Source organism: Oceanicella sp. SM1341 (genome assembly GCF_003448965.1).
Lineage (GTDB): Bacteria > Pseudomonadota > Alphaproteobacteria > Rhodobacterales > Rhodobacteraceae > Paroceanicella.
Genome location: NZ_QRGC01000012.1, coordinates 1 through 55,858 on the forward strand (window position 1 = coordinate 1; position 55,858 = coordinate 55,858).

A 55,858-nucleotide genomic window follows, 5' to 3' on the forward strand; every position below is an offset into this window, starting at 1 on the left:
GGCGCGGCGCGGCCCATGCGGGCGATGGCCGCGCGGATCTCGCCGCGCTCGGCGGCGGTGGCGCGGGCCTCGGCGAGGATGGCGGCGCGCTGCTCCATCTCGGCCTGGCCCTGGGCCTCGAGCCGGGCGATGGCGTCGCGCAACTCCTCGCGCTCCTCGGCATTGGCGAGGCGCGCGGCCTGCACGAGGGCGGCGGCCATCTCGTCGGCCACGGGCAGCGCGCCGCGGCCGGCACCGCCTTCATGCACGGCCCGGGCGAGCGAGCGCGCCTCGGCCAGCAGGGCCTCGGCGCGCAGCGAGAGCAGGGTCGCGTACCACACCAGCAGCGGCGGCAGCACCGCGGCGAGCAGGAACAGGGCCACGTCGAGGAACAGCACCGGGCGGCCCTCGCCGCCGAAGGCGCCGAAGAAGCCGAGGGCATAGGCCAGCATCGCCACCAGCCAGATGGCGGTGAATGCCGCGGCGATGCGCGGGGCCCACGGGGCGCCCCCGCCGCCGAGGGCCGGGAGGCCGGGGCTCGAGGGACGATCGCTGCGGGCCATCAGGCTCTCCGTTCAGACAAACTTGACCGCGACGATCTCGTAGCTGCGCGTGCCCCCGGGGGTGCGCACCTCCACGGAATCGCCTTCTTCCTTGCCGATCAGCGCGCGGGCGATGGGCGATTTCATGTTGAGCAGGCCCGCGTCCACGTTGGCCTCGTACTCGCCGACGATCTGGAAGGTCTTGGACTCCTCGGTGTCCTCGTCGACGATCTCCACCGTGGCGCCGAACTTCACCGGGCCGGAGAGGCGCGCGGGGTCGATCACGTCGGCGAGGCTGATCACCGCCTCGAGCTCCTTGATGCGCCCCTCGATGAAGCTCTGCTTCTCGCGGGCGGCATGGTACTCGGCGTTCTCGCTCAGGTCGCCGTGCTCGCGCGCCTCCGCGATGGCCCGGATCACCGCCGGGCGTTCCACCGACTTGAGCTTCTTCAGCTCGGCGTCCAGGGCCGCGAAGCCCTTTGCAGTAAGAGGTATCTTTTCCATTGACCACTCCGGTCCGGTCGTCCGGGCCCCCCTGGCGGGCGGACCACAGGCGTTAAAATCATATGGCCACGCCCATGTCCCGGGCGCGGCCACACCGGCGAACCTAGGGCCGCCCCCCGGGATCTGCAAGCCTCCGCTTGGTCCTCTCTCCAGCTATCCGCATAAGCGTCCGTTTAGCAAGTCTCGGGGCTGCAACCGTGGCGCGAGGCGGGCCGGTGCGCGCCTTGCCGGGCGCCGGGCCGGCGGTGCGGGGCCTGTCGGAAACGTTATCCCGGCCGCGGCACCGCAAGCCCACAATTCGCCTTGAATGCGGCAGGGTGCTGCGCCAAGTTGCACGGCAACATTCTTGCGCGCAAGGACTTCGAAGGAGCCAGCAGATGACCGAAGCAACCCGCGAATCCATGGAGTATGACGTTGTCATCGTCGGGGCGGGGCCTGCAGGTCTCTCCGCGGCGATCCGCCTGAAACAGCTGGATCCGGAGCTTTCGGTGGTGCTGCTGGAGAAGGGCTCCGAGGTGGGGGCGCATATCCTCTCCGGCGCGGTGCTCGACCCCTGCGGCCTCGACGCGCTGATCCCCGACTGGAAGGAGAAGGGCGCGCCGCTCGCAACCCAGGTCTCCGAGGACCGTTTCCTGCTGCTCGGCCCCGCCGGGCACATCCGGGTGCCGAACTGGCCGATGCCGCGGCTGATGAACAACCACGGCAACTACATCGTCTCCATGGCCAATGTCTGCCGCTGGATGGCCGAGCAGGCCGAGGCGCTGGGGGTGGAGATCTTCCCCGGCATGTCCTGCTCCGAGCTGGTCTGGGGTGAGGACGGCACGGTGAAGGGCGTGGTGGCCGGCGAGTTCGGCATCACCGCCGAGGGCGAGAAGGGCCCGAACTACGAGCCGGGCATGGAGCTGCTGGGCAAGTACGTGATGCTGGCCGAGGGCGCGCGCGGCTCGCTCTCAAAGCAGGTGATCGCGCGGCACGGGCTCGACAAGGACGCCGAGCCGCAGAAATACGGGCTGGGCATGAAGGAGATCTGGGAGATCCGGCCCGAGAACCACAAGCTCGGCCAGGTGACCCACACCATGGGCTGGCCGCTGGGCAAGAACGCCGGTGGCGGCTCGTTCATGTATCATCTCGAGGGCAACCAGGTGTTCATCGGCTTCGTGGTGCACCTGAACTACGAGAACCCGCATCTCTTCCCCTACATGGAGTTCCAGCGCTTCAAGCATCACCCGGAGATCGCGAAGGTGCTGGAGGGCGGCAAGCGCGTGGCCTACGGCGCGCGGGCGATCACCGAGGGCGGCTGGCAGTCGCTCCCCAAGCTCACCTTCCCCGGCGGCGCGCTGCTGGGCTGCTCGGCGGGCATGGTGAACGTGCCGCGCATCAAGGGCAACCACAACGCCATGCTCTCGGGCAAGGCGGCGGCCGAGGCCGCGGTGGAGGCGCTGAAGGCGGGCCGCGAGGGCGACGAGCTCACCGCCTACGAGACGGCGGTGCGCTCCGGCCCGATCGCGGCCGACCTGAAGAAGGTGCGCAACGTGAAGCCGCTGTGGTCGGGCTTCGGGCTGACGGCGAGCCTCGCCTTCGGCGGGCTCGACATGTGGGTCTCCGAGCTCACCGGCTGGAACCCGCTGGGCACGCTGAAGCACGGCAAGACCGATGCCGAGGCCACCGGCCGCGCGCACCGCTACGAACCGATCGAGTATCCGAAGCCCGACGGGGTGCTGAGCTTCGACCGGCTCACCAACGTGAGCTTCTCCTTCACCAACCACGACGAGGACCAGCCGAGCCACCTGAAGCTCAAGGATCCCACGATCCCGGTGCGCTGGACCCTGCCGAAATATGCCGAGCCCGCGCAGCGCTACTGCCCGGCCGGCGTCTACGAGATCATCGAGGGTGACGACGGGCCGCGCTTCCAGATCAACGCGCAGAACTGCGTGCACTGCAAGACCTGCGATATCAAGGACCCGGCGCAGAACATCGTCTGGTGCACGCCCCAGGGCGGCGGCGGGCCGAACTACCCCAACATGTGAGCGCGCCGCCGGCCGGTGCGCGGGGAGGGGAGCCCTCCCGCCCGCTCCGGTCGGGTGCAGCCGCACCCTTCCTCGCCGTTGGGCCGGGCCGCGGGCTGCGCCCGCGGCGGCTCGGCAGGGGTTCCACCGCAGCGACGGGGCGGCGCCGCGAGGCGACGCGACGCGACGGGCGAGCCCAGGCTGCCCATGCCCGCGCACGGCGCTATCGGAAGGCGCGGATGATCGGGGGGCAGGGGCCGTGGCGGGGGGCGAGAGGCTACGCCGCTGGCCCGCCTGGTGCCGAGAGGCCGGCCCGCCCGTGCCCCGGAGAGATCTGGTTCCCGCAGCGTGAGCCGGTTCCGCACGCCCGGCCGGATCATGGTCTCCGGGAGGGCAGCGCACCCTGCCGGCCGGGAGCCACGCGCGCCAGGGGCGCACCGCCGCGCCGAGGCCGCCAGCCCCGCCCGTTGTCTTTCTGGCCGGCGCGGAGAGCTCGCAGGGACACGCCCGCCGGCACCCCCGCCGGCCCGGCGCAGGCCAGCGCTGCGCGTTGCATTCCCGCGGTGCCGCCGCGTGCCGCAGGCGCGCGGCCCGGCCCAACGCGGAGCGGCCCTGCGCCGCAGGCGCGGGGCCGGCGGAGGGGCGGGAGGGCCCCGTCCCGTGGCCGGGGGCTGCGGACGGCCGCTGCGCGTCCGGTTCCTTCCGTGCTCCGGCTTGCGCCTGCGCGGCCGGCGTCGGGTGTCGGCCCCGGTGCAGGCCGCCGCGGCCCGGCTGTTGCAGCGGGGTGACAGGCGCGCCGCGAAGGCGCCCGATGGCGTGGATGTGACCGCCGCGCCGTCGGTTGCGGTTGCACCCGGCAGGCGCGCGTGCCTAGCATGGCCCGATCGGGTGCGGCCGGCGGCCGGGCCCCAGTGCTCATGCGTCCGAATCGGCGGAAGGCCGGCCCGCGGGGCCGCGGCCCGCGCCGCACGGACGGTTGTTAGGAGACCGATGCCGTGATGCCCTTCGCACCGATGACCCGTATGGCCATGCCCTTCCTCCTCCTCGCCGGGATCGCCGTCCCGGGCGTGGCTGGGGCACAGGGGCTGGCGGGGGAGTATCTCGGTGCCCGCTACGCGGAACTCACCGGGGACATCTCCATGGCCGCGCGGCTCTACCCCCGCGCCGCCGCGCGCGACCCGCAGAACGCCGAGCTGATCGAGCGTGCGATGCTCTACCGCATCTCCGCGGGTGACGTGCCCGGCGCCATCGAGATGTCGGACCGGCTCGCGGCCCTCGCGCCGGACAACAACTACGTCTCCCTCGTCGCCGCCATCCGCGAGCTGCGCGCCGGTGCCTTCCCCAACGCGCTCGACCGGCTGGACGGGCAGGAGGACCTGTTCGGCCCCCTCCTGCAGGCGCTGATGAAGGGCTGGGCCCAGTCGGTGGACGACATGACCGCCGCCGACCTCACCTTCGACGGGCTCAACGGCAACGACACGCTGGAGGCCTATGGCTCCTACCACAAGGCGCTCGCCCATGCCGTGGCCGGCGACCTGGAGGGCGCGGCCGAGATCTTCTCCGCGCGCCGCCAGGACTTCCTCGGCCTCGACCGGCGCTCGCTGGTGGCGGAGGCGGAGGTCTATGCCGCCACCGGCCGCCAGACCCAGGCGCTGGAGCTGATCGACAACGCCTTCGCCCGCGGCCTGCGCGACCCGATGCTCAGCCGGCTGCGCGAGCGCATCTCCACCGGCGAGCCGGTGGAGTTCAACACGGTCGGCAACGCCACCGAAGGCGTGGCCGAGGCGCTCTACACCTTCGCCCTCGTGCTCGGCACCGGCGAGCAGAACCGCGGCTTCGCGGTGCTGCTGTCGCGCTTCGCGCTCTACCTGCGCCCGGAGCTGATCGACGCCCGCCTGCTCACCGCCGAGCTGCTGGAGAACGACGACCAGTTCGACCTCGCCATCGCCGCCTACGGCACCGTGCCGGCGGACGCGCCGCAGTTCCTGCGCGCCGAGGTGGGCCGCGCCTCCGCCCTCGACGCCGCGGACCGCACGGACGAGGCGATCGGCGTGCTCACCGGCCTCAAGCGCACCCACCCGGAGGAGCTCGCCCCGGTCACCGCCCTCGCCGACGCGCTGCGCAAGCAGGAGCGTTTCGCCGAGGCGGCGGAGGCCTATTCCGACGCCATCGCCCTCCTGCCCGAGGAGCAGCCCCGGCACTGGGTGTTCTACTACCAGCGCGGCATCTGCTTCGAGCAGTCCGACCAGTGGGACAAGGCCGAGGAGGACTTCCGCCACGCCCTCGCCCTGCAGCCCGACCAGCCGCTGGTGCTCAACTACCTCGGCTACTCGCTGGTGGAGAAGGGCGAGAAGATGGAGGAGGCGGAGCAGATGATCCGTTCCGCCGTCGACCAGCGCCCGGACGACGGCTACATCACCGACAGCCTCGCCTGGGTGCTCTACAAGCTCGGCCGCTACGAGGAAGCGATCGTGCCCATGGAGCGCGCGGTCGAGCTCGTGCCCTCCGACCCGATCCTGAACGACCACCTCGGCGACGTGCTCTGGAAGGTCGGCCGCAAGATGGAGGCCCGCTTCCAGTGGAAGCGCGCGCTGTCCTTCGACCCGGAGCAGGAGGACATTGCCCGCATCCGCCGCAAGCTGGAATTCGGCCTCGACTCCGTGCTCAAGGAGGAGATGGCCCGCTCCCCGGCAAAACCCGACGGCAAGGACGGCTGATCCGACCGGCGTGATCTCCCGCCCCGCCGGACAGCCCCGGCGGGGCATTCCGCGCCACCGCCCATGAGGCAACGGCTACAGGCGCTCTCCCGGGCAGGAATGTCGCGGGGCCGGAGGCCGGCGCTTCCCCGGCAGGGAAGCGGGTGCTTCCCGGAGGGGGGCCGGAATTTGCCCCCCCTACGCACCGATGAGCAGATGACCGACCACAGCACTCCCGCCGACCCCGCCCTCGCCCCCGGCGCCATCACCGTGGCGGCGCCGGCGAAGCTGAACCTCGCGCTGCATGTCACCGGCCGGCGCGGGGACGGCTATCATCTGCTCGACTCGCTGGTGGTCTTTCCCGGTCTCGGCGACCGGGTGACCGTGGCACCGGCCGAGGCGCTTTCGCTCGACATCACCGGCCCCTTCGCGCCCGGCCTCGCGGCGGAGGCGGACAACCTGGTGCTGCGCGCCGCACGGCTGCTCGGGCCCGGACGCGGCGCGCGCATCACGCTGGACAAGGCACTGCCGGTGGCCTCGGGCATCGGCGGAGGCTCCTCCGACGCCGCGGCCACGCTGCGCGCGCTCTGCCGGCTCTGGGACATCGCCATCGCCGAGGACGAGCTCGCCGCCCGCGCCCTCATACTCGGCGCCGACCTGCCGGTCTGCCTGCTCGGCCGCAGTGCCCGGATGTCGGGCATCGGCGAAGCCCTCGCCCCGGTGCCGGGCCTGCCGCCCTTCCACCTGGTGCTGGCCAACCCGGGCACGGGCGTGGCAACCGGCGCCGTCTTCCGTGGCCTCGCGGGCTTCGGCAGCCCGCTCGAGCCGTTGCCTCCGCTGCCCGACGCCGCGGCGCTGGCCGACTGGCTCTCGCGCCAGCGCAACGACCTCGAGGCGCCGGCGCGCGCGCTTTGCCCGCAGATCGACGAGACGCTGGCGCTGCTCGCCGCCGCCCCGGGCGCGCTGCTCGCCCGCATGTCCGGCTCGGGCGCCACCTGCTTCGCGCTCTTCGCCTCGGCGGGGGAGGCCGGCCGCGCCGCGCAGGCGCTGGCCGCCGCACGGCCCGGCTGGTGGGTGCGGCCCGCCCCGGTCACGTCTCTCTGATGCCTCGCATTCGGAGATTGCGCGCCTGGTCGCTCTCGGGCAATGATTGCACCCCCGTAAACCCGCCCGCGGAGAGCGTCGATGAAAGCCTCGAGATCGTCTGACCCCAAGCTCAGCACCATCGACCCGCTCTGGGCCCGCATCCGCCGCGAGGCCGACGAGATCGTCCGCCACGAGCCGCTGATGGCCTCGATGGTGCACGCGGTCATCCTGCATCACACCACCTTCGAGGACGCGCTGAGCTACCGGCTCACCCAGAAACTCGCCTCGCCGGACCTGCGCGAGCTTGTCCTGCGCGACATCATGGACGAGGCGCACGGCGCCGACCCCTCGCTCGGCGAGGCCGCCCGCGCCGACCTGATGGCGCATTTCGAGCGCGACCCGGCCTGCCACACCACCATCCAGCCGCTGCTCTACCTCAAGGGCTTCCAGGCGGTGCAATGCTACCGCATCGCCCACTGGATGTGGGAGCAGGGCCGCAAGGACATGGCCTATTTCATCCAGATGCGCACCTCGGAGATGTTCGGCGTCGACATCCACCCCGCCGCCCGCATCGGCCGCGGCCTGATGATCGACCACGCGCATTCCATCGTGATCGGTGAGACCGCCGTCGTGGGCGATGATGTCTCGATGCTCCATTCCGTCACCCTCGGCGGCACCGGCAAGGAAGACGGCGACCGACACCCGAAGGTGGGCAACGGCGTGCTGATCGGCGCCGGCGCCGAGGTGCTGGGCAACATCTCCATCGGCAACTGCAGCCGCATCGCCGCCGGCTCCGTGGTGCTGCGCGACGTGCCGGCCTGCAAGACCGTGGCCGGCGTGCCGGCCCGCATCGTCGGCGAAGCCGGCTGCTCGCAGCCCGCCCTCACCATGAACCAGATCCTCGGCGAGGCCTTCGGTCTCGACTGAGTGCCTGCGGCACGGCCGGGCCCGAGTGGTGCGCCCCGCGTGATCGGTGGCCGCTGACCCCGGGGGTTCGTACCGTCCCCGACGGCTCCGCTGGGCGGGAAGCCGGGAGGCCCCGGGTCAAGGCCCGGGGCGCCGGGGCGTGGGATGGGCAGCCATCCCCCCCCTGCGAGCGAGGCGATGGCTTCGGCGCCCGTGCCAGCGCCTGTCCGCGAGCCGGACCGGAAGGCGGAACCCGCAACCGCCCATGGCGACCTGCCGCACCGCCCGGGCCAGGCGCCGGGCCGGGTGCTCACTTCGCGGTGACCATCCAGCGGCCTGACACGCGTCCGGCCGGGCCGCTCCCGGCTCCCTGTCCGCCCACTGCCCGGCGGCTCGGGAAACGGAGCGCTCCGGTCACCAGCCCGTACCCCGCTGTCCCGGGCCCCGACCCGGGACCTCGCGCCACCAGCCGAACCGGCCGGCCCATGCGATGCCAGCGCAACCGGCACTCCACCACGCCACGGCCTCCGGAAACGCGAAGAGCCCGGACCTTCCGGCCCGGGCTCCCGCATCTCGTCGCTGTCGCCGGTTCAGGCGAGCATCGCCATCGGGTCTTCCAGCAGCGGCACGAAGGCCTGCAGGAACTCGGCCCCGAGCGCGCCGTCGATCACCCGGTGATCGACCGAGAGCGTCACCGACATCACCGTCGCCGGCACGATCTGGTCGCCCTCGACCACCGGCTTGCGCAGGCCGGCGCCGACCGCGAGGATCGAGCCATGCGGCGGGTTGATCACCGCGTCGAAGTTCTCGATGCCCATCATCCCGAGGTTGGACACCGCGAAGGAACCGCCCTGGTATTCATGCGGCGCGAGCTTCTTCTCACGCGCCCGGGTGGCGAGGTCCTTCATCTCGGCGGAGATCGCCGAGAGGGTCTTCTGGTCGGCGTCCTTGATCACCGGCGTGAACAGCCCGCCGGGGATGGCCACGGCCACCGCCACGTCGGAGCGCTGGAACTTCAGCACCCGGTCACCGGCCCAGACCGCATTGCAATCCGGCACCTGCTGCAGGGCGATGGCGGAGGCCTTGATGATGAAGTCGTTCACCGAGAGCTTCACGCCCCGGCCCTCGAGGCTCTTGTTGAGCTGGGCGCGGAAGGCGAGCAGGGCATCGAGCTTCACCTCGCGGCGGAGGTAGAAATGCGGGATGGTCTGCTTGGCCTCGGTGAGACGCGCGGCGATGGTGCGCCGCATGCCGTCGAGCTTCACTTCCTCGAAAGCGCGACCCTCGTACATCTTCGCGACCGCGCTCGCGTCCGCGGGTTCGGCCTTCGCCGGGCTCGGGGCCGGAGCGGCCACGGGAGCAGCCGCAGCGGCCTCGGGCTTCGCACCGGGCTTCGCGTTCTCCACATCGGCCCTCACGATGCGGCCGCGCGGGCCGGAGCCCTTGATGGCCGCGAGGTCGAGCCCCTTCTCCGCGGCGATGCGCCGGGCGAGGGGGGAGGCGAACACCCGGTCGCCGTCCTTCTCCGGCGCCGGCGGGGCGGAGCCCGCGGCGGCCGGCACGGCGGCGGCGTCCGAGGAGGCCGGGGCAGGGGCCTCCTGCTTCGGAGCCTCTTCCTTCGCCTTCGGGGCGGAGCCGGAGCCCGCACCTTCCAGCGCCGAGGCGTCCTCGCCCTCCTCCAGCATCAGTGCGATCAGGCTGTTCACCTTCACGCCCTCGGTGCCTTCGGGAACCACGATCTTGCCGACAACACCCTCGTCGATGGCTTCGAACTCCATCGTGGCCTTGTCGGTCTCGATCTCGGCGATCACGTCACCGGAGGAGACGGTGTCGCCCTCCTTCACGTTCCATTTCGCCAGCGTGCCCTCTTCCATGGTCGGCGAGAGCGCGGGCATCAGGATTTCGATGGGCATCTTGTCCCTCCCCTCAGCGGTAGCAGACCGACTTGGCCGCCTCGACGACCTCGTCCGTGGTCACCAGCGCGAGCTTCTCGAGATTGGCGGCATAGGGCATCGGCACGTCCTTGCCGGTGCAGTTGATCACCGGGGCGTCGAGATAGTCGAACGCCTGCTGCATCAGCACCGCCGAGAGGTGGTTGCCGATGGAGCACACCGGGAAGCCCTCCTCGATGGTCACGCAGCGGTTGGTCTTCTTCACCGACTCGACCACCGCGCCGGTGTCCATGGGGCGCAGGCAGCGCAGGTCGATCACCTCGGCGGAGATGCCCTCCTCGGCGAGCCTGTCGGCGGCCTCGAGCGCGTACTGCATGCCGATGCCGAAGCTCACCAGCGTCACGTCATCGCCGGTGCGCCAGGTGCGCGCCTTGCCCAGCGGCACGGTGTAATCCTCGATCTCCGGCACGTCGAAGGACCGCCCGTAGAGGATCTCGTTCTCGAGGAAGATCACCGGGTTGGGGTCGCGGATGGCGGATTTCAGCAGGCCCTTCGCATCGGCGGCGGAGTAGGGCATGCACACCTTCAGGCCCGGGATCTGGGCATACCAGGCGGCATAGTCCTGGCTGTGCTGGGCGGCCACGCGGGCGGCGGCGCCGTTCGGGCCGCGGAACACGATCGGGCAGCCCATCTGGCCGCCGGACATGTAGAGCGTCTTGGCGGCGGAGTTGATGATCTGGTCCATCGCCTGCATGGCGAAGTTGAAGGTCATGAACTCCACGATCGGCCGCAGCCCGGCGAAGGCCGCACCGGTGGCGACACCGGCAAAGCCGTGCTCGGTGATCGGCGTGTCGATCACGCGCTTGGGGCCGAACTCGTCGAGCAGGCCCTGGGACACCTTGTAGGCGCCCTGGTACTCGGCCACTTCCTCGCCCATCAGCAGCACGTCGCCGCTGGCGCGCATCTCCTCGGCCATGGCGTCGCGCAGGGCCTCGCGCACGGTCTGCTTCTTGAAGGTGGTGCCTTCGGGCAGCTCGGATTCGACCGGCGCCTGCTTCGCCGCGGCCGGCACGGTCTGCGGCGCGGCGGCGGCGGGCTTGTCCTCCTCCTTCGCGGCGGGGGCAGGGGCCGCGGCGGGGGCGGCCTCGCCCTCCTCCTCGTCCTCGCCCTGCAGGGTGGCGATGGGCGTGTTGACCTTCACGCCCTCGGTGCCCTCGGCCACCAGGATCTCGGCGATGACGCCTTCGTCCACCGCCTCGAACTCCATCGTGGCCTTGTCGGTCTCGATTTCGGCGATCACGTCGCCCGAGGAGACGGTGTCACCCGCCTTCACGTTCCACTTGGCCAGCGTGCCCTCTTCCATGGTGGGCGAGAGCGCCGGCATCAGGATCTGGATCGGCATGTCTGTGTTTCCCCCTCAGGCGTAGATGTCGGTCCAGAGCTCGGACACGTCCGGCTCCGGGCTTTCCTGGGCGAATTTCGCCGCGTCGTTGACGACGGACTTGATGTCCTTGTCGACCGCCTTGAGTTCGTCCTCGGTGGCATGGTTGCCCAGCGTCAGCAGCTGGCGCACGTGCTCGATCGGGTCACGCTCCTCGCGCATCTTCTGCACCTCGTCGCGGGTGCGGTACTTGGCGGGGTCGGACATCGAGTGGCCGCGGTAGCGGTAGGTGTTCATCTCGAGGATGTAGGGGCCCTTGCCGGAGCGGCAGTGCTCCACCGCCTTCAGGCCGGCCTCGCGCACCGCGACCACGTCCATCCCGTCTACCGCCTCGCCGGGGATGCCGAAGGCCTCGCCGCGGGTGTAGTAGGCGGGCGAGGAGGAGGAACGCTTCGTCGACGTGCCCATCGCGTACTGGTTGTTCTCGATCACGAAGATGCAGGGCAGCTTCCACAGCGTGGCCATGTTGAAGGTCTCGTAGACCTGGCCCTGGTTCGCCGCGCCGTCGCCGAAATAGGTGAAGCTCACCTTTCCGTCCTCGCGGTACATGTTGGCGAAGGCGAGGCCGGCGCCGATCGGCACCTGCGCGCCCACGATGCCATGGCCGCCGTAGAAGGCCTTCTCGCGGCTGAACATGTGCATCGAGCCGCCCTTGCCCTTGGAGTAGCCGTCCTCGCGGCCGGTGAGCTCGGCCATCACGCCCTTGGGGTCCATGCCGGTGGCGAGCATGTGGCCGTGGTCGCGGTAGGAGGTGACGACCTGGTCGCCGTCCTTCGCCGCGGCCTGCAGGCCGACGACGACCGCCTCCTGTCCGATGTAGAGGTGACAGAACCCGCCGATGAGGCCCATCCCGTAGAGCTGGCCGGCCTTTTCCTCGAACCGGCGGATGAGAAGCATGTCGCGGTAGTAGGCGAGCAGCTCCTCCTTCGACGCATTGGGCTTCTTCTGCCCTTTGGCTGGCGGCATGTCGTCCTCCTTCGGTATCGCGTTTCCCGGGTGGTTTAACGTTGAACTATCTCAACCTTACCTGCATTTGCAAGCCGGCTCTCGCGCCTTGGGCGGGGAGCATTGCGCTTTCCGCCCCGGGGCGCAAGGTGGGAAACGGGTCAGCATTCCTGCCCCGCAGCGCGCGGAGCAGGTCCGTGACCCTTCAACATAGGGCGGGATCAGCGGATGACGATCTCGTCGGAGCGGGCGAAGCCGAGCACCTTGCGGGCCTGCTCGTCGAGCAGGTCGAGGTCGAGGAAATCGTCGGAGAGGCGGCGGACCTTGTTTTCCAGCGCGGCGCGCTCGGCGCGCATGTCGGCGAGGTCGGAGGTGAGCTCCTCCTCGTTGGCATGCAGCTCGATCTGGCGCGACAGGCCGTATTCGCCCTGCAGGGCGGCGAAGCTGAAATAGGCGATGGCCGCGAGAATCGCGAAGGAGTAGATCGCGCTGCCGATCGCTTTCGGGCCTGGGGTGATGCCTGCCATGCTTCTGCCTGTGGGCCGCCCGGGGGCGGCTGCTGCCGGGCCCGGGGTGCGGATGGTCCGCTAGCCGGGAATGTCTTCGCCTCTGGTCCGCCGCTTTTCGCGACGGTTGAGCGAATCATGCCAGATCATTGGGCGAAAGGGAATATTCCAGATGGTGGAAAGCCGCCCCGGGCGATCACGATTTCGCCGCCGGGCCGCGCGCGGCCGCGCCCCGGAACGAAAAGGACCTGCCGCGGGGGCGGCAGGTCCGGGAAGCGGGGCCGGGGCGCGGGCGCCCGGCGGAGCGAGGCTCAGGCCTTGCCCTTGTAGATGTCGACCAGCTTCGCGAGCAGGTCGAGCGCGTCCTCGCGCGAGCGCTGGAAGGAGTTGCGGCCGATGATCGAGCCGTTGCCGCCGCCGTCGCGGATGGCGCGGGCGTCGTCGTAGACCGAGTCGGCACCCTTCGAGGCACCGCCGGAGAACACCACGATGCGCCGGCCGGCGAAGGAGGCGTCCATGCAGTGCTTCACGCGCGCGGCCTGGGTGGCGATGTCGATGCCCTTGGCCTCGTAGACCTTCTTGGCCTCGCCCAGCTCCAGGTGGTCGGTGGAGAGCTTGATCTTGATGATATGCGCACCGAGCAGGGCGGCGATCTGCGCCGCGTAGGCACCGATGTCGATGGCGGTCTCGCCGTCCTTGGTGAGCGCCTCGCCGCGCGGGTAGGACCAGATCACGGTCGCCACACCCTTGGCGGCCGCTTCCTTGCGCATCTCGGCGATCTCCTCGAACATGCCGAGGCCCGCGGCGGAGCCGGGGTAGATGGTGAAGCCGATGGCCGCACAGCCCAGGCGCAGCGCGTCGTCGACTGAGGCGGTGATCGCCTGGTCCTTCGGCGCGGCGTCGGGGATGAGCGAGTTGGCCGAGTTTGCCTTCAGGATGGTCGGGATCTGGCCGGCATAGGTGTCGGCGCCCGCCTCGAGCATGCCCAGGGGGGCGGCGTAGGCGTTGAGCCCGGCGTCGATGGCGAGCTGGTAGTGGTAGAGCGGGTCATAGGCCGCGGGGTTCGGGGCGAAGGAGCGGGCCGGGCCGTGCTCGAAGCCCTGGTCGACCGGCAGAATGATCATCTTGCCGGTGCCGCCCAGCTTGCCGTTCATCAGCATCTGGCAGAGCTTGGCTTTGACGCCGGGCGTTTCACCTTCGTAGTTAGCAAGGATCTTCTGTACGATTCTGGTCGCGCGCATGGGCTGTCCTCGGGTCGTGGAAAGATTGTTGATTGGGTAACGTGGGTGTGAGCACCGGTCAAGCGGGCCGGGAGGGCCCGTTGACGCAGGTGCGGGCGGGATTCAGCGGCTTTTCTCGTGCAGGGCGGCGGCGATGCCGCCCTCGGTCCAGAGGTTGAGCGCCTGGGAGGCGGCGGCCTCGAAGGCGGCCGACCAGGCGCCCTCGCCGTCATTCGCCGCGCGGGCATCGAGACTGGTACGCAGGTTGGCGGCCGAGCGGTCACCCGCCGCGGCGGCGAGGGTGGTCCAGAGATAGGCGGTCTCGTAGCTGCGCGGGATGCCCCGGCCCAGCTTCGCGTCGATGGCGAGGCGGCGCATCATCGTGGGGTCGGCGGCCTCGAGCACCGTGGCGCGGCGCTTCTCCAGCCCGGGGTCGGGCGCCCAGCCGGCGAGCACGGAGGCCTGCGCGCCGCGGATCTGCGGGGCGGAGAGCCGGGCCTCGATGCGGTCGGCGAGGCCCATGGCGCCGGGGGCGCCGGCGGCGAGGGCGCGCAGGGCGTAGGAATAGGCAGATTCCGTCTCGCCGGTCTCCGACAGGCCGCGGGCGAGGGCGAGCGCTGCCTGCCGCTCGCCGGCATCGGCCATCGGCTTCAGGATCGCCACGGCGGCCGAGCGGTCCCGCGGGGCGCCGATGCCGCTCATCAGCGCGCGGCCGGCGGCGAGCCGGTCCTCGTCCGAGAGCTCCGGGTCGCCGGTGAGGGCGGCGGAGAGCAGCTCGGGGGCCAGCACCTCGTGCACCTCGGCCGGGCGGTTGCTCACCTTCGGCTGCAGCGCGTCGATCAGCGCCTCGGGCGTGGCGAACTGGGCGGCGCCGAGCCAGACCCCGCCCTCGGGCGCCGCCCGCACGGTGAGCTGGCTCTCCTCGGCGAGGAAGGTCTCCAGCCCCGCGACCAGCGAGGAGGTGAACTCCTGCGCCGCCGGACCGGGCGTGCCGGAGGGGCCGGCAAGCTGGTCGGTGAGGGCACTCTCGACGATCCTCGGCAGGGCGGCGGCATTGCCCACCGCGCTCTCGACCATCGGCTTCACCCGGCCCCAGGCGCCGCGGTTCTCCACCGAGGCCTCGAAGCTGCGCAGCAGGATGGAGGGGCGGGGCGCGGGCATCTCGTCGCCCGAGACGGCGTCGAACAGGCCGGTGAACCAGAAATAGTCGAAATCCGCCTCCAGGTTGAGGCTCAGCGCGTCGGTTAGCCCGGCCTGCACCGAGAGCTCGAGCCCGCCGCCCGGCAGGTCGTAGCGCGCGGTGATCACGGCCGCGTCGGAGCGGATGCCGTCATAGCCGAGGTCCTGCAGCGCGGCGCGCGGCGCGGGCATCAGGCAGAGCGGCGAGATGGAGAGGTCGGTGGTCTCGATCAGGCTGGCGATCCGGTCGCCCTCCACCGCGTCGCTGATCACCGCGCGGCCGAGCGAGATGGTGCAGCCCTCCTGCGCGGGGTCGGGCATGCGGGGGTAGAGCCGCAGGCCGGTGACGGTGAAATCGCCGCTCGCGGCATCACGCGCGATGCTCTCGTAGGTGAAATCGACGAAGGAGCGCGCGAAGAGCACCGCGTAGGTGCGCGTCATCCCGCCCAGCAGGTCGAGCACGCTGTCGGAGCTGCTCTGCGCAGTCGCGCCGAGGGGGGCGGCGGCCAGCCCGGCGGCGAGGCCGGCGGCGGTGATCAGTCGGGGCATTCTGTGTCTCGTTTCGGTCTGGCTGCGTGTGGGCGGGCATCTGCCGGCCGCTGCGCGGAGGGGGCGCGCGCGGCGGGCCGGGCGCCATGCTGCCGCGGGGATATAGCCCGGGGGGCGGCGCTGACCAGCGCGGGGCGGCGAAATCTCACTCGTCCCGCGGGCCCGGCTCGCGGCGGTGGGCCTCGAGCAGGCGGGCGGCCTTTTCGGCCCGGGCCTTCTCGATGTCCTTCCGGGCGCGGGTGCGGCCGAAGGCGACGGCGTTCTCGTCGGCCTTCGCCTTCTTCTCCGCCCGCGCCTTCTGCTTGCGGAAACGGTTGAGATTGATCGGTGTGGTCATCGTGCGCGTCTCCCGCTCCGGCCGGGGCAGTCTACACCCAAGCGCCGGGAGATGCCACGGCGCGCGGGGCCCGGAGGGGGGACGCCTGCCGGGGGCATCGAGCCCCCGGCAGGCGTGTCGCCGCGTGCCGCGTCTCCGGCGCGCGGCGGGGAGGCGGGTGCGTCCGCGGGCCCGGGCCGAATCTGTTTACCGGCGCGCCAAACGCGGCAAGTATGACCACCGGGTGAACAGTTTACACGGAGACTTGCATGTCCAGGACGTCTCTTGCCGTCTCGCGCCGCCATCTGCTCGCGTCTGTGGCGGGGCTGGCCGCGCTCTCGCTCGCGCCGCGGGCCCTGCGCGCCGCGACCCCGGTGAAGGTGGCCGCCATCTACACCGTGCCGGTGGAGCAGCAATGGGTGGGGCGCATCCACGAGGCCGCCGTGGCCGCCGCCGAGCGGGGCGAGATCGAGTACGTGTATTCCGAGTCGGTTTCGAACTCGGACTACGAGCGCGTGATGCGCGAATACTGCGAGGCGGGGCACGACCTGCTGGTGGGCGAGGTCTTCGCGGTGGAGGACGCGGCGCGCTCGGTGGCGATGGACTACCCGGACACCGCCTTCCTCATGGGCTCCTCCTTCAAGCCGGACCCGGCCTACCCGAACTTCGCCGTGTTCGACAATTACATCCAGGATGCCTCCTACCTCTCGGGCATCATCGCGGGGGCGATGAGCACCTCGGGCAACATCGGCATGGTGGGCGGCTACCCGATCCCGGAGGTGAACCGGCTGATGAACGCCTTCATGGCCGGCGCGCGGGAGATGAACCCCGACATCGCCTTCCAGGTGGCCTTCATCGGCTCCTGGTTCGACCCGCCCAAGGCCAAGGAGACCGCCTTCGCCCAGATCGAGGCCGGCGCCGACCTGCTCTACGCCGAGCGCTTCGGCGTGTCGGACGCGGCACAGGAGAAGGGCATCCTGGCCATCGGCAACGTGATCGACACGCAGGCCGACTACCCGGAGACGGTGGTGGCCTCCGCGCTGTGGCACTTCGAGCCCACGCTGGCGGCGGCGCTGGCCAGGGTGGCGGACGGCAGCTTCGGCGCCGATGACTACGGGGTCTATTCCTTCATGAAGGAGGGCGGCTGCTCGCTCGCGCCGCTGGGCAGTTTCGAGGGCAAGGTGCCGGGCGAGGCGATGGACCTCGTCGCCCAGCGCGAGGCGGAGATCCGCTCCGGGGCCTACACGGTCGAGATCGACGACAGCGAACCGAAGTCGAGCTGAATGCCCGGCCATGCCCCCCGGGAGGCGCTGCGCCTCTCGGGGATCACCCGCAGTTTCGGCGCGCTGAAGGCCAATGACGACATCTCCTTCGCCCTCGCGGAGGGGGAGGTGGTCGCACTTCTGGGCGAGAACGGCGCGGGCAAGACCACGCTGATGAACATCCTCTTCGGCCATTACGTGGCCGATGCGGGGCGGGTGGAGGTGTTTGGCCAGGCCCTGGCCCCGGGAGACCCGCGCGCCGCCATCGCCGCGGGCGTGGGCATGGTGCACCAGCATTTCACCCTGGCCGAGAACCTCACCGTGCTGGAGAACATCACGCTCGGCACCGGGCCCCTGCTGCGCCCGGCGCGCAAGGGCCGCGCGCGGGCGCGGATCCGCGCCCTGGGCGAGGAATTCGGCCTTGCCGTGGCGCCGGATGCGCCGGTGTCCTCGCTCTCGGTGGGCGAGCGGCAGCGCGTCGAGATCCTCAAGGCGCTCTACCGCGAGGCGCGGGTGCTGATCCTCGACGAGCCGACGGCCGTGCTCACCCCGATGGAGGCGGAGGCGCTCTTCGCCACGCTGCGCCGGCTGGTGGCGCGCGGGCTTTCGGTGATCTTCATCTCCCACAAGCTGCACGAGGTGCTGGCGATATCCGACCGCGTGGTGGTGCTGCGCCACGGCCGGGTGGCGGGCACGCGCGCGGTGGCCCGGACCAGCCGCGAGGACCTCACGGCGCTGATGGTGGGCGCCGAGGTGCCGCCGCCGGCGATCGCCCCCGCCCGGCCAGGGCCGGTGCGCCTCGCACTGCGCGGGGTCTCCACCCGTGGCGGCGTCGGCGGCCCGGGGCTGCGCGGGGTCAGTCTGGAGCTGCGCGGCGGCGAGATCACCGGGCTCGCCGGCGTATCGGGCAACGGACAGGCGGCGCTGGCCGGGCTCATCGCCGGGGCGCTGCGGCCCGTCTCCGGAGATTTCGAGATCGAGGGCGCGGCACCCGCGCGCTGGAGCGCCGCGGAGGCCGTGGCGCGCGGCATCGCCCGCATCCCGGAGGACCGCCACGCCGAGGGCGCCATCGACGCGATGAGCATCGCCGAGAACGTGATTTCCGAGCGGGTGCGCAGCCGTTTCTCGCGCCGCGGGCTGCTCGACCGGCGCGGGGCGCGGGCCTTCGCCGAGGCGCTGATCGCCGGCTACGACGTGCGCTGCCCGGGGCCCGATGCGCGCATCGGCCTGCTCTCGGGCGGCAACATGCAGAAACTCATCCTCGGCCGGGCGCTGGAGGGCGGGGGCGAAGGGGCGGAGCCCGCGGTCATCCTCGCCAACCAGCCGGTGCGCGGGCTCGACATCGGCGCGGTGGCGGCGGTGCATGCCCGGCTGCTCGACGCCCGGGCCCGCGGCGCCGCCATCCTGCTGATATCGGAAGACCTCGACGAGGTGCGCGCCCTCTCCGACCGCATCCACGTGATCTCGGAAGGCCGACTCTCGCCCGCCAGCCCACGCGGCGCGCTCTCGGTGCAGGAGCTCGGCGCGCTGATGGCCGGGCACGGCTTCGCGGAGGCAGCGCATGCGGGCTGAGGCCGTGACGACCATGTGCGCACCGGAAGGGACAGACCGGGGCGCCTCTGGCGGAGCGGAGCGCACGCCTTTGCCGGAGGTGGCGGGCCGGGGCGCTCCGCGACGCGGGGAGCGCGCATCCGGGCCGGTGCCCCGGGCGGCGGCACTGCCGGATCGGGATCGCCCTCCCGGTGCGGCTGCGCGCCCGTGTGCAGTGCGGGGCCGGGGGATGCCGGAGCGGCTGGCATCGGCGCAGGCCTCGGGACGGTTGTGCCCCCGGCGGGCAGCGCGCCAGCCGTCCGCTGGTGAGGCCGCGAGGCGGCGCGGACCGGTGCAGGCGGCGGGCGGGGCAGCCCGACAGGCCGCAGCGCCCGGGGGCGTTCGCGCGGCAATCTCAGGGCGTGGGGCAGGACAGGAAGCGGAGGCGGCCCATGCGGCTTGAACCGATCGCCACGCCGGGGCCGCTGCGCCTCGTCGCCCTGCCGCTCGCGGCGCTGGCGCTCACGCTCGTGGTGGCGGCGGGGCTGGTGCTGGCGGCGGGGGCGGCCCCCCTGCCGGTGTTCGGGCTGATCGTGACGGGGGCCGCGGGCTCCGAGTTCGCCATCGTCGAGACGCTCACGCGCGCCACGCCGCTGATCTTCACCGGGCTCGCGGTGGCCGTGGCCTTCCGCGCCCGGCTGTGGAACATCGGGGCGGAGGCGCAGCTCTACATCGGCGCGGTGACCGCGGTGGTGCTGGGCACCGGGGCCACCGGCCTGCCGGCGCCGCTGCTGGTGCCGCTGGTGATGCTGGCCGCGATGCTCGCCGGCGGGCTCACGCTGCTCGGGCCCGCCTCGCTCAAGACCCGCTTCGGGGTCGACGAGGTGGTGACCACGCTGCTGCTGAACTTCATCGTGCTGCTCTTCGTCTCCCTGCTGCTCGAGGGCCCGCTGAAGGACCCGATGGCGCTGGGCTGGCCGCGCTCGGAGAAGATCGAGGCCGCCGCCGCCCTGCCGCGGCTCATCACCGGCAAGCGGCTGCACTGGGGCTTCGTGATCGCGCTGGTCTCGGCCGGTCTGGTGTGGTTCGTGCTGGCGCGCACGGTCTTCGGCTACGAGATGCGCGCCGTGGGGCACAACGCGCAGGCGGCGCGCTTCGCCGGCATCCGGGTGGAGCGGGTGCTGCTGAAGACCGCGCTGCTCTCCGGCGGGCTCGCCGGGCTCGCGGGCTACTCGGAGGTGGCGGGGCTGAAGGGCAACCTCACGCTCGACCTCTCGCCGGGCTATGGCTACACCGGCATCGTGGTGGCGATGCTGGCACTGCTCAACCCTCTGGGCGTGGTGGTATCGGCCGTCTTCGTGGCCGGCATCTTCGTCGGCGCGGACGCGATGAGCCGCTCGGCGGGCGTGCCGAGCTACATCGCGCAGGTGATCGTGGCCACGGCGCTGCTCTCGATGGTGGCGGCGCTGCTCTTCACCCGCTATCGCATCAGGTGGAGGTAGGGCCCTGGACATCCTCGACATTTTCCTCACGGCGAGCTTCTGGGTGGCGGCGGTGCGCATCGCCTCGCCACTGATCTTTGCCACCATGGGCGAGCTGATCTGCGAGCGCGCCGGCGTGCTCAACCTCGGCATCGAGGGCATCATGACCGTGGGCGCCTTCGCCGGCTGGGTCACGGTCTGGCTCGGCGGCGGGCTGTGGCTGGGGGTGGGTGTGGCGCTGCTCGCGGGCATGGCGATGGGCCTGCTGCACGGGCTGCTCACCGTGCCGCTGGGCCTGTCGCAGCACGTGACCGGCATCGGCATCACGCTGCTCGCCACCAGCCTCACCTACTACACCTACCGCCTCGCCCTGCCGCAGGTGACCAGCCCGCCGAAGATCGAGGCGTTCCGGCCGCTGGAGATCCCCGTTCTCTCCGACATCCCGCTCCTCGGCCCGGCGCTCTTCGCCCAGACACCGCTCACCTACCTCGCCTTCGCCTGTGCCGGCCTCACCGCCTTCGTGCTGTGGCGCACGAACCTCGGCGTGGCGCTGCGCGCGGCGGGGGAGAACCCGGCGGCGGTGGAGGCGCAGGGGCTCTCGGTCACCGGGCTGCGCCTCGGCGCGGTGGTGGTGGGCTCGGGGCTGATGGCGGTGGGGGGCGCCTTCCTCACCATGTCGGCCTTCAACTCCTTCTTCTTCGAGATGATCAACGGCCGCGGCTGGGTGTGCATCGCCCTCGTGGTGTTCGGCGGCTGGAAGCCGGGCAAGGCGCTCATCGGCGCGCTGCTCTTCGCCGCCTTCGACGCCTTCCAGGTGCGGCTGCAGCAGGTCACCGGGGGCGTGGTGCCCTACCAGGTGTTCCTCATGCTGCCCTACGCGCTCTCCATCCTCGCGCTGGTGGTGATGTCGCGCCGGGCGGCGGCGCCGCGCGCCCTCATGGTGCCCTACCGGGCAGGAGAAAGATGATGTTCGATATCCTGGTGAAGGGCGGGGTGCTGCCCGACGGCAGCCCCGCCGACGTGGCCATCACCGGCAGCCGCATCGCCGCCGTGGCGCCCGGCATCACCGCCGAGGCGGGGCGGGTGGTCGATGCCGCCGGCTGTCTCGTCTCCACCCCGTTCGTGGACCCGCATTTCCACATGGACGCCACGCTCTCCTACGGCATTCCGCGCATCAACGCCTCCGGCACGCTGCTCGAGGGCATTGCGCTCTGGGGCGAGCTGAAGCCGCTCCTCACCCATGAGGCGGTGAAGGCGCGGGCACTCGCCTATTGCGACTGGGCGGTGTCGATGGGCCTGCTCGCCATCCGCACCCATGTCGATGTCTGCGATGACCGGCTGCTCGCCGTGGAGGCGCTGCTGGAGGTGAAGCGCGAGGTGGCGCCTTACATCGACCTGCAGCTCGTCGCCTTCCCGCAGGACGGTTTCTACCGCGACCCCACGGCCCGCGCCAACACCCTGCGCGCCCTCGACATGGGGGTCGACGTGGTGGGCGGCATCCCGCATTTCGAGCGCACGATGGCGGACGGCCGCGCCTCGGTGACCGAGCTCTGCGAGATCGCCGCCGCCCGCGGCCTGATGGTCGACATGCATTGCGACGAGAGCGACGACCCGCTCTCGCGCCACATCGAGCAGCTCGCCTACGAGGCGCAGCGGCTGGGGCTCGGGGGCCGGGTGGCGGGCTCGCATCTCACCTCCATGCATTCGATGGACAATTACTACGTCTCCAAGCTGCTGCCGCTCATCGCCGAGGCGGGGGTGGCCGCCATCCCCAACCCGCTGATCAACATCATGCTGCAGGGCCGGCACGACACGTTCCCCAAGCGCCGCGGCCTCACCCGGGTGCGGGAGATGCGCAGCATGGGCATCCGTGTCGGCTTCGGACAGGATTGCGTGCTCGACCCGTGGTATTCGCTGGGCACGGCCGACATGCTCGACGTCGCCTTCATGGGCCTGCACGTGGCGCAGATGACGAGCCCGCAGGAGATGGCCGCCTGTTTCGACATGGTCACCACCGAGAGTGCCGCCATCATGGGGCTCGACGATTACCGCCTCGCGCCGGGCGGTCTCGCCTCGCTGGTGGTGCTCGATGCGGGCTCCCGGGTGGAGGCGGTGCGGCTGCGCGCCGACCGGCTCTGCGTGATCGCGAAGGGCAGGGTGGTGAGCGAACGCCCCGCCGCCCGCCCGCTGCTGAGCCTGCCGGGGCGGCCGCCCACGGTGTCGCGCCGGCACGAGGCGTGACGGCCAGCGAAGACATCGCGAAGCCTGCCCCCCGGTGGGCTCCGCCCGGCGAGCGATCGTCGACGCGGCCGGGGGCAGGGGCGGTGACGCGCCCCGGAAGCGGCTTATGTGGTCACACGCCCCGCGACCGGGCGAACACCGGGCGCAATGCCTGACCAGCGGCCCGTGCGAGGCCGTGACACGAAGAGAGAAAGAGAGAGGGACTGTACCATGCCTGCACTGCGACCTGTCATCCTGCTGGTCGGGCTCGCGCTCGCCGCCTGCGCCAGCCACGAGACCGACCCCGGCTTCGCGCCGCCGCCGATCCCCGGCGGCCCGGCCCCCGACGACGCTGCCTCCTACACCGCCGGCATGGCCGCGCTGGACGACGATGGCCTCTGCACGCAGTACCTGGGCGAGACGGAGGACCCCTGGAAAAAGCAGGCGATGGAGCCGGAGCTGGCGCGGCGCGGCGTCTACCAGTGCGGTGGCCAGGCGGTGGGGGCGGGCTCTGCCGCGCTTGTCGGGCTCGCGCGCTACGACCGGCCCGAGGGCCGTGGCACCGGCTTCGGCCGCGACCGGGACTGCGAGGATTTCACCAGCGCCGCCGAGGCGCAGGCCTTCTTCCTTGCCTCCGGCGGCCCGGACGAGGACGACCACCGGCTCGACGATGACGGCGACGGCTACGCCTGCGCCTGGGGAGAAGACCTGCGCTCGATGGCCGCGGCCGCCTCGCTCTGAGGGCTCAGCCCGCCGGAACCGGCTCCCAGGCCACGAGGATGTTCGCGGATTTCCACAGCGGCCCGGGGTCGGTGAAGGCGCGCATCTCGCGCCCGCCGAGCGCGCGGTAAAAGGCGCGCGCGCCGGTGTTCCCGCCCACCACGGCGAGGCCCGCGCCCGGATAGCCCGCGGCGGCGAGGCCGCGGAAGGCCTCGCCGAGCAGGCGGCGGCCCAGGCCGCTGCCGCGGCAGGAGGGGCAGACATAGAGGTGCTTCACCTCGCCCAGCGCGCCGTAGACGGCGCTGCCGGGCGGGCCGTAACTCACCAGTCCGACGATCTCGCCCTCCCGTTCGGCCAGCAGCGTGCCGCGGCGCCCGTCGCCGCCCGCGAGCGCGGCCTGCCATTGCGGCAGGCGGCGGGCCTCGTCCAGCGCGGCCACCGCGCCGGCCGGGGCCAGCCCGGCGTAGGTCTCGCGCCAGATGCGCACGTGAAAGGCGGCGGCGGCCGCCGCATCGGCCGGGCCGGCCGCGCGCAGGGTGAGGGGGATGTCAGCCATGCCGGCTGCTCCGCGCGGCCGCCGGGCAGGCGGGTTCCTGCATCCCCGGGGGGTGCGCTGCGGCGAGCCCGCGCGGCGCGCGGCGGCGCGGGCCGGGGGCCGGGCGGGGCAGGGCGGGGTTGAACATCCGTGTCGGGCTCCGTTGCGTGGCGCGCGGAGCATGCCTCGCGGCGCGCCGGCGGTCAAACCCGGTGGCGGGCCGAGGGCCCGGCGGCAGCGGACTGCCGATCCGGCGGCCGGCGTGAGGGCACGGCCGCCGGCCCGCGCGTCTCCGCTCATGGCCACGGGCGGGGATCCGCCGCCCCCCGCGCGTGATCTGCCGGACGCGGGGATTGACGCGGCGCCCCCCGGCTTCCGATAGTCCGGGGCAGGCGCCGGCATGGGTCGGCGCCGCCCGAGGAGAGCCCGCATGCCCGCATCCGCCGCCGACCGCCTGCCGTTTTCCCGCGCCGAGTACGACCGCCGCCTGGGCCTGACCCTCACCGCCATGGCGGAGCGCGGCCTCGACGCGCTTTTCGTCGAGGACCCGTCCAACATGGCCTGGCTCACCGGCTACGACGGCTGGTCCTTCTACGTGCACCAGGGCGTGGTGGTGACCGCCGACGGCGCCGAGCCGCTGTGGTGGGGAAGGCGGATGGACGCGAACGGCGCCCGCCGCACCGTGTGGATGGCCGGGGAGAGCATCCGCTCCTACTCCGACGATTACGTGCAGTCGACCGAGCGCCACCCGATGCAGACCCTCGCCGCGCTGCTGCGCGAGAAGGGGCTGGCGCGCGGCCGCATCGGGGTGGAGATGGAGAACTACTACTTCTCCGCCAAGGCCTACACCACGCTGCTGGCCGAGCTGCCGGAGGCCACCCTGGAGGACGCCACGGCGCTGGTGAACTGGCAGCGGGCGGTGAAATCGGCCGAGGAGCTCACCTTCATGCGCCGGGCGGCGGCGATCTCGGAGCGGCTGGTCGACCTCGTGGCGGCGCGCACCGAGCCGGGGCTGCGCAAGTCCGACCTCGTGGCCGAGATCCAGGCCGAGGCGGTGCGCGGGGCGGATGGCCACTGGGGAGACTACCCGGCCATCGTGCCCATGCTGCCCTCGGGGGCCGACGCCGCCGCCCCGCATCTCACCTGGGACGACCGGGTGTTCCGCGCCGGCGAGGCGACCTTCTTCGAGCTCTCCGGCTGCTACCGCCGCTACCACGCGCCCTTCTGCCGCACGGTGTTCCTCGGCCGGCCGCCGCAGGCGCTGCGCGACGCGGCGGCGGCGGTGTCCGAGGGCATCGCGGCGGGGCTGGAGGTGGCGCGCCCCGGCGCCACGGCGGGCGACATCGCCCGCGCCCTGCACGGCGCGCTCGCCCGGGCCGGCATCGCGCGCAGCGGGCGCTGCGGCTACGCCATCGGCCTCTCCTATCCGCCGGACTGGGGCGAGCGCACCATCTCGCTGCGCGAGGAGGACACCACGGTGCTCGCCCCCGGCATGACCTTCCACTTCATGCCCGGCCTGTGGATGGACGACTGGGGCTACGAGACCACCGAGACCATCCTCATCCGCGAGTCCGGCCCGGCCGAGACCCTGTGCAATCGCCCGCGCGAGCTGATCGTGAAACCCTGATCGCGGAGCCCTCGGCGTCACCCCTTTCCTGCCGCCCCCCGGCGGCGCCTCCCTTCCGGACAGATACGCATGTCAGACCAGAGCCTTGCCCCCCGTCGCAGCCGCAGGCAGGGGGCGCGCGCATGAGCGGCGAGCCGTCCTCGCTGGCGGGCGCGAGCTACGTGTTCCGCCGCCGTCTCACCGTGGAATGGGGGCATTGCGACCCCGCCGGCATCGTCTTCCACCCGCGCTACTTCGAGTTCTTCGACTGGAACTGCGTGCTGCTGATCGAGGCGGCGCTGGGCCTGCGCGAGCGCGCCTGGCGGGCCGAGCTCGGGTATGGCGGCATCCCGGTGGTCGACCTCTCGGGCCGTTTCACCGCCCAGGTGCGCCATGGCGACGAGGTGGAGGTGGCGAGCGGGGTGACGCGGCTCGGCCGATCCAGCCTCGAGCTGCGCCATGAGCTGCGCGGCCCCTCGGGGCTGGCGGTGCAGGCGGCGCAGACCCGGGTGTGGTGCGCCACCGCGCCCGATGGCCGGCTGGTGTCCGCCCCCATGCCCGAGCGGCTGCGCCGCGCGCTCAGCCCCGGCTGAGCGGCGGGGCCTCGCACCCCGGCCGGGCCGCGGGAGTGTCCTGCCCCGGCTGGGCCGGGGCAGCCTCGGGCAGGGCCGCGGCGCAGGGGCCCGGGGCCAGGCGGTCGAGCAGGTCGCGCAGCGCCGGCCCGTCCACCATGCCGCCGCGGCGCAGGGTGTCCAGCAGCCCGGCATCCTCACACAATCCGCACATCGCCCGATCCTCCCGCCCGTCGTCTCGGCGGCATCATCTGCGCGGCGGGAGCCGGGCGCAAGGGGGAGGGCTGGCGGGCTGCAACGTCAAGTTGCACAACCAAAAAATTGACAACCCCAGGGCCAGGCGGCAGGCTGGACAGGGCTTCGACAACCGGAGGACCCCAGGGTGCCAGCATCCGACAGCCGGAAGGACGCCGTCTTCGTTGCGCTGCGCCGCGCGGTCATCGAGCAGATGGTGATGCCGGGTGCGCAGCTCGCTCCCGACGTCATCGGCGAGGAGTTCGGCGTGGGGGAGGAGCGCGTGCATGCCGCGCTGCTGGAGCTGGTCGACGAGGGGTTGGCCGAGGTGCGGCTCGCCGACCTGCGCATCCATGTCGCCAGCCCGGCGCTGGGCGATGCGCGGCAGCTCTTCGAGATGCGCCGCTGCCTGGAGGCGGACGTGGTACGCCGGCTGATCCGGCGCCTGTCGGCCGATCACCTCGACGCGATAGAGGCGCACCTGCGCCGGCAGGAGCGCGCGCGGCTGTTCGGCGACGGCCAGGCCATCCGGGTGTCGGGGGAGTTCCACATCCTGCTTGCGGAGCTGTGCAGCGCGCCGGTGATGGTGCGCTACATGCGCGAGACGGTATCGCGCTGCAGCTTCATCCTGTCGCTCTTCGCGCGGCCCTGGTCGGCCGAGCTGTCGCTGCGCGAGCATCGCGGCATCTACGACGCCCTGCGCGCCCAGGACGCCACGCTGTGCATGGCGCGCATGGAGCACCACATCGACCAGGTGGAGCAACGCGCCGCGCTGGATACCCAGCGCAGCTACCCCGATTTCGCCGCCATCCTGCGCCGCTACGTGGAGGATTTCACCCGCTGAGCCGGGCACGGGCCGGCGTGCGAAGCCGCTTGCGGGCCGGCCGACGGCCCCGCATGCTCGGGGCATGAAAACCCTCACCCTGCGCCAGATCGAGGCGATCCGCGCCGTGATGCTCACCGGCACCATCGCGGGGGCCGCGAAGCTGCTCAACGTCTCCGCTCCGGGCATCAGCCGGCTGGTCAAGCACATCGAGGCGGGGCTGGGCATCCGGCTGTTCGAGAAACAGGCCGGGCTCTTCGTGCCGGCGGCCGAGGCGAAGCTGGTGTTCGACCAGATCCACGAGGTCTACCTGAAGGTGGAGGGGCTCGACTTCGCGCTCGACAACCTGCGCAAGGGCCGGGGGGCGGAGCTGGCCTTCGGCTCGGTGCCCTCCATCGCGCAGTTCATGGTGTCGCGGGCGGTGGTGGGGCTCAGGCGCAGCTACCCGGAGCTGTTCATCGACCTCAACATCCTCAAGATCGAGGAGACGGTGGACTACCTGCTGCTGGAGCGGGGCGAGCTGGTGGCGATGTCCTATGCCTTCGATCACCCGCTGCTGGAGTTCATCCCCCTGGGCTCGGGCGGGCTGGTGGCGCTGCTGCCCCAGGGCCACCCTCTGGCCACGCGGCGCGAGATCTCGGTGCATGACCTGGTGCACGAGCCGATCATCGGGGTGGACCCGGTCGATCCCTACGGCGCCATCGTGGCCCGGCCCTTCCTCGAGGCGGGGCTGCAGCTCAACCAGGTGATCCGCGCCCGCTTCGCCCAGACCGTGGTGAGCCTGGTGCGCCACGGGCTGGGGGTGACGGTGATCGACGAGTTCTCCGTGGCCGGCCAGTACATGCCCGGCCTCACCCGCGTGGCGCTGCGCGAGAACACCGGCATCGAGACCTATGCCGCGGTGAAGAAGGGCCGGGCGCTCTCGAGCTACGCCGACGAGACCATCCAGCAGCTGCGCCAGGTGCTCGCCCATGCCACGCGAAACCGCCCGTGGGAGGCGCAGCGGGCGGGTGCGTCGGATTAACATCATGTTCCGATGACGAACACATAGATATTTGACGTTAATCCCCATCCCCCGCTATCCCTGAGCGCGCAAGACGCCCCGAGCGGGCGTGCGCAAGGGAGGATGATCCGTCATCCGCAAACAACAAGCTGCCGGGGCTGCCCCCGCACCGGTGCCGCGCGGCGCCGCGGCGCAAGGCATCCGGCGGCGCGACGGTGCCCGACAGCACCGGATGGGAGAGACTTCATGAAAACGCTGCTTCGTTCCGCGGTCTGCGTGCTGGCGCTCGGCGCCGGGCCTGCCATGGCCGATTTCCCCGAACGCGACCTGCAGGGCATCATCCAGTGGGGGGCCGGCGGCTCCACCGACACGGTGATGCGCTCGGTCACGCCCCATGCCGAGGAGGTGCTGGGCGCCGACGTGGTGATGACCAACCGCACCGGCGGCGTGGGCGCCATCGCCACCAAGTTCACCTATGCCCAGAAGGCCGATGGCTACACCCTGCTGATGGGCGCGGAAAACCCGCTGCTCTACAAGGTGATGGGGCTGTCGGACATCGACTATTCCGACTTCGTGCCGGTGAGCCTGCTGGCCCGCGGCGTGCCGCTGATCGTGGCCCGCCCCGACGCGCCGTTCGATACGTTCGACGAGTTCGTGGCCTATGCCCAGGAGCACCCGAACGAGGTGAAGGTGGGCTCCACCGGCCCCGGCGGCCTCGCCTCCACCATCACCGCGATGATCAAGGCCAAGACCGACCTGCCGGTGACCGAGGTGCCCTATGACGGCGACGGCCCGGCCCTCACCGCGCTGCAGGGCAGCGCCATCGACGTGATGCCGGCCGTGCTGGGCGCCGCGGTGGAGCAGGTGAAGGCCGGCCGCATGAAGGTGCTCGCCCTGATGGACGTGACGGCGAACGACGCGCTGCCCGACGTGGCGCCCATCACCGACACCCATCCCGAGTTCAACGACTACCTGCCCTGGGGCCCGTTCTTCGGGGTCTTCGTGAAGAAGGGCACCCCGGAGGAGGCGCTGGCCAAGCTCACCGAGGCCTATGCCGCCGGCGCGCAGAGCGAGGAGTTCCAGAAGCTGATGGAAGGCCGCGGCTATGCGGTGATGAACATCTCCGGCGAGGAGGCGCAGAGCTTCCTCACCCGCTGGCAGTCGGTCACCGCCTGGCTGCTGCAGGACGCGGGCGTGGCCAAGGTCTCGCCCGAGGAACTGGGCATCCCGCGGCCCTGAGGCCCGCGTGAACCCCGGCCGCCCGCCGCGCGCGGGCGGCCCGCCCCGGAGGCGTGCCTCCGCCCCCAGTCTGCCTGACGGGAGTTCCCCCATGCACACATCCCATGACAAGCGCGCCGGAGAGACGGTCTTCGCCGTGCTGATGCTGGCGCTGAGCCTGTTCCTGCTCTGGCAGGCCTACGAGATCTCCGGCTTCGCGGCGCTGAGCTCGCCCGGCGCCTTCCCGATGGCCGCGGCGCTGGTGATGAGCCTCGCCGCCGCGGTGAACCTCGCGCGCACCCTCGCCGCGGGGCGCGAGCAAGGCGGCTTCTTCGCCGGCATCCTCACCGCCCGGGTGGTGGTGTTCATCCTGCTCATCCTGGGCTTCGCGCTGTTGCTGGAGCGGGCGGGCTTCCTGATCACCGCCGCACTCTTCCTGCTCGCCGCCATGGGCTACCTGTGGAAGCGCGGGCCGGCGCGGGTGGCGGGCGTGGCGCTGCTGTCGCTCATCGTGGTCTACGTGGTGTTCCGGCTGGTGTTTCAGGTGGTGCTGCCCGAGGGCGTGGTGCCCGAGCAGCAGATCCTCTCCGACATCCGCGCGGCCTTCTCCGCGGAGGCGCCGGAATGACCGAGGCGCTCTCCTACCTGTTTTCCTCCTGGATCGACCCCGAGCTGCTGGCGCTCACCGCGCTGGGCACGCTGCTGGGGGTCTACATCGGCGCCATCCCGGGTCTCTCGGTCACCATGGCGGTGTCGATCCTGATCTCCTTCACCTTCTCATGGGACGTGAACCCGGCGCTCTCGCTGATGGTGGGCATCTTCATGGGCGGGGTCTACGGCGGCTCGCGCACCGCGATCCTGCTCAACATCCCCGGCGCGCCCTCGGCCATCGCCACGGCACTCGACGGCTACCCGCTGGCGAAGAAGGGCGAGGCGGGCGAGGCCATCGGCCTCTCCACCGTGATGTCGGTGGTGGGCGGCTTCGTGGGCATCCTCGTGCTCGCGGTCGCGGCCCCCACGGTGAGCGAGTTCGCCCTCACCTTCCAGCCGCGCGACTACATGCTGCTCGCGGTCATCGGCATCCTGCTCGTGGGTTCGCTCTCGGGCGAGAGCCTCGCCAAGGGGGTGATGGCGGGCGCCTTCGGCATGCTCATCGGCACCGTGGGGCTCGACCCGCTGACGGCGGAGGAGCGCTTCACCTTCGGCGTGGTGGAGCTGTGGAACGGCATTTCGCCCATCGCGGTGATGATCGGGCTCTTCGGCGTGTCCGAGGCGCTGCACCAGCTCCAGCACATCGACAAGGCGGCGGTGAAGCAGAAGATCGACCGCATCATCCCCTCGATGCGCGACCTGAAGAAATACCTGCCGCTGAGCCTGCAGACCTCCTTCATCGGCGTGATCATCGGCGCGCTGCCCGGCACCGGCGGCGACATCGCGGCCCTGATGGCCTACGACCACGCCAAGCGCGTGACGCGCAACCCCGAGGTGCCCTTCGGCGAGGGCGCGAAGGAAGGGCTCGTGGCCCCCGAGAGCGCCAACAACGCCGCAGTGGGCGGGGCCTACATCCCCATGCTCACGCTGGGCATTCCGGGCGACGCGGTGACCGCCGTGATCCTCGGCGCGCTCTACATCCACGGGCTCAACCCCGGGCCGATGCTGATTGTCGAGAAGCCCGACATGTTCTGGTTCACCGTGGGCAACCTGGTGCTGGCCAACATCTTCGTGCTGATCTTCGGCCTCACCGGCATCCGGGTGTTCACGAAGATCGTGGAATGCCCCAAGGGCGTGCTGATCCCGCTCATCCTGCTGCTCTCGGTGGTGGGCGCCTATGCCATCAACAACTCGGTGACCGACGTGTGGTGGATGCTGGGCTTCGGCGTGCTGGGCTATTTCATGAAATGCTACGGCTACCAGGTGGGGCCGGTCATCCTCGGCGTCATCCTCTCGCGGCTGATGGACGAGAACTGGCGCCGGGCGATCATCTCCGACCAGGAGAGCATCCCGCGCTTCCTGTCCGGCCTCGTCTCCTCACCGCTCTCGCTCCTCCTCACCCTCGCCGTGATCCTCATCCTGCTGGGGCAGACGCCGGCCTGGCGCATGCTCCGCCGCTCCCTCGGAAAGGCCTGATCCCATGTCCGACCTGCTGAAACTGGGCCTGATCGGCGACAATATCGCCGCCTCCTCCGCCCCGCGCCTGCACGAGCTGGCCGGGCGCATCATGGGCCGCGAGACCCGCTACCTGCGCCTCGTGCCCAAGGAGATGGAGCTCTCCATGCCCGGGATCTTCGAAAAGGTCCGTGCCGAGGGCTACGGCGGGCTCAACATCACCTATCCCTACAAGGAGAAGGTGACCGCGCTGCTCGAGGTGCCCGACCCCCGCGTGGCGCGCATCGGCGCGGTGAACACGGTGGCGTTCACGCCCGATGGCCCGAAGGGCTACAACACCGATTTCACCGGCTTCATCGCCGGCTTCCGCAACGCCTTCGGTGAGCGCGCGCCCGGCCCGGTGTGCATGATCGGCGCGGGCGGCGTGGGCAAGGCGGTGGCCTTCGGGCTGATCGACCTCGGCCTCACCCGGCTCACGCTGGTGGAGCGCGACCTGCCCAAGGCCGAGGCGCTGGCCACCGCCCTGCGCGCCGCAGCACCCGGGCTGGAGGTGCATGTCACCGGCAATGCCGCCGAGGGCTCGGCCGGGGCCTCGGGGCTGGTGAACTGCACGCCGGTGGGCATGGTGGGCTATGGCGGCACGCCGCTGGAGCGCCCGCTGATGAAGGGGGCGGACTGGGTGTTCGACGCGGTCTACACCCCGCTCGTCACGCCCTTCCTCGCCGATGCGGAGGCGGAGGGGCTTGCGATCCTGTCGGGTTACGAGCTCTTCTTCTACCAGGGCCTGCACGCGGTGGAGATCTTCCACGGCAGGCCGGTAGACGAAGCCGCGCTCCGCGCCGCGCTGAAGGAGGGTTGAGATGCGCACATCCATCGCCACCGTCTCGCTGGGCGGCACCCTGCGCGAAAAGCTCGCCGCCATCGCCGAGGCGGGCTTCGAGGGGGTCGAGATCTTCGAGGCCGACATCCTCGCCCATGACGGCCCGCCGGCCGAGGTGGGCGCGATGGTGCGCGACCTCGGGCTCGAGATCGTCGCCTTCCAGCCCTTCCGCGACTTCGAGGGCATGCCCGAGCCGCAGCGCGCCCGCAACATGGAGCGCGCGCGGCGCAAGTTCGCGCTGATGAACGAGCTCGGCACGGCAAACATCCTCGTGTGCTCCAACTGCTCGCCGCGCAGCCTCGGCGGCATCGACCGCGCGGCGGACGACCTGCGCGAGATGGCCCGTATCGCCGAAGGCTTCGACGTGAACATCGGCTTCGAGGCGCTGGCCTGGGGCCGGCATGTGTCGGACTACCGCGACGCCTGGGAGATCGTGCGCCGGGCCGACCACGCCCGCCTCGGCATCATCCTCGACAGCTGGCACATCCTCTCGCGCGGCCACCCGGTCGACGCGATCCGCGCCATCCCGGCCGACCGGATCACCTTCGTCCAGCTCGCCGACGCGCCGCGGCTCGACATGGACCTGCTGCAATGGTCGCGCCATTTCCGCAACTTCCCCGGCCAGGGCGACCTGCCGATCGCGAGCTTCATGGAGGCGCTCGACGCCACCGGCTACGACGGCTGGCTCTCGCACGAGATCTTCAACGACCGCTTCCGCATGGCCTCGCCCCGGCGCATCGCCGAGGATGGCGAGCGCTCGCTGATCTGGCTCACCGAAGCGCGGCGCAACATGCCGCCCCGGGTGAAGCCGGAGCGGGTGGAATGGGTGGAATTCGCCGTGGACGAGGAGGGGGCGCAGCGGCTCGGCGCCCTGTTCCGCACGCTCGGTTTCGCCCATGTCGGCCGGCACCGCTCCAAGCAGGTGCAGCGCTGGGCTCAGGGGGCGATCAACCTGGTGCTCAACACCGACGCCGAGGGGTTCGCCAACTCGCACCACGTGGTGCACGGGCCCTCGGTGGTGGCGCTGGGCCTGCGGGTAGACGATGCCGCCCGCGCGCTCGACCGGGCGGAGGCGCTGCGCATGCGCACCTTCCGCCAGCCGGTGGGGCCGGGGGAGCTGGAGATCCCCGCCATCCGGGGCCTCGGCGGCGCGCTCAACTATTTCGTGGACGGGCAGAGCGACCTCGCCCGGGTGTGGGAGATCGAGTTCGAGCCGCTGGCCGAGGTGCCGCCGGGCCCGCTCACCGGCATCGACCATGTCGCCCAGTCCATGCCGCCGGAGGAGATGCTGAGCTGGCGGCTCTACTACCTCTCGCTGTTCGACTTCGAGACCACCCCGCAGGTGGACGTGGTCGACCCCGCGGGGGTGGTGGAGAGCATGGCGGTGCAGGACGAGGCCCGCGCGGTGCGCATCTGCCTCAACTCCTCGCAATCGACCCGCACCATGGCGGCGCGCTTCATGTCGGAATACTTCGGCGCCGGGGTGCAGCATCTCGCCTTCGCGACCGACGACATCTTCGCCGCCGTCGCCGCCTTCGAGGCCGCGGGCGTGGCGCTGCTGCCGATCCCGGAGAACTACTACGACGATCTCGAGGCGCGCTTCGACCTCGACCCCGAGCTCGCCGACCGCCTGCGCCGCCACAACGTGCTCTACGACGAGGACGAGGGCGGCCGCTACTTCCAGGTCTACACCGGCGTCTTCGCCGACCGGTTCTTCTTCGAGGTGGTGGAGCGCGAGGGCTACACCGGCTTCGGCGCCCCGAATGCCCCCATCCGCCTCGCCGCCCAGACCCGCCTCGCGGCGCATTTCGCCATGCCGAAGAGCTGAGGGGGCCCCGTCGCCCGGGGTGAGGCCCCCGCGCCGGTGGGCCTGCCCGGCGGGCCTGCCGTGCCCTCGGGTCACCGTGGGGCGCGCGTGGCGCCCGGCGGCCTGCCGTGCGCCTTGGGCAATCGAGGGGGGGCGGGTGTCACCCAGACGGGTGCCGGCGCCCCCTGTCCGGCGGGCGAAGGGGCGGCGCGGGGGCTCTCGGCTCCGGCCGGCCCCCCCCCGTGTTCGGCGCCCGTGATCGGCGCCCGTGATCGGCACCCCTGACCGGCCCTCGTGAGCAGCTGTCGCGTGCGGCCCCCCGGCGCGCTGCGTGCGCGCCCGGCCCGGGGGGATCAGAAGATGAAATCGTCGCCGGTGAAGAGCATGCCCGCCCCGCCCTCGATGCGGATGGCGAAATCGGCGATGCCGTCGCCGTCGAGATCGGCCTCGATGCGCTTTTCGCTGCCATCGTTCACCGCGTGCAGCTCACCGGCGGTGCCGGAGAAGGCCGCGCCGCCGATCCAGGTGAAATCGTCCTGGCCGCCGCCTGCCACCGCGTCGAGGCGCTGGAAGTCGAAGACGTCCTCGCCCCGGCGGAAGTCGCGCACGAGGTCGGGGGCGTCGGCCGTGCTCTCGACGGTGTCGCGGTAGATGAAACGGTCGGCGCCCCCGCCGCCGCCCAGCACGTCGGCGCCCAGGCCGCCCACGAGGCGGTCGATGCCGTCGTTGCCGTAGATGCGGTCGTCCCCCGCGCCGCCGGAGAGCAGGTCGTCGCCGTCGCCGCCCAGGATGCGGTCCTGCCCGGCCTGGCCGCAGAGCATGTCGTTGCCCGCGCCGCCCAGCAGGAGGTCGTTGCCGGCGAGGCCGCTCATCTCGTCGGCGCCGTCGCTGCCCAGCAGGCGGTCGTTGCCGGCGGTGCCGTAGAGGGGGGCGTCGGGGTCGGCCAGCGGGTTGGCGGCGAGGAACACATCCTTGCGGCCGTTCGTGTCGTCGCCCGTGAGGTTGGTCGCCCAGGAATCGAAGGCGATCCAGCGCCCGTCGGCGGAGATGCGGGGCAGGGCGGCGGCCTCGTCGCCGCTCAGGCCGGCGGCCGAGAGGTCGACCATCGCGGTCTCGCCGCTCATCCGGTCATGCACGTAGATGTCGTAGGTCTCGTCGTCGTCGCCAGCCAGCGCGTTGCCGGAGAAGGCGATGTAGCGCCCGTCGGCCGAGACGGAGGGGTTTTCCGCCGGGCTCACCTCGTCGCCCAGCCCGAGGGCCACGGTGCGGCCGCTGTCCACGTCGTGGACGTAGAGATCGCCGGGCCCGCCGCTGCCCTGCGGCCCGCCGGCGGCGATGTCGGAGGCGGAGGAGAGGAACACCAGCGTCGAGCCGTCGGCCGAGAGCGCGGGCGAGGAGGAGGGGCCGTCCGCCGGCCCGCCCGCCTCCGTGGCGCTCACCAGCCGGTTGCGCCCGGTGGCGAGGTCGAGCACGCGGAGCTGCAGGATGGGCACGAAGACATCGTCGTCGCGCACGAAGGTCTCGTCGGTGTAGGCGAGGAAGCGGCCGTTGTGCGACAGCGCCTCGTAGGCGCGCGCGCTTTCATGGCCGGGGAGCGACTGCACGGTGTCGATGCGGCGCAGCGTGTCGGTGGTGGCATCCCAGGCCACGAGATCGGTGAGGCCGTTGCGGCCGGTGATGTCGGTGGCGGTGGTGCGGAACACCACGGTGTTGCCATTGCCCGAGATCACCGGCGCGAAGCTCGCGCCGTTCAGCGCCACGCCGGCCGCGGTCTCGGACAGGCGCACGAGGCTGCCGCGGGCGAGATCGGCGAGGAAGATGTCGGAGGCGCCGTTGCCGTCCCGCGCGGCGAGGTTGGTCGCCTCGGTCTGGAACACGGCGAAGCGGCCGTTGGCCGAGAGCTCCGCCGCGCCGGAGTCGCCGTTCGCGCCCGTGCCGGTGCGCAGCTCGGTGAGGCGCCGGGTCTCGCCGCGGGCCATGTCGCGCACGAAGATGTCGAGCTGGCCCTCGTCGTCGCCCGGCACCAGTGTGTCGGCGTAGGAAGTGAAGGCGATGAAGCGGCCGTCGCCCGAGATCGCGGCACGGGTGCTCGTGCCGTCGGCCTCTGCGCCGTGATTGTCCAGCGATGCGCGTCTGATTGCCATGAAACCTGCTCGTACCGGTCGGGGACACGGGGGGTGGTGAAGGCGGCGCAGGGCACCCTGTGGACACTTCTTCTGAAGCTCTTCACCTCGCCTGGCCCATTTTAGTCAACAAAGAGTTAATTGCACTTTAATTCCTGAGATTTGGTTAACCGGCGGGCAGCGCTGCCCGCACAAGCGGCAGCCAACGGGCTTGCGCAGGCTGCATGGCGCGGTGCACACTCGCCTTAACCACAAGGGAAAAAACAGGGTGGTCCGAGAGTGACATTCTACGAAATGGCTTCCGACACGGGCGCGACACGGCCGCCCTACGAGCAGATCGTCAGGTGGATCGAGGAAAGCGGTTTCGAGACCCTGCGCAAGCGCAGCGAGGAGGCGGAGGCGATCTTCCGCCGCATCGGCATCACCTTCGCGGTCTACGGCGAGGGCGGTGACCCGGAGCGTCTCATCCCCTTCGACCTCATCCCGCGGGTGTTCTCGGCGCTGGAATGGCGCCAGCTCGACCGGGGCATCCGCCAGCGCGCCCAGGCGCTCAATGCCTTCCTCTACGACGTCTACCACCGCGCCGAGATCATCCGCGCCGGCATCATCCCGGCCGATCTGGTCTACCGCAACGATGCCTTCCTGCCGCAGATGATCGGCTTCGATCCGCCGGGGAAGGTCTACAGCCACATCGTGGGCATCGACATCGTGCGCACCGCCGGCACCTCCTTCCAGGTGCTGGAGGACAATTGCCGCACCCCCTCGGGCGTGAGCTACATGCTCGAGAACCGCGAGATCCTGATGCGCATGTTCCCCGAGCTGTTCTCGGGCGGGGCGGTGGAGCCGGTGGACAGCTACCCCCAGCAGCTGCGCAAGACGCTGGAGGAGCTCGCCCCCGCCGCCTGCACCGGCGACCCCGTTGTGGTGGTGCTCACCCCCGGCTCGCTCAACTCGGCCTATTACGAGCATTCCTTCCTCGCCGACCTGATGGGCGTGGAGCTGGTGGAGCCGCAGGACCTCTTCGTCGACGAGGGGCGGGTGTGGATGCGCACCACCCTCGGGCCGCAGCGGGTGGACGTGATCTACCGGCGCATCGACGATGATTTCCTCGACCCGCTGAACTTCCGCCCCGACTCGATGCTGGGCATCGCCGGCATCTTCGACGTCTACCGCGCCGGCGGTGTCACCCTGTGCTCGGCCCCGGGCGCGGGCGTGGCGGATGACAAGGCGATCTACACCTACGTGCCGGAGATGATCCGCTTCTACCTCGGCGAGACGCCGATCCTGGAGAACATCCCCACCTACAAATGCGCCAACCGCGACGAGTGCGCCTATGTGCTGGAGCATCTCGACGAGCTGGTGGTCAAGGAGGTGCACGGCTCGGGCGGCTACGGCATGCTCATCGGGCCGAAATCGACGAAGGAGGAGCAGGAGGCCTACGCGAAGCGCATCATCGCCGACCCGGAGGATTTCATCGCCCAGCCGACGCTCGACCTCTCCACCGCCCCCACGCTGGGCGGGGCCGAGCTCGCCGGCCGGCATGTCGATTTCCGGCCCTTCTGCCTGGTGGGTCAGCAGATCCGCCTCGTGCCGGGCGGGCTCACCCGCGTGGCGCTGCGCGAGGGTTCGCTCGTGGTCAACTCCAGCCAGGGTGGCGGAGTGAAGGATACCTGGGTTCTGAGGGACTGACATGCTGAGCCGGACCGCAGAAAACCTCTACTGGATGTCGCGCTACCTCGAGCGCGCCGAAAGCACAGCGCGGCTCATCGAGATGGGCCAGCGCATGGCGCTGCTGCCCGGCTCGGCCGAGCGGCAGGAATGGCGCTCGGTCATCATGGCCACCGGGGCGGAGGAGTATTTCGACGAGGGCAAGACCCTGAACGAGGCCGCCATCGTGCGCGGCCTTGTGCTCGACCAGGACAATCCCTCCTCCATCCACGCCTGCCTCACCCGGGCGCGGGCCAATGCGAAGGCGATCCGCACCGCCCTCACCCAGGAGATGTGGGAGGCGCTGAACGACGGCTGGCGCCGGCTGGAGAACGTCGACGAGATCACCGCCCGGCGCGAGCTGCCCACCATCCTCGACTGGGTGAAGGCCCGTGCGGCGATGTTCCGCGGCGCCTCCGAGACCTCGATGCTGCGCAACGACGGCTACGCCTTCCTGCGCCTCGGCGGCCACATGGAGCGCGCCGACATGACCCTGCGGCTGCTCAACGTGAAGTACTTCGTGCTGCTGCCGGAGAGCGACATCGTGGGCGGCGGGCGCGACCATCACCAGTGGACCTCGGTGCTCTGGGCGCTCTCGGCCATGCGCTCGTTCCACCACATCTACAAGGGCGATTACGCGCCCTGGAAGATCGCCGATTTCGTGATCCTCAACGGCGCCTTCCCGCGCTCGGTCACCTTCTGCTACCGCCAGATCAGCCAGACGCTCGACCACCTGGAACTGGCCTACGGCCAGCGCCACCCCTGCCACGACCTCGCCTCCGCCGGGCTCGACCGGCTGAACGAGACCGGCATCGGCGAGGTGTTCCGCAACGGGCTGCACGAGTTCGTCGACGAGTTCATCGGCGTCACCGCGAAACTGTCGCGCGAGGTCTCCCTCGCCTATCATTTCTGAGGGTCCCATGCGCCTCTCCGTGAGACACCGCACCACCTACACCTACGCGCCCGAGGCCGACAGGGTGGCGCTGCGGCTGAAGCTCTTCCCCTCCACCCACGCCGGGCAGCGCGTGCTCGACTGGTCGGTGAGCGTGAACGGCGACACCGTGGCCCCCCTGGTGCGCGACGCCTACGGCGACCAGGTGGCGCTCTGGAGCCACATGGCCCCGCTCGACGCCGCCGAGATCATCGCCTCCGGCACCGTGGAGGTGACCGACACCACCGGCCTGGTGCGCGACCTGCCGGCCCATCCGCCCCCGGGCATCTTCCTGCGCGACACGCCCCTCACCGAGCCCGACGAGGCGCTCACCGAATTCGCCGCCGCCATTCCGCCGGGCACCGAGCTGGAGCGGGCGCACGCCCTCTCCGCGGCGGTGACAGAGGCGGTGGAGTATCGCCCCGGCCTCACCGATGCGAAGACCACCGCCGCCCAGGCCCTCGCGCTGGGCGCCGGTGTGTGCCAGGACCACGCGCATGTGTTCATCGCCGCGGCGCGTCTGATGGGCCTGCCGGCGCGCTACGTGGTGGGCTACCTGCTCACCGACGAGGAGGCGGAGGAGACCCTGCTCGAGACCCATGCCTGGGCCGAGGCCTTCATCGCCGGGCTGGGCTGGATCGGCTTCGATCCGTCCAACGCCGTCTGCCCCACGGAAGCCTACGTGCGCCTGTCCTGCGGGCTCGACGCGCCGGACGCCGCCCCGGTGAACGGCAATGTGCTCGGCCAACCGGAGATCGGCTTCGAGACCGATGTCACGGTGATGCAGGGCCAGCAGCAGCAGAGCCAGTCGCAGGGCTAGCGGCTTTCACGGCACGCGCGGCTGCCATGCGCAGATCGCGCTTGAAGCGAGCGGGGCGGCGCTGCTACAGCCGAAGGAGGAGCGGGCGCGCGGCGCCCGCCACCCCGGGGCCACCCCCGGGGGCAAGACCCGGGGACCCCGTCCGATGAATCCCATCCGCGGCATCATGCTCAAGGTGATGTCTGTCGTCGTGTTCATGGCCATGTCGGCCTTCATCAAGGCCACCGCGGAAGAGGTGCCGGCGGGCGAGCAGGTGTTCTTCCGCTCCTTCTTCGCCATTCCGCCGATCCTCCTGTGGCTGTGGTGGCGGCACGAGTTTCCCGCCGCCCTGCGCACGGACAACCTGATGGGGCATTTCTGGCGCTCGCTGGTGGGCGTGTCCTCGATGGGGTGCAGCTTTCTCGCGCTCGGCCTGCTGCCGCTGCCCGAGTCGGTGGCGATCGGCTATGCCTCGCCGCTGCTCGCCACCATCTTCGCGGCGATGTTCCTCGGGGAGAGCGTGCGCTTCTACCGCATCGGCGCGGTGGCGCTCGGCCTCGCCGGGGTGGTGATGGTGCTCTCGCCGCGCATGACCACGATCGACCCCGCGGCGGCCTCCAAGCTCGAGACCGTGGGCGCCTTCGCCGCCCTCACCGGCGCGGTGTTCGGGGCGCTCGCCACCATCTTCGTGCGCAAGCTGGTGCAGAAGGAGCCGGCGGCGGCCATCGTGTTCTACTTCAGCCTGATCGCGGCGCTGCTCTCGCTGGTCACGCTGCCCTGGGGCTGGGTGTGGCCGCGCTGGGAGGTGCTGGCGATGCTGGTGGCGGCGGGGCTCTTCGGCGGGGTGGGGCAGATCCTGATGACCTCCTCCTACCGCCACGCCGACACCTCGGTGATCGCGCCCTTCGAGTACACCTCGATGGTCTTCGCGCTGGGGCTGGGCTATTTCGTCTTCGCCGAGGTGCCGACCTGGACCATGGTCGGCGGGGCGGCGCTGGTGGTCACGGCGGGCCTGCTGATCATCTGGCGCGAGCGCGCCCTCGGCATCGAGCGCAAGCGCGCCCGCAAGGCGATGACCCCGCAGGCCTGAGCGCGGCTCAGCGCGGGTCCTGGTCGAGCCGGACGTTGGGCATCTTGTAGACCTCGGCCGAGGACCAGCCCATCGAGTTCAGCGCGTAGGGTGCCGCGACCCCGATGCCCACGATGGCGACGACGGCAAGGATGAAGGCTTTCATGTCGGCTCCTCGTTCAGCGGGTTGCGTCCCGCAGGTAGTCTATCAGGTCGGCGCGGTCCTGCGCACTGATGATGCGCTGCATCGGCATCTTCGAGCCCGGTGTATAATGCTCCGGCCCGAGGTCGAAAAGCCTGTCGAGCGTCTCCGGGCTCCAGGTGATGCCGGAGGCGGCGAGCGCCTCGGAATAGCTATAGCCCGGCAGCGCGCCCGCCTCGCGCCCGAAGATGTGGTGCAGTGTCGGCCCGGCGCGGCGGGCATCGCCGGGCGTGAGGCTGTGGCACACCGAGCACTTGCGGGCGAACTGCCGCTCGCCGTTGCCCACGCTCGCGGGATCGACCTTGAAGCGCTGCCCGGCGGCCATGGTGAACAGCGGCTCCGCGGGCCCGTCCACCGCCCAGACGGCGGCATGATCGGCGAGGCCCGCGGCCACCAGCCGGTGATCGTCGAGGAAGGCGAGCGCCCAGACCGGCCCGCGCTCGGCGGCATGCAGCGCCCGGCCGAGCGACCAGTCCGCCGTCTCGATCAGCGTGATGAAGCCCTGGCCGTCGCCGGCGGCGAGCAGGGTTGCGGCCGGGTTCGCCGCCAGTGCCAGCACCGGCGTGCGCTCGAGCGAGATCTCGGCCAGCGGCTCCTCCGAGGGCAGGGCGAGGGCGCCGATCCGCCCGTCGACCGTGCCATAGGCGAGCCAGCCCGGGCCCGGCACCAGCACGTTGATGCCGAAGCCGCCGGTGAGCACGTCGCGCCCCGGCTCGAGCCCGCTCTCGCCCAGCTCCCAGCGGCGCAGCGTGCCATCGGCGGAGGCGGAGTAGAGACGGTCCGGCCCGGCGAAGGCGACCGCGTTCACCGCCCCCGCGCCGGCCTGCACGAGGGCGAGGCGCGTGCCGGTGTCGAGGTCCCAGAGCCCCACCGCGCCGTCCCAGCTCGCGGAGGCGAAATGCCGCCCGTCAGGCGAGAGGGCGAGGCCCATCACCTTGCCGCGGTGGCCGGAGAAATGCTGCAGCGCGCTGCCGCTGTCCGCGTCCCATGCGATGATCTCGAAATCGTCGCCGCCCGAGAGCAGCCGGCCGCGCCCGGCGTCGATCACCACGTTCACTGCCGCGGCGTGGCCCTCGAGCCAGCGCATATGCGTGCCGCCCGGGCCCCAGAGCCCCACGGAATTGTCGAAGCTCGCGGTAAGGATCATCTCGCCCGCCCGGGCCAGCCCCTTCACCGGGCCGCCATGGCCGGTGAGCACCGGCTCCGCCGCCGCGGCCCCGCCCAGCAGCCCCGCGAGCAGCACGACGCACGGCGCCAGGCGGCGCCGCGCGACACTCCCCGCCCGGGCGCGGGGCCGGGGGCTCATTCGGCCGGGGTGCGCCGGCTGGTGCGGGCGCTCACCTCGTCGACCCAGAGATTGTGGTGCTCGCGCGCCCAGTTCAGGTCAACATCGCCGGAGCCCATGGCGTCGAAGGCGCCCTCCATGCCCAGCGTGCCGATGTAGATATGCGCGATGATGATCGCGATCATCACCAGCGCCACGGCGGCGTGCCAGATGGTCTGGTACTGCATTTCCTGCAGGGCGGTGACCGGCTGGCTCACGTCGATGCCGATGAAGCTGAGCGACAGGCCGATGTCGTTGAAGAAGGCGAAGGTCTTGCCCATCAGCCCGGTCTGGAACGGGAAGAGCAGGGCGATGCCCGAGAGGCTGAGCGAGGCGCCGAGCAGGATCACCGACCAGAAGATCAGCTTCTGCCCGGCGTTGAACTTGCCCGCGTCCGGGTGCGAGTGCTTCGAGAACAGCCCGCCGCCCTTCATCAGCCAGACGAGGTCGCGCCGGTGGGGGATGTTGCGGCCCACCCACATCACGAAGATCAGCACCAGGCCGAGCATGAAGGCCCAGGCGATGTTGTTGTGCACCCATTTGCCCCACCAGGCGGTGAGGGAATAGGCCTCGTGCCCGATCAGCGGCAGGATGTACTCGCGCCCGTAGAGCAGGTTCAGCCCGGTGAGGGCGAGGGCGACGAAGCTCACCGCCAGCAGCCAGTGGCCGAAGCGCTCGAACCCGCCGAAGCGCCGGATGCGGTTCCTCGACGGCCCGGCCTCGATGCGGATGCGCCCGCGGATGAGGTAGAAGGCGGCCAGCGCCAGGATCATCGCGGCGGGGATGATGAGCCCGTATTCCGGCAGCGGGCCACGGCGCAGCAGGCGCCATTCCTCGCCGAAAGGCTGCACAAGCGTGGCCGAGAGCTTGTTGGGGATGGAGACGGTGGTGGTGAAGCCCTCCTCGTCCGGCCCCCGGTCACCGCCCACGAAGCGCCAGAGGTCGGCGCGGGCGGGGGGCTGGGTGATCTTGCCGGGCACGCTCTCCATGCCGGTGGCATCGGGCGTGGAATTGGTGACGGCATTGGCCGGCGGGCGCACGGACTGCGCGTCGGCCATGGTCACGAAGCTCGCCAGCGTGACGGCCAGCAGCAGCACGGAGAGGCTCAGCGCGCCGATGGCCACCCGCAGGCGGCGCTTGCGGCGGCGCTCGAAGCGCGGGCTGGGCACCCGGGCCGCGGGACGGGGTTCGGCGGCGCGGGCGCGCTCGGAGGAACGGGGCATGCGGGACCTCACGCGTCTGGTCGTCAAAAAAGGCGCCGGGCCTGGGCGGGCCGGGCGCGCGGGGCAAGGGAAAGGCGTGCGGGCCCCGAGGGGCCCGCCGTCGCGGCGCGCGGGGCGCCGCTGGTGCCGGGATCAGCTGTCGTTCTGGTTTCCATAGGCGGTGCCCCAGCCCCAGCTGTCGCCGCCGAAACCGCGGGCCACCACGCGCTCGCGGAAGATGCTCGACACGTCGTCGGCATCGCCCGCGAGCAGGGCCTTGGTGGAGCACATCTCGGCGCAGATCGGCAGCTTGCCCTCGGCGATGCGGTTGCGGCCGTATTTCTGGAACTCGGCCGGGGAGTTGTTCTCCTCCGGGCCGCCGGCGCAGAAGGTGCACTTGTCCATCTTGCCGCGCGAGCCGAAGTTGCCGGCCTGCGGGTACTGCGGCGCGCCGAAGGGGCAGGCGTAGAAGCAGTAGCCGCAGCCGATGCACAGGTCCTTGGAGTGCAGCACGATGCCGTCCGCGGTCTTGTAGAAGCAATCCACCGGGCAGACGGCCATGCAGGGCGCGTCGGAGCAGTGCATGCAGGCGACGGAGATGGATTTCTCCCCCGGCCGGCCGTCGTTGATGGTCACCACGCGGCGGCGGTTGATGCCCCAGGGGATCTCGTGCTCGTTCTTGCAGGCGGTGACGCAGGCGTTGCACTCGATGCAGCGTTCGGCGTCGCAGAGAAAGGCTGCTTTACCCATGATGTCCTCCCTCAGGCTTTCATGATCTGGCAGAGGGTGGCTTTCGTCTCCTGCATCATCGTGACGGAGTCGTAGCCATAGGTCTGCGCGGTGTTGGTGGATTCGCCGAGCACGATCGGGTCGGCGCCCTCGGGGTACTTGTGGCGCCGGTCCTCGCCCTGCCAGATGCCGCCGAAGTGGAAGGGCATGAAGGCCACGCCCCGGCCCACGCGCTCGGTCACCATCGCGGCCACGCGGATGCGGCCCTCGTCCGGGCCCTCGACCCAGACGTACTCGCCGTCCTTGATGCCGCGATCATTCGCATCGCGCGGGTTGATCTCGATGAACATCTCCTGCTGCAGCTCGGCCAGCCAGGGGTTCGAGCGGGTCTCGTCGCCGCCGCCCTCGTATTCCACCAGGCGCCCGGAGGTGAGGATGATCGGGTAGTTCTCCGAGAAATCCTGCTTCTGGATCGAGGCGTAGAGCACGGGCACGCGCCAGTCCCGCCGGTCGTCGTAGGTGGGGTAGTCGGCCACCAGGTCGCGGCGGTTGGTGTAGAGCGGCTCGCGGTGCACCGGCACGGGGTCGGGAAAGTTCCACACCACGCAGCGGGCCTTGGCGTTGCCGTAGGGGGCGCAGCCGTGCTCGATGGCCACGCGCTGGATGCCGCCGGAAAGGTCGGTCTTCCAGTTCACCTTGCCCACCGCCTCGGCCTCCGAGGAGCCGGCGACGGCCTCGATGCTGGCGCGCTCCTCGGGGGTGAGGTCGCCGTCCCAGCCGAGCTGAACGAGCATGGCCATGGTGAACTCTGGGTAGCCGTCCTCGATCTCCGAGCCCTTCGACCAGGAGCCCTCGGCGAGCAGGTTCTCGCCGTCACGCTCGACGCCGAAGCGGGCGCGGAAGCCCATGCCGCCGTCCTTCACGTGCAGGTCGGTGTTGTAGAGCACCGGCGAGCCGGGGTGGTTCATCTCCGGCGTGCCCCAGGCGGGCCAGGGCAGGCCGTAGTAGTCGCCGTCGCAGGGGCCGCCGTCGGCGCGCAGGGTGGTGCGGTCGAAGGTGTGCTGGTTCTGCATGTGCAGGCGCATGCGCTCCGGGCTCTGGGCGGTGTAGCCCACCGTCCACATGCCGCGGTTGAACTCGCGCGTGAGGTCCTCGATCAGCGGCTCGTCGCCGTTGACCTCGATGTTGCGGAACAGCCGGTCGGAGAAGCCGAACTTGTCGGCGAAGAGCTTCATGATGACATGGTCGGCCTTGGACTCGAACAGCGGCTCCACCACCTTCTCGCGCCATTGCAGCGAGCGGTTGGAGGCGGTCACCGAGCCGTAGGTCTCGAACTGCGAGCAGGCCGGCAGCAGCCAGACATTGTCCGTGCGGTCATGCATGATGGCCGAGACGGTGGGGTAGGGGTCGACCACCACCAGCATGTCGAGCTTCTCCATCGCCTTCTTCATCTCGGGAAGGCGGGTCTGCGAGTTCGGCGCGTGGCCCCAGAACACCATGCAGCGCACGGGGTTGGGCTGGTCGAGGTTCTCCGCCGGCTCCAGCACGCCGTCGAACCAGCGCGACACGGTGATGCCCTTGGCCTCCATGATCTCCCTGGAGGTGAAGCGGGAGACGAAATACTCGTAATCCTCCTCCCACACGCGGCTCCAGTGCTTCCAGGCCCCGTCGGTGAGGCCGTAGTAGCCCGGCAGCGTGTCGGCGAGCACGCCGAGGTCGGTCGCCCCCTGCACGTTGTCATGGCCGCGGAAGATGTTGGTGCCGCCGCCCGGCTTGCCCATGTTGCCCAGCGCGAGCTGCAGGATGCAGTAGGCGCGGGTGTTGTTGTTGCCGGTGGTGTGCTGGGTGCCGCCCATGCACCAGATCAGCGTGCCGGGGCGGTTTTCGGCCAGGGTGCGGGCGACGCGGTGCATCTGCTCCTCGGGCACGCCGGTGACGCGCTCGACCTCGGCCGGGTTCCACTTCCTCACCTCCTCGCGGATCTGGTCGAGACCCCAGACGCGCTGGCGGATGAACTCCTTGTCTTCCCAGCCGTTCTCCAGCACGTGCCAGAGCAGGCCCCAGACCAGCGCCACGTCCGAGCCCGGGCGCATGCGCACGTATTCGGTGGCATGCGCGGCGGTGCGGGTGAAGCGCGGATCACACACGATCAGCGGCGCATTGTTCTGCTCCTTGCCCTTGAGCAGGTGCTGGAGCGAGACCGGGTGCGCCTCGGCGGGGTTGCCGCCGATGATGATGATCGCCTTGGAATTGTGGATGTCGTTGTAGGAGTTGGTCATGGCGCCGTAGCCCCATGTGTTCGCAACCCCGGCCACGGTGGTGGAGTGGCAGATGCGGGCCTGGTGGTCGACGTTGTTCGTGCCCCAGTAGGCGGCGAACTTGCGGAACAGGTAGGCCTGCTCGTTGGAATGCTTGGCCGAGCCGAGCCAGTAGACGCTGTCCGGCCCGCTCTCCTCGCGGATCTTGAGCATGCCGTCGCCGATCTCGTTGATCGCGTCGGTCCAGGACATGCGCTCCCATTTGCCGCCCACGAGCTTCATCGGGTATTTCAGCCGCCGCTCGCCATGGGCGTGCTCGCGCACCGAGGCGCCCTTGGCGCAATGGGCGCCGAGGTTGAACGGGCTGTCCCAGCCGGGCTCCTGCCCGATCCAGACGCCGCTCTGCACCTCGGCCATCACCGTGCAGCCCACCGAGCAGTGGGTGCAGACCGATTTCACCGTGGTGATGGCGCCGCTCGCCGCAGTTGCGGCATCCGCCTTGCGCACCGTCCCGGCCCCCATGCCGGCCACGGCCGCAAGCCCGCCCACCGCGAGGCCCGAGCGGCCGAGAAAGGTGCGGCGGTCCATTCCTTCACCGCCCTGGCGCGCGGGCCGCCCTGCGAGGATCGATGCGGCCCTGCCGTGCTGCGCTGTCCCGTCGGTACGCTTCCTGAGCATGGGAAACTCCAGTCTGTGTCGGGCTCGGGGGCCCTGATGGCTGTCAGGCGCGCGGGGCAAGCATCCCGGCGCCCGTGGCGTCAGGCCGCTGTCAGCGGCAGGTCTCGTAGTATTTCAGCACGTGCTCGGTCTTGCGCAGGCCGAGGCTGGTGGGGGCCACCTCCTCCGCCGCCTGTGCGGCGCCGGTGCCGGCGACGCTGCCCACGGCCACGGCCGGGATGCCGGCCAGGCCGAGGCGCAGCAGGTCGCGGCGCGAGGTGCCGGGGGAAATGCTGGTGTCGTCGGTCTTGCGCGTCATCTGCGTCATCCTCCTGCGTGCCACTGGGGCGGTTCGGTGCGCCCCTGCGGGCGGTCTGCGGTGCCCCTGCGGGCGGTCTGTCGCGCCCCTGCGGGCGGTTCGGTGCGGCCCCCGGGGGCCTGCGCATCTGCCGCTCCCGGGGGCGGTATCCTCGTGCCCTCCGGGGCGGGGCCTTCGTGCCGGGGGGCGGAAAGACGGTCCGCTGTCCGGCTTAACGAACCGTTTACGGCCCGCGCCGCTGTCCCGCGCTCAGCCGGTTTCGGCTCCGCCGAGGCGGAAGGCCTCGCGTTCGATCTCGATCATCAGGCGCCCCAGCGTGCCCACGGGGGCGTAGAACACCGATGCGCGGGCGCCCTCGAGGTCGGAGAAGAAATGCCCGGCCCAGGGGGCGACATGGGCGGCGAAGAATTCGCGCTGAGCGGCGAGCGGCAGCGGCGCGCCGAACGCGCCGCGGATCAGCCCGGCCATGATCTCGCAGAGCGAGGCGATGTTGTCCTCGGGCTCGAACACGTCCCTGGCCCGCGCCACGGCATGGCGCGCCATGTCCTGGCGCAGCCGGGCGAGGGGCTTCTCGTTGAGGAAGCCGGTCATGTAGAAGGAGGCGTAGGGCACGAGCTCGCCGCGCCCGAGCCCGATGAAGAGATCGTTGTATTCCCGCCGCACGGTGTTCACCGACATGCTGCGGGCCACGGCGGCAAGCGCGTCGATCGCGGCGCCGATGGCGGTCTGGTCGCCCTTCAGGGCAGCGAGGCGGCGGAGCGTCGCGACATCGGCCGGACGCACGAGAAGCCCGGCGAGAAACGCGTAGAAATCTGCCCGCACCCGATCCTCTTCCGGGATGCCGGCGGACGGTTCCTCCTGGGGCGATCTGTTGTTCCCGGACATGGCGCCGGCTGCTCCCGTTGCTGTTGCTGGCCGCCCCCGAGAGGGCGCTGGCGGACACCCATTCTGCACCATTGCGGGCGGGGAAGTCCAGCGGGGTTATTGAACGCGCTCAACGTGTTCACGCCGGATTTGAACCATCTTCCTCAAATCTGAAGCGCATTGCACTGCGGCGTGGGGAAAGCTGCGCTGCAGCATCGGCGGAGGGAGCGGGCCGCGCCGTCTCCGGGGCGGGCGCCGCGCCGGTGTCGCCGGGTGCGGATGCCTCCCCGGGGGCCTCCCCGGTGGCCTCCCCGGCCGCCTCCGGGGGAGCCTCCCCGCCGGGCTCGTCGCGAGGGGCGGGCGGCGGCGCGGCGGCCCGGGCGGCCTCTGCCTTCCGGTCGAACATGCCCTGTCCCACCTTGTAGGCGGTCCTGAGGTCCGGCACCACGGTGGCGGCGTCGGTGAAGTCTTCCTCGTAGTCGTTCAGCCCGTCGAGACAGGCGAGCACGGGGTCGGAGGCCCAGAGCCGGCGCAGGGCGCGGTTGCGCAGCCGGCGCGGCACGGCAGAGCGCATGAAGGCGGAGAAATCGTCGCCCGGGCGCAGGGTGTCGGGGTCGGGCAGGCCGAGGCTCTCGAGGATCTCGGCGTCCGTGGCCTCGGGGTCCGGCGCGGGCTGTGGAGCCGGCTCGGGGCTGGCCTCGGGCAGGGCTGCCGCGGGAGCGTCCGCCGTGGGGTCACCGGCTTCCGGCGCGAGGCCGCGCTTGCGGCGTGACCAGCGGTCGAGGAAGCCGTCGCCCCTGCTGCCGTCGCCCCTGCTCATGTCTGGTCCTTCCGGGCGCGCAGCGTGGCCGGGGCGCGGTAGACGTCGTTTTCCTGGGGGATGCGGCTGTCGCCGAGACCCTCCTCGGGCGAGGGGGCGTGGGGCGTGCGCCGGCGCTTCACGAACTCCGGGTCGTCGGGCTGGGCGTCGACGAAGGCGGCGATCCAGGCGTGCAGCGCGTCGGGCATCGGCACCGGCTCGACGATCTCGTCGCCGCTCTCCATGTAGTCCTGCGCCTCGAAGGGCGAGGCGGTGACGAGATGTACCGCAACGTCATGTGCAGCGCCCGCGGGCGCGGGGCGCAGCACCACCCAGACATTGCGCGGCCGGCTGGCGAGGCCCACGCGGTAGGCCTCGGTCTCGGCGCGGTGCAGCACGAGGGGCAGGGTGGCGGCGTGGTATTCCACCGCGCCGTCCTCCTCGCGCAGCTCCGCCCAGTCTGCCGGCGCGGCGCCGGGCAGCACCGCGACGGCGCGCCAGACATGGCTCACCCACCGGCTTCTTGCCGGTATGCGGCGCAGGACGATGCCCAGGGGCAGCTCGATCTCGCGCGGGCGGGCGCCACGCGGCGGCTCGGCCTCTCCCGAGGGCTCGGCGGCGGTGCGGGGTCCGTCTGGCGGTCTGGCTTCGGACGTCAAGCTTGCGTTCCCTCCGCGTCGGGCCTTGTGTCCCGGGCGCGGCCATGATTGATCTGGGGCCGAAAGGGTGGGGGCTCGGACGCGGATTGTCCAGCCCCCCGCCAAGGGTTCCGACGCAAGGCGGGGAGATCGTCCGATGACGCAGGAACGCAACGCCGAACTGCTGCTCTGCTCCTGCATGGGCAGCATGGAGATCGACGGTGAGGCCCTCGGGCAGGCCGTGGCCGGCCGCCCCTGCCGGGTGCACCGCCACCTGTGCCGCTCCGAGCAGCATGTCGTGGAGGCGGCGCTGGAGGCCGGACGCCCGGTGACCCTGGCCTGCGGCCAGGAGGCGCCGCTGTTCGAGGACATCGCCGCCGGCCGCCCCCTCGCCACCACCGACATCCGTGACCGCGCCGGCTGGTCCGACGAGGGCGCCGCCGCCGGCCCCAAGATGGCGGCCCTGCTGGCCGAGGGCGCGCTCAGCGCCGAGCCGGCGCCGCTGATGCCCATCAGCTCGGAGGGCGTGTGCCTGGTCTACGGGCCCGGCGCGGTGGCGATGGAGGCGGCGGCGCGGCTTGCCGGCCGGCTCTCCGTCACCGTGATGCTGAGCGACGGCGAGGAGGTGATCCCGCCGCGCGAGGACCGCTTCGAGATCCTGCGCGGGCGCATCGCCCGGGCCCGCGGCCGGCTGGGCGCCTTCTCGGTGGTGGCCGACGGGCTGGCGCTGGCCGAGCCCGCGGGCCGCGGCGCGCTGCGCTTCGGCCCGGCGCAGGACGGCGGCATCTCCGAATGCGACGTGATCCTCGACCTCTCCGGCGGCACGCCGATGTTCCCCGCCTGGGAGAAGCGCGACGGCTACCTGCGCGCCGACCCGCGCGACCCCGCCGCCGTGGCCCGCGCGCTGTTCGAGGCGAGCGACCTCTCCGGCACCTTCGACAAGCCGCTCTACGTGCGGGTGACCGAGAGCCTCTGCGCCCATTCGCGCGCCGGCAAGACCGGCTGCACCCGCTGCCTCGACGTCTGCCCCACCGGGGCGATCCTGCCCGCGGGCGACCACGTGAGCCTCGCCGCCGACATCTGCGCCGGCTGCGGTGCCTGCGCCGCGGTCTGCCCCACCGGCGCGATGCTCTACGACGACCCGCCGCTCGACCACCAGGTGCGCCGCGCCCGGGTGATGGCCGAGACCTACCGCGAGGCCGGCGGCGCGGCCCCGCGGCTGCTGCTGCATGACGCGGAGTTCGGCGCCGAGCTCATCGCGCTCTCCGCCCGTTTCGGCCGCGGCCTGCCGGCCGACGTGCTGCCGCTCGAGCTGCCGGAGGCGGGCGGGGCGGGGCACATGCTGATGCTCGCCGCCCTCTCGCAGGGCTACGCCGAGGTGGCGGTGCTCGCGGGCCCCCGCACCGAGCGCGAGGCGCTCGACCCCCAGCTCGCCCTTGCCCGCGCCATGGCGCCCGAGCCTGAGCGCCTGCGCCTGCTGGAACCGGCCGAGCCCGACGCGCTTGAAGCCGCCCTCTACGACACCCGCCCCCCCGCGCCGCGCGCCGAGCCCGCGCTGGCGCTGGGTGGCGGGCGCGAGCTGGTGCGCTCGGCCATGCGCGCGCTCGGCGCCGGGCTCGACGCGCCGGTGCCGCTGCCCGAGGGCGCGCCCTACGGCGCGGTGCTGGTCGACAGCGACGCCTGCACGCTCTGCCTCGCCTGCGTCTCGCTCTGCCCCACCGGCGCGCTGCTCGACAACCCCGACCGCCCGGAGCTGCGCTTCCAGGAGGATGCCTGCGTGCAATGCGGCATCTGCGCCTCCGCCTGCCCGGAGACCGCGATCACCCTCGAACCGCGCTACGACGCCTCCGCCGAGGCGCTGAAGCCGCGGGTGCTCAACTCCGAGGAGCCCTTCGCCTGCATCGAATGCGGCAAGGAATTCGGCGTGCGCTCCACCATCGAGCGCATCACCGAGAAGCTGCGCGATCGCAACTGGATGTACACCAATTCCGACAACCTGCGCCTGATCCAGATGTGCGACGACTGCCGGGTGGCGGCGCAGTTCTCCGGCGGCGGCGGGCCGCTGGGCCTCGCCCCCCGCCCGCCGGTGCGCACCACCGATGATTACCTCGACGGGCGCAAGGGGCCCGGCGGCCGCGGCCCGCGCCGTGGCGACGCCTGAGCCCCCGCGCCCTCCAGGCCCCCAAGGGAGAGAAACATGGACGACGAGACCTTCAACATGTCGCTGAGGAAATACCTCAAGCGCGTCGGCGTGACCTCGCAGCAGGAGATCGAGAAGGCGGTGCGCGCCGCCGAGGCCGCCGGTACCCTGCCGGCCGGCCCGCTGCAGGCCACCGTCACCCTCACCGTGGGCGGCATCGCGCTCTCCCACGTGGTGAAGGGCGAGATCGCGCTCGAGGGCGGCGCCGAATGAGCGTGACCGAAGCCGAAGTGCGTGCCGCCCTCGCCCGCGTGGTCGACCCCTCGCGGGGCACCGACATCGTCTCCGCCGGGATGCTGGGGGGCGTGAGCCTCACCGGCTCCGAGGTGCGGGTGATCCTGGAAGTGGACCCGGCCAAGGGCCGGGCGATGGAGCCGGTGGCAAAGGCCGCCGAGGCCGCCGTCGCCGCCCTGCCGGGGGTCACGAAGGCCTCGGTGATGCTCACCGCCCATTCCGACACCCCCACCGCCCCCGCCGCGCCGCCCAACCTGCGCGGCGCCGGCCACGGGCACTCCCATTCCCACGGGGGCGGCGCCCCCGGGGAGCCGCTGCGCCAGGCGGCAAAGCCGCAGTCCGGGCCCATCGAGGGAGTGGACCGCATCCTCGCCATCGGCTCGGGCAAGGGCGGGGTGGGCAAGTCCACCGTCTCGGCCAATCTCGCCGTGGCGCTCGCCGCCGAGGGCCGGCGCGTGGGCCTGCTCGATGCCGATGTCTACGGGCCGAGCCAGCCGCGCATGCTGGGCATCTCCGGCCGCCCCTCCTCGCCCGATGGCCAGACCATCCTGCCGCTGCGCAACCATGGCGTGACCCTGATGTCCATCGGCCTGCTCACGCCCGAGGACAAGGCCACCATCTGGCGCGGGCCGATGCTGATGGGCGCGCTGCAGCAGATGCTGCGCCAGGTGGCCTGGGGCCGGCTCGACGTGCTGGTGGTCGACCTGCCGCCCGGCACCGGCGACGTGCAGCTCACCCTGTCGCAGAAGGCCGAGGTGACCGGCGCCGTGGTGGTCTCCACCCCGCAGGACATCGCGCTGCTCGACGCGAAGAAGGCGCTCGACATGTTCGAGAAGACCAACACGCCGGTGGTGGGGATGATCGAGAACATGTCCACCTTCGTGTGCCCCTGCTGCGGGGAGGAGACACAGATCTTCGGCCATGGCGGCGCGCGGGCGGAGGCCGAGCGCATCGGCGCGCCCTTCCTCGGGGAGGTGCCGCTCGACATCGACGTGCGCCTCTCGGGCGATTCCGGCGTGCCGGTGGTGGCCGCGAAGCCGCAGAGCCCGCAGGCCCTGCGCTTCCGCGAGATCGCCCGCAAGCTCATCGGCACGGGCCACGCCTGATGGAGGCGCCGCTGGCCGACGATACCCCCCGCCTGCCGGAGGAGGAGCCGGTCTTCCCGCCGCTCCTGCGCGGCAGCGCGGTGCCGGCGGGGGGCGACCCGCTCGCCCGCGCCGTGGCCGCCGCCGTGGCCGGCGTGGAGGCGGGAACGATCTTCTGGTCGGGCGACGAGGCGGCGCTGGAGGCGGCGGTGGTCTTCGCCCCCGAATGCCCGCTCGCGCAGGCGCTCGCCATGGTGCCCGCCGCCGCCACCGGCCTCGCGGAGGCGCTCGGCTCCCTCGCGCCGCCCGAGGTGGGGATGACCTTCGCCTGGCCCGACGGCGTGCTGGTGAACGGCGCGCTCTGCGGCCGGCTGCGCGCCGAGGCTTCCGTGCGAGACCCGGCGGCAGTGCCGGACTGGCTCGTCGTGGCGGTCACCCTCCAGCTCGCCCCGCTCTCCGACGAGCCGGGCCGCACACCGGGCATCACCGCGCTCGCCGAGGAGGGCTGCGCCGACATCACCCGCCGCGCGCTGCTCGAGGCCTGGGCGCGGCACATGCTGGTCCGGGTGCATGACTGGCTGGAGGACGGCCCGCGCGGCCTCTCCGAGGCCTGGTGGGGCCGCATCGAGGGCCGCGGCGGCGAGACGCCCGCCCCCTGGGCCCGCCCGCGCCGGGACGGCGCCCCGGCCGCGGGCCGCCCGATGGGGCTCGACGAGAGCCTCGGTCTCGTGCTCTCCTCCGACGAGGGCGTGCAGGTTCTGCCGCTCGCCGGCATGCTCGACCATCCCCGCCCCTGGCCCGACCCGGAGGCCCTCGCATGAAGCTCGCCCGCACCCTGCGGCTGGATGAGTCCGACCTCAACGTCTTCCCCCGCGCGGCGGAGGGCGACGAATGGGCGATCCCCGGCAGTTTCGAATTCTCCGACTGGGACGAGAGCCGCCTCACCGGAAAGCACCGCCAGGCCTTCGCCAACGGCTGGCTGGGGCTGGAGAGCCTCGGCCGCTCCACCTTCGTCGCCGTGGCCCGCATCGAGCCCGCCGAGCGCGCCGCCTGCGTGGAGCGCCTCGCGCAGCATTTCATGGCCGACTGGGGCGCCCCCTCGGCCGAGGCCGCGCGCGGGGTCGCCGAGCAGGAGATCGCCTTCATGGAGGAACTCTGCGAGGGCCACGCAGCCAACACGCTCCTCGTGCTCCAGCGCGAGCTCTCGCCCGAGGGCGTGCGCGAATCCTACCGCGCCATCGCCCCGGTCGATGCCGAGCTCGAAGCCTTCGCCATCCACGGCAGCGCCGACCCCGAGGACTGACGCCGGGGCGTTCCCGCAGGCGGGTCCCGCCGCCGGGGTGGTGCGCCCCGGCCCGCGCCAGCGGGCTCGTTTGCCGAGCGGGGGCTCGATGCCCCCCGAGGCGAAGGCCCGGCCGGGGCTCCGCGGCCAGCCCTGGCTACTTCGCCCGGGCGGCGGCGAGGAGGGTGCGGGTGTATTCGTGCTGCGGCGCCTCGAACAGCGCCTCGGCCGGGCCGGCCTCCACCACCTCGCCCTGGCGCATCACCATCACCTTGTGGCTCAGCGCGCGCACCACGCGCAGATCGTGGCTGATGAACAGGTAGGCGAGGCCGTGGCGCGCCTGCAGCTCGCGCAACAGCTCAACGATCTGCACCTGCACCGTCATGTCGAGCGCCGAGGTGGGCTCGTCGAGCACCACCAGCTTCGGCCGCAGCACCATGGCGCGCGCCACCGCGATGCGCTGGCGCTGGCCGCCGGAGAACTCGTGCGGGTAGCGGTCCATCATCGCCGGGTCGAGCCCGACCTCGGCGAGGATGCGCGCCACCGTCTCGCGCTTGTCCGCCCCTGGCTCCAGCCCGTGCACCCCGAGCCCCTCGGCCACGATCTGCTCCACCGACATGCGCGGCGAGAGCGAGCCGTAGGGGTCCTGGAACACCACCTGCAGGTCGCGGCGGATCGGGCGCAGCGCCTTGTTGCGCAGCCCCTGGATGTCGCGGCCCATGAACACCACCGGCCCGTCGGAGGCGACCAGCCGCAGGATGCCCAGCGCCAGCGTGGTCTTGCCCGAGCCGCTCTCGCCCACCACGCCCAGCGTCTCGCCGGCGCGCACCGAGAGCGTGGCCTCGCGCACCGCCTTCACATGGCCCGTCACCCGGTTGAGCAGCCCGCGGCGGATGGGAAACCACACCTTCAGACCTTCGGTGCGCACCACCTCCGGCGCGCCCTCGGGCACCGGGGTGGGGCTGCCGGAGGGCTCGGCGGCCAGCAGCATCCGCGTGTAGGGGTGCTTCGGCGCGGCGAAGATCTCGGCCACCGGCCCGGTCTCGACGATCTCGCCGTCCTTCATCACGCAGACCCGGTCGGCAATGCGGCGCACGATGGCGAGGTCATGGGTGATGAACAGCATCGCCATGCCGCGCGCGGCCTGGATCTCGCGCAGGAGGTCGAGGATCTGCGCCTGGATGGTGACATCGAGCGCCGTGGTCGGCTCGTCGGCGATCAGCAGGTCGGGGTTGTTGGCCAGCGCCATCGCGATCATCACCCGCTGGCGCTGCCCGCCGGAGAGCGTGTGGGGATAGTCGTCGAGCCGGGTCTCGGGGTCGCGGATGCCGACTTGCGTGAGCAGCTCGACGATGCGCGCCTCGGCCTTCGCCCCGCGCAGGCCCTGGTGCAGGGCGAGGCTCTCGCCAAGCTGCTTGCGCAGCCGGTGCAGCGGGTTGAGCGAGGTCATCGGCTCCTGGAAGATGAAGCTGATGTCGTTGCCGCGCACCTTTCGCAGCTGGGCGCGCGAGGCCCCGAGCATCTCCTGGCCCTTGTAGGTGATCGAGCCGGAGAGTTCGGCACTGTCAGGCGTGAGGGCCACGGTGGAGAGGGCCGTGACCGACTTGCCGGAGCCGCTCTCGCCCACCAGGGCCACGGTCTCGCCCGGGGCGATGTCGAAGCTCACGCCCTT

General features: G+C 71.6%; 50 protein-coding genes (1 of these 50 cut by a window edge). 28 read left to right on the top strand and 22 right to left on the bottom strand.

What is annotated here, in order from left to right; genetic code table 11:
• Both D3P35_RS12380 and greA read right to left on the bottom strand, forming a co-directional pair.
• The coding region (locus D3P35_RS12380; protein ID WP_370031145.1) for a hypothetical protein at positions 1-542 on the bottom strand (542 nt) is incomplete at its 3' end.
• A 12-nt stretch (positions 543-554) separates the two neighbouring features.
• Positions 555-1,025, bottom strand: a complete 471-nt coding sequence (gene greA, locus D3P35_RS12385) for a transcription elongation factor GreA (RefSeq protein ID WP_118135050.1) — start codon at positions 1,023-1,025, stop codon at positions 555-557.
• A 377-nt stretch (positions 1,026-1,402) separates the two neighbouring features.
• Between greA and D3P35_RS12390 the strand changes: the two genes are divergently transcribed.
• From D3P35_RS12390 to cysE, 4 genes are all read left to right on the top strand, one after another.
• Entirely contained in the window at positions 1,403-3,052 is a 1,650-nt protein-coding gene (locus D3P35_RS12390; protein ID WP_118135051.1) for an electron transfer flavoprotein-ubiquinone oxidoreductase, read from the top strand.
• A 977-nt stretch (positions 3,053-4,029) separates the two neighbouring features.
• A complete protein-coding gene (locus tag D3P35_RS12395; RefSeq protein WP_118135052.1) occupies positions 4,030-5,748 on the top strand; it encodes a tetratricopeptide repeat protein in 1,719 nt (572 codons plus the stop codon).
• A 195-nt stretch (positions 5,749-5,943) separates the two neighbouring features.
• A complete protein-coding gene (locus tag D3P35_RS12400) occupies positions 5,944-6,831 on the top strand; it encodes a 4-(cytidine 5'-diphospho)-2-C-methyl-D-erythritol kinase (protein WP_118135053.1) in 888 nt (295 codons plus the stop codon).
• An 81-nt stretch (positions 6,832-6,912) separates the two neighbouring features.
• Positions 6,913-7,740, top strand: a complete 828-nt coding sequence (cysE, locus tag D3P35_RS12405; protein WP_118135054.1) for a serine O-acetyltransferase — start codon at positions 6,913-6,915, stop codon at positions 7,738-7,740.
• Positions 7,741-8,309: 569 nt separating this feature from the next.
• On the opposite strand, the gene D3P35_RS12410 is transcribed toward cysE, so the two are convergent.
• The 7 genes from D3P35_RS12410 to D3P35_RS12440 all read right to left on the bottom strand — a co-directional run bounded on the left by D3P35_RS12410 (position 8,310) and on the right by D3P35_RS12440 (position 15,788).
• Positions 8,310-9,632, bottom strand: coding sequence for a pyruvate dehydrogenase complex dihydrolipoamide acetyltransferase (locus D3P35_RS12410; protein ID WP_118135055.1), 1,323 nt, complete (start codon positions 9,630-9,632; stop codon positions 8,310-8,312).
• Between the two features lie 13 nt (positions 9,633-9,645).
• Positions 9,646-11,013 carry a pyruvate dehydrogenase complex E1 component subunit beta gene (locus tag D3P35_RS12415; RefSeq protein WP_118135056.1) on the bottom strand — a complete coding sequence of 456 codons (1,368 nt, stop codon included), beginning with the start codon at positions 11,011-11,013 and terminating at the stop codon, positions 9,646-9,648.
• A gap of 15 nt (positions 11,014-11,028) precedes the next feature.
• The gene (gene pdhA / locus D3P35_RS12420; protein ID WP_118135057.1) at positions 11,029-12,018 is read right to left on the bottom strand and encodes a pyruvate dehydrogenase (acetyl-transferring) E1 component subunit alpha; all 990 of its coding nucleotides are present in this window, start codon (positions 12,016-12,018) and stop codon (positions 11,029-11,031) included.
• Positions 12,019-12,218: 200 nt separating this feature from the next.
• On the bottom strand, positions 12,219-12,524 hold the full coding sequence (locus tag D3P35_RS12425) for a septum formation initiator family protein (protein ID WP_118135058.1): 306 nt from the start codon (positions 12,522-12,524) through the stop codon (positions 12,219-12,221).
• 290 nt (positions 12,525-12,814) lie between these two features.
• Positions 12,815-13,744, bottom strand: a complete 930-nt coding sequence (locus D3P35_RS12430) for a class I fructose-bisphosphate aldolase (protein WP_118135059.1) — start codon at positions 13,742-13,744, stop codon at positions 12,815-12,817.
• Between the two features lie 102 nt (positions 13,745-13,846).
• A complete protein-coding gene (locus tag D3P35_RS12435) occupies positions 13,847-15,451 on the bottom strand; it encodes a hypothetical protein (protein ID WP_118135060.1) in 1,605 nt (534 codons plus the stop codon).
• Between the two features lie 145 nt (positions 15,452-15,596).
• Positions 15,597-15,788 carry a DUF4169 family protein gene (locus D3P35_RS12440; RefSeq protein ID WP_118135061.1) on the bottom strand — a complete coding sequence of 64 codons (192 nt, stop codon included), beginning with the start codon at positions 15,786-15,788 and terminating at the stop codon, positions 15,597-15,599.
• Positions 15,789-16,036: 248 nt separating this feature from the next.
• On the opposite strand from D3P35_RS12440, the gene D3P35_RS12445 reads away from it, so the two are divergent.
• The 6 genes from D3P35_RS12445 (at position 16,037) to D3P35_RS12470 (ending at position 23,001) form a co-directional block, all read left to right on the top strand.
• On the top strand, positions 16,037-17,050 hold the full coding sequence (locus D3P35_RS12445; protein ID WP_118135062.1) for a BMP family protein: 1,014 nt from the start codon (positions 16,037-16,039) through the stop codon (positions 17,048-17,050).
• Positions 17,051-18,601, top strand: a complete 1,551-nt coding sequence (locus D3P35_RS12450; RefSeq protein WP_118135063.1) for an ABC transporter ATP-binding protein — start codon at positions 17,051-17,053, stop codon at positions 18,599-18,601.
• A gap of 410 nt (positions 18,602-19,011) precedes the next feature.
• On the top strand, positions 19,012-20,061 hold the full coding sequence (locus tag D3P35_RS12455) for an ABC transporter permease (RefSeq protein WP_118135064.1): 1,050 nt from the start codon (positions 19,012-19,014) through the stop codon (positions 20,059-20,061).
• Positions 20,062-20,065: 4 nt separating this feature from the next.
• A complete protein-coding gene (locus tag D3P35_RS12460) occupies positions 20,066-21,007 on the top strand; it encodes an ABC transporter permease (RefSeq protein WP_118135065.1) in 942 nt (313 codons plus the stop codon).
• Positions 21,007-22,281, top strand: a complete 1,275-nt coding sequence (locus D3P35_RS12465) for an amidohydrolase family protein (RefSeq protein ID WP_198670603.1) — start codon at positions 21,007-21,009, stop codon at positions 22,279-22,281. Before D3P35_RS12460 ends, D3P35_RS12465 begins: the two co-directional genes overlap by 1 nt.
• 210 nt (positions 22,282-22,491) lie before the next feature.
• Entirely contained in the window at positions 22,492-23,001 is a 510-nt protein-coding gene (locus tag D3P35_RS12470) for an excalibur calcium-binding domain-containing protein (RefSeq protein ID WP_232830486.1), read from the top strand.
• Between the two features lie 4 nt (positions 23,002-23,005).
• On the opposite strand, the gene D3P35_RS12475 is transcribed toward D3P35_RS12470, so the two are convergent.
• The gene (locus D3P35_RS12475) at positions 23,006-23,536 is read right to left on the bottom strand and encodes a GNAT family N-acetyltransferase (protein WP_118135068.1); all 531 of its coding nucleotides are present in this window, start codon (positions 23,534-23,536) and stop codon (positions 23,006-23,008) included.
• Positions 23,537-23,945: 409 nt separating this feature from the next.
• Between D3P35_RS12475 and D3P35_RS12480 the strand changes: the two genes are divergently transcribed.
• Together D3P35_RS12480 and D3P35_RS12485 are read left to right on the top strand one after the other, a co-directional pair.
• Complete coding sequence (locus D3P35_RS12480) at positions 23,946-25,142, top strand: M24 family metallopeptidase (protein WP_118135069.1); 1,197 nt, start codon at positions 23,946-23,948, stop codon at positions 25,140-25,142.
• 122 nt (positions 25,143-25,264) lie between these two features.
• Positions 25,265-25,714, top strand: a complete 450-nt coding sequence (locus D3P35_RS12485) for a thioesterase family protein (RefSeq protein WP_118135070.1) — start codon at positions 25,265-25,267, stop codon at positions 25,712-25,714.
• Here the strand turns inward: D3P35_RS12485 and D3P35_RS26165 are convergent.
• A complete protein-coding gene (locus D3P35_RS26165) occupies positions 25,701-25,907 on the bottom strand; it encodes a hypothetical protein (protein WP_157982128.1) in 207 nt (68 codons plus the stop codon). The two genes, D3P35_RS12485 and D3P35_RS26165, sit on opposite strands and share 14 nt — an antisense overlap.
• Positions 25,908-26,075: 168 nt before the next feature.
• On the opposite strand from D3P35_RS26165, the gene D3P35_RS12490 reads away from it, so the two are divergent.
• The 7 genes from D3P35_RS12490 (at position 26,076) to D3P35_RS12520 (ending at position 33,785) form a co-directional block, all read left to right on the top strand.
• Complete coding sequence (locus tag D3P35_RS12490; RefSeq protein WP_118135071.1) at positions 26,076-26,771, top strand: GntR family transcriptional regulator; 696 nt, start codon at positions 26,076-26,078, stop codon at positions 26,769-26,771.
• Positions 26,772-26,835: 64 nt separating this feature from the next.
• Positions 26,836-27,774 (top strand): LysR family transcriptional regulator, encoded by a 939-nt coding sequence (locus tag D3P35_RS12495; protein ID WP_118135072.1) that lies wholly within the window; start codon positions 26,836-26,838, stop codon positions 27,772-27,774.
• Positions 27,775-27,999: 225 nt separating this feature from the next.
• Positions 28,000-28,992 (top strand): tripartite tricarboxylate transporter substrate binding protein, encoded by a 993-nt coding sequence (locus D3P35_RS12500; RefSeq protein WP_118135073.1) that lies wholly within the window; start codon positions 28,000-28,002, stop codon positions 28,990-28,992.
• A gap of 91 nt (positions 28,993-29,083) precedes the next feature.
• Complete coding sequence (locus D3P35_RS12505) at positions 29,084-29,599, top strand: tripartite tricarboxylate transporter TctB family protein (RefSeq protein WP_118135074.1); 516 nt, start codon at positions 29,084-29,086, stop codon at positions 29,597-29,599.
• Entirely contained in the window at positions 29,596-31,098 is a 1,503-nt protein-coding gene (locus D3P35_RS12510; protein WP_118135075.1) for a tripartite tricarboxylate transporter permease, read from the top strand. The genes D3P35_RS12505 and D3P35_RS12510 overlap by 4 nt, the downstream gene beginning before the upstream one ends.
• Before the next feature lie 4 nt (positions 31,099-31,102).
• Entirely contained in the window at positions 31,103-31,936 is an 834-nt protein-coding gene (locus tag D3P35_RS12515) for a shikimate dehydrogenase (protein WP_118135076.1), read from the top strand.
• A 1-nt stretch (position 31,937) separates the two neighbouring features.
• Entirely contained in the window at positions 31,938-33,785 is a 1,848-nt protein-coding gene (locus tag D3P35_RS12520; RefSeq protein WP_118135077.1) for a bifunctional sugar phosphate isomerase/epimerase/4-hydroxyphenylpyruvate dioxygenase family protein, read from the top strand.
• Between the two features lie 332 nt (positions 33,786-34,117).
• On the opposite strand, the gene D3P35_RS12525 is transcribed toward D3P35_RS12520, so the two are convergent.
• Complete coding sequence (locus D3P35_RS12525; RefSeq protein ID WP_118135078.1) at positions 34,118-35,908, bottom strand: M10 family metallopeptidase C-terminal domain-containing protein; 1,791 nt, start codon at positions 35,906-35,908, stop codon at positions 34,118-34,120.
• A gap of 273 nt (positions 35,909-36,181) precedes the next feature.
• Between D3P35_RS12525 and D3P35_RS12530 the strand changes: the two genes are divergently transcribed.
• From D3P35_RS12530 to D3P35_RS12545, 4 genes are all read left to right on the top strand, one after another.
• The gene (locus tag D3P35_RS12530) at positions 36,182-37,576 is read left to right on the top strand and encodes a circularly permuted type 2 ATP-grasp protein (RefSeq protein ID WP_198670611.1); all 1,395 of its coding nucleotides are present in this window, start codon (positions 36,182-36,184) and stop codon (positions 37,574-37,576) included.
• Position 37,577: 1 nt separating this feature from the next.
• On the top strand, positions 37,578-38,507 hold the full coding sequence (locus D3P35_RS12535; RefSeq protein WP_118135080.1) for an alpha-E domain-containing protein: 930 nt from the start codon (positions 37,578-37,580) through the stop codon (positions 38,505-38,507).
• A 7-nt stretch (positions 38,508-38,514) separates the two neighbouring features.
• Positions 38,515-39,345 (top strand): transglutaminase family protein, encoded by an 831-nt coding sequence (locus D3P35_RS12540; RefSeq protein WP_118135081.1) that lies wholly within the window; start codon positions 38,515-38,517, stop codon positions 39,343-39,345.
• Between the two features lie 145 nt (positions 39,346-39,490).
• A complete protein-coding gene (locus D3P35_RS12545) occupies positions 39,491-40,414 on the top strand; it encodes a DMT family transporter (protein WP_118135082.1) in 924 nt (307 codons plus the stop codon).
• 7 nt (positions 40,415-40,421) lie between these two features.
• On the opposite strand, the gene D3P35_RS26535 is transcribed toward D3P35_RS12545, so the two are convergent.
• The 9 genes from D3P35_RS26535 to D3P35_RS26760 form a co-directional block, all read right to left on the bottom strand.
• Complete coding sequence (locus D3P35_RS26535) at positions 40,422-40,559, bottom strand: hypothetical protein (RefSeq protein ID WP_198670604.1); 138 nt, start codon at positions 40,557-40,559, stop codon at positions 40,422-40,424.
• Between the two features lie 13 nt (positions 40,560-40,572).
• Positions 40,573-41,838 (bottom strand): c-type cytochrome, encoded by a 1,266-nt coding sequence (locus D3P35_RS12550; RefSeq protein WP_232830487.1) that lies wholly within the window; start codon positions 41,836-41,838, stop codon positions 40,573-40,575.
• Positions 41,839-41,897: 59 nt separating this feature from the next.
• On the bottom strand, positions 41,898-43,142 hold the full coding sequence (locus tag D3P35_RS26940; protein ID WP_304481857.1) for a formate dehydrogenase subunit gamma: 1,245 nt from the start codon (positions 43,140-43,142) through the stop codon (positions 41,898-41,900).
• Between the two features lie 132 nt (positions 43,143-43,274).
• Positions 43,275-43,871: a formate dehydrogenase FDH3 subunit beta gene (gene fdh3B, locus D3P35_RS12560; RefSeq protein WP_118135084.1), complete on the bottom strand. Its 597-nt coding sequence runs from the start codon at positions 43,869-43,871 to the stop codon at positions 43,275-43,277.
• A gap of 11 nt (positions 43,872-43,882) precedes the next feature.
• Positions 43,883-46,786, bottom strand: coding sequence for a formate dehydrogenase subunit alpha (locus D3P35_RS12565; protein WP_118135085.1), 2,904 nt, complete (start codon positions 46,784-46,786; stop codon positions 43,883-43,885).
• Positions 46,787-46,877: 91 nt separating this feature from the next.
• The gene (locus D3P35_RS12570; protein WP_118135086.1) at positions 46,878-47,084 is read right to left on the bottom strand and encodes a twin-arginine translocation pathway signal protein; all 207 of its coding nucleotides are present in this window, start codon (positions 47,082-47,084) and stop codon (positions 46,878-46,880) included.
• Between the two features lie 249 nt (positions 47,085-47,333).
• The gene (locus D3P35_RS12575; RefSeq protein ID WP_118135087.1) at positions 47,334-47,969 is read right to left on the bottom strand and encodes a molecular chaperone; all 636 of its coding nucleotides are present in this window, start codon (positions 47,967-47,969) and stop codon (positions 47,334-47,336) included.
• Between the two features lie 118 nt (positions 47,970-48,087).
• On the bottom strand, positions 48,088-48,768 hold the full coding sequence (locus D3P35_RS26540) for a DUF3306 domain-containing protein (RefSeq protein ID WP_198670605.1): 681 nt from the start codon (positions 48,766-48,768) through the stop codon (positions 48,088-48,090).
• Positions 48,765-49,313, bottom strand: coding sequence for a DUF3305 domain-containing protein (locus tag D3P35_RS26760; protein ID WP_370031227.1), 549 nt, complete (start codon positions 49,311-49,313; stop codon positions 48,765-48,767). Before D3P35_RS26760 ends, D3P35_RS26540 begins: the two co-directional genes overlap by 4 nt.
• A 229-nt stretch (positions 49,314-49,542) precedes the next feature.
• Between D3P35_RS26760 and D3P35_RS12590 the strand changes: the two genes are divergently transcribed.
• From D3P35_RS12590 to D3P35_RS12610, 5 genes are read left to right on the top strand one after another with little or no spacing between them, the layout of a single operon-like run.
• Positions 49,543-51,546: a 4Fe-4S binding protein gene (locus D3P35_RS12590; RefSeq protein WP_118135088.1), complete on the top strand. Its 2,004-nt coding sequence runs from the start codon at positions 49,543-49,545 to the stop codon at positions 51,544-51,546.
• A gap of 36 nt (positions 51,547-51,582) precedes the next feature.
• Entirely contained in the window at positions 51,583-51,798 is a 216-nt protein-coding gene (locus D3P35_RS12595; RefSeq protein ID WP_118135089.1) for a DUF6494 family protein, read from the top strand.
• The gene (locus tag D3P35_RS12600; RefSeq protein WP_118135090.1) at positions 51,795-52,925 is read left to right on the top strand and encodes an Mrp/NBP35 family ATP-binding protein; all 1,131 of its coding nucleotides are present in this window, start codon (positions 51,795-51,797) and stop codon (positions 52,923-52,925) included. Before D3P35_RS12595 ends, D3P35_RS12600 begins: the two co-directional genes overlap by 4 nt.
• Positions 52,925-53,725 carry a biotin/lipoate--protein ligase family protein gene (locus D3P35_RS12605; RefSeq protein ID WP_118135091.1) on the top strand — a complete coding sequence of 267 codons (801 nt, stop codon included), beginning with the start codon at positions 52,925-52,927 and terminating at the stop codon, positions 53,723-53,725. Before D3P35_RS12600 ends, D3P35_RS12605 begins: the two co-directional genes overlap by 1 nt.
• Positions 53,722-54,207 carry a DUF6505 family protein gene (locus D3P35_RS12610; RefSeq protein ID WP_118135092.1) on the top strand — a complete coding sequence of 162 codons (486 nt, stop codon included), beginning with the start codon at positions 53,722-53,724 and terminating at the stop codon, positions 54,205-54,207. The genes D3P35_RS12605 and D3P35_RS12610 overlap by 4 nt, the downstream gene beginning before the upstream one ends.
• 136 nt (positions 54,208-54,343) lie before the next feature.
• Here the strand turns inward: D3P35_RS12610 and D3P35_RS12615 are convergent, their stop codons facing one another.
• A protein-coding gene (locus D3P35_RS12615) for an ABC transporter ATP-binding protein (protein ID WP_118135093.1) crosses the window boundary here: on the bottom strand, positions 54,344-55,858 show its 3' portion. The gene runs 63 nt beyond the window's last position; 1,515 of the gene's 1,578 nt are visible here — the last part of the coding sequence; its start codon lies off the right edge, out of view; its stop codon occupies positions 54,344-54,346.

Excerpts from the sequence above, each read along its gene's own strand:
- D3P35_RS12520 (WP_118135077.1), top strand. The coding sequence starts at position 31,938 with ATGCGCACATCCATCGCCACCGTCTCGCTGGGCGGCACCCTGCGCGAA.
- cysE (WP_118135054.1), top strand. The coding sequence starts at position 6,913 with ATGAAAGCCTCGAGATCGTCTGACCCCAAGCTCAGCACCATCGACCCG.
- fdh3B (WP_118135084.1), bottom strand. The coding sequence starts at position 43,871 with ATGGGTAAAGCAGCCTTTCTCTGCGACGCCGAACGCTGCATCGAGTGC.
- D3P35_RS12470 (WP_232830486.1), top strand. The coding sequence starts at position 22,492 with ATGCCTGCACTGCGACCTGTCATCCTGCTGGTCGGGCTCGCGCTCGCC.
- D3P35_RS12395 (WP_118135052.1), top strand. The coding sequence starts at position 4,030 with ATGCCCTTCGCACCGATGACCCGTATGGCCATGCCCTTCCTCCTCCTC.
- D3P35_RS12435 (WP_118135060.1), bottom strand. The coding sequence starts at position 15,451 with ATGCCCCGACTGATCACCGCCGCCGGCCTCGCCGCCGGGCTGGCCGCC.
- D3P35_RS12535 (WP_118135080.1), top strand. The coding sequence starts at position 37,578 with ATGCTGAGCCGGACCGCAGAAAACCTCTACTGGATGTCGCGCTACCTC.
- D3P35_RS12485 (WP_118135070.1), top strand. The coding sequence starts at position 25,265 with ATGAGCGGCGAGCCGTCCTCGCTGGCGGGCGCGAGCTACGTGTTCCGC.
- D3P35_RS26540 (WP_198670605.1), bottom strand. The coding sequence starts at position 48,768 with ATGAGCAGGGGCGACGGCAGCAGGGGCGACGGCTTCCTCGACCGCTGG.
- D3P35_RS12570 (WP_118135086.1), bottom strand. The coding sequence starts at position 47,084 with ATGACGCGCAAGACCGACGACACCAGCATTTCCCCCGGCACCTCGCGC.
- D3P35_RS12605 (WP_118135091.1), top strand. The coding sequence starts at position 52,925 with ATGGAGGCGCCGCTGGCCGACGATACCCCCCGCCTGCCGGAGGAGGAG.
- D3P35_RS12465 (WP_198670603.1), top strand. The coding sequence starts at position 21,007 with ATGTTCGATATCCTGGTGAAGGGCGGGGTGCTGCCCGACGGCAGCCCC.
- D3P35_RS12565 (WP_118135085.1), bottom strand. The coding sequence starts at position 46,786 with ATGCTCAGGAAGCGTACCGACGGGACAGCGCAGCACGGCAGGGCCGCA.
- D3P35_RS12530 (WP_198670611.1), top strand. The coding sequence starts at position 36,182 with ATGGCTTCCGACACGGGCGCGACACGGCCGCCCTACGAGCAGATCGTC.
- D3P35_RS12575 (WP_118135087.1), bottom strand. The coding sequence starts at position 47,969 with ATGTCCGGGAACAACAGATCGCCCCAGGAGGAACCGTCCGCCGGCATC.
- D3P35_RS26165 (WP_157982128.1), bottom strand. The coding sequence starts at position 25,907 with ATGTGCGGATTGTGTGAGGATGCCGGGCTGCTGGACACCCTGCGCCGC.
- D3P35_RS26940 (WP_304481857.1), bottom strand. The coding sequence starts at position 43,142 with ATGCCCCGTTCCTCCGAGCGCGCCCGCGCCGCCGAACCCCGTCCCGCG.
- D3P35_RS26535 (WP_198670604.1), bottom strand. The coding sequence starts at position 40,559 with ATGAAAGCCTTCATCCTTGCCGTCGTCGCCATCGTGGGCATCGGGGTC.
- D3P35_RS12445 (WP_118135062.1), top strand. The coding sequence starts at position 16,037 with ATGTCCAGGACGTCTCTTGCCGTCTCGCGCCGCCATCTGCTCGCGTCT.
- D3P35_RS12390 (WP_118135051.1), top strand. The coding sequence starts at position 1,403 with ATGACCGAAGCAACCCGCGAATCCATGGAGTATGACGTTGTCATCGTC.
- D3P35_RS12440 (WP_118135061.1), bottom strand. The coding sequence starts at position 15,788 with ATGACCACACCGATCAATCTCAACCGTTTCCGCAAGCAGAAGGCGCGG.
- pdhA (WP_118135057.1), bottom strand. The coding sequence starts at position 12,018 with ATGCCGCCAGCCAAAGGGCAGAAGAAGCCCAATGCGTCGAAGGAGGAG.
- D3P35_RS12590 (WP_118135088.1), top strand. The coding sequence starts at position 49,543 with ATGACGCAGGAACGCAACGCCGAACTGCTGCTCTGCTCCTGCATGGGC.
- D3P35_RS12475 (WP_118135068.1), bottom strand. The coding sequence starts at position 23,536 with ATGGCTGACATCCCCCTCACCCTGCGCGCGGCCGGCCCGGCCGATGCG.
- D3P35_RS12595 (WP_118135089.1), top strand. The coding sequence starts at position 51,583 with ATGGACGACGAGACCTTCAACATGTCGCTGAGGAAATACCTCAAGCGC.
- D3P35_RS12500 (WP_118135073.1), top strand. The coding sequence starts at position 28,000 with ATGAAAACGCTGCTTCGTTCCGCGGTCTGCGTGCTGGCGCTCGGCGCC.
- D3P35_RS12480 (WP_118135069.1), top strand. The coding sequence starts at position 23,946 with ATGCCCGCATCCGCCGCCGACCGCCTGCCGTTTTCCCGCGCCGAGTAC.
- D3P35_RS12495 (WP_118135072.1), top strand. The coding sequence starts at position 26,836 with ATGAAAACCCTCACCCTGCGCCAGATCGAGGCGATCCGCGCCGTGATG.
- D3P35_RS12410 (WP_118135055.1), bottom strand. The coding sequence starts at position 9,632 with ATGCCCATCGAAATCCTGATGCCCGCGCTCTCGCCGACCATGGAAGAG.
- D3P35_RS12455 (WP_118135064.1), top strand. The coding sequence starts at position 19,012 with ATGCGGCTTGAACCGATCGCCACGCCGGGGCCGCTGCGCCTCGTCGCC.
- D3P35_RS12510 (WP_118135075.1), top strand. The coding sequence starts at position 29,596 with ATGACCGAGGCGCTCTCCTACCTGTTTTCCTCCTGGATCGACCCCGAG.
- D3P35_RS12400 (WP_118135053.1), top strand. The coding sequence starts at position 5,944 with ATGACCGACCACAGCACTCCCGCCGACCCCGCCCTCGCCCCCGGCGCC.
- D3P35_RS12425 (WP_118135058.1), bottom strand. The coding sequence starts at position 12,524 with ATGGCAGGCATCACCCCAGGCCCGAAAGCGATCGGCAGCGCGATCTAC.
- D3P35_RS12525 (WP_118135078.1), bottom strand. The coding sequence starts at position 35,908 with ATGGCAATCAGACGCGCATCGCTGGACAATCACGGCGCAGAGGCCGAC.
- D3P35_RS12415 (WP_118135056.1), bottom strand. The coding sequence starts at position 11,013 with ATGCCGATCCAGATCCTGATGCCGGCGCTCTCGCCCACCATGGAAGAG.
- D3P35_RS12610 (WP_118135092.1), top strand. The coding sequence starts at position 53,722 with ATGAAGCTCGCCCGCACCCTGCGGCTGGATGAGTCCGACCTCAACGTC.
- greA (WP_118135050.1), bottom strand. The coding sequence starts at position 1,025 with ATGGAAAAGATACCTCTTACTGCAAAGGGCTTCGCGGCCCTGGACGCC.
- D3P35_RS12450 (WP_118135063.1), top strand. The coding sequence starts at position 17,051 with ATGCCCGGCCATGCCCCCCGGGAGGCGCTGCGCCTCTCGGGGATCACC.
- D3P35_RS12545 (WP_118135082.1), top strand. The coding sequence starts at position 39,491 with ATGAATCCCATCCGCGGCATCATGCTCAAGGTGATGTCTGTCGTCGTG.
- D3P35_RS12515 (WP_118135076.1), top strand. The coding sequence starts at position 31,103 with ATGTCCGACCTGCTGAAACTGGGCCTGATCGGCGACAATATCGCCGCC.
- D3P35_RS12430 (WP_118135059.1), bottom strand. The coding sequence starts at position 13,744 with ATGCGCGCGACCAGAATCGTACAGAAGATCCTTGCTAACTACGAAGGT.
- D3P35_RS12600 (WP_118135090.1), top strand. The coding sequence starts at position 51,795 with ATGAGCGTGACCGAAGCCGAAGTGCGTGCCGCCCTCGCCCGCGTGGTC.
- D3P35_RS12540 (WP_118135081.1), top strand. The coding sequence starts at position 38,515 with ATGCGCCTCTCCGTGAGACACCGCACCACCTACACCTACGCGCCCGAG.
- D3P35_RS12505 (WP_118135074.1), top strand. The coding sequence starts at position 29,084 with ATGCACACATCCCATGACAAGCGCGCCGGAGAGACGGTCTTCGCCGTG.